At 38.7% G+C, this 57,671-nt stretch carries 54 protein-coding genes and 1 tRNA gene (1 of these 55 running past the window's edge); 32 read left to right on the top strand and 23 right to left on the bottom strand.

From position 1 onward, the window contains the following. The 4 genes in view from leuC to leuB are tightly spaced (at most 51 nt apart) and all read left to right on the top strand, a layout consistent with a single transcriptional unit that may run on beyond the window. On the top strand, positions 1-465 hold the final stretch of the coding sequence (leuC, locus tag ACE01N_RS09525) for a 3-isopropylmalate dehydratase large subunit (RefSeq protein ID WP_380587664.1). It extends 936 nt beyond the left edge of the window; only the last 465 of its 1,401 coding nucleotides appear in the window; the start codon falls outside the window, past its left edge; its stop codon occupies positions 463-465. Between the two features lie 51 nt (positions 466-516). Continuing rightward, the gene (leuD, locus tag ACE01N_RS09520) at positions 517-1,113 is read left to right on the top strand and encodes a 3-isopropylmalate dehydratase small subunit (protein WP_380587661.1); all 597 of its coding nucleotides are present in this window, start codon (positions 517-519) and stop codon (positions 1,111-1,113) included. 31 nt (positions 1,114-1,144) lie between these two features. Beyond that, positions 1,145-2,665, top strand: a complete 1,521-nt coding sequence (locus tag ACE01N_RS09515; RefSeq protein WP_380587658.1) for an alpha-isopropylmalate synthase regulatory domain-containing protein — start codon at positions 1,145-1,147, stop codon at positions 2,663-2,665. Between the two features lie 28 nt (positions 2,666-2,693). Beyond that, positions 2,694-3,764, top strand: a complete 1,071-nt coding sequence (gene leuB / locus ACE01N_RS09510; protein ID WP_380587655.1) for a 3-isopropylmalate dehydrogenase — start codon at positions 2,694-2,696, stop codon at positions 3,762-3,764. A 104-nt stretch (positions 3,765-3,868) separates the two neighbouring features. Here leuB and ACE01N_RS09505 read toward each other — a convergent pair whose 3' ends face one another. From ACE01N_RS09505 to ACE01N_RS09495, 3 genes are all read right to left on the bottom strand, one after another. After that, on the bottom strand, positions 3,869-4,306 hold the full coding sequence (locus ACE01N_RS09505; protein WP_380587652.1) for a hypothetical protein: 438 nt from the start codon (positions 4,304-4,306) through the stop codon (positions 3,869-3,871). A gap of 262 nt (positions 4,307-4,568) precedes the next feature. Further along, the gene (locus ACE01N_RS09500; RefSeq protein ID WP_380587649.1) at positions 4,569-5,513 is read right to left on the bottom strand and encodes a mechanosensitive ion channel family protein; all 945 of its coding nucleotides are present in this window, start codon (positions 5,511-5,513) and stop codon (positions 4,569-4,571) included. Positions 5,514-5,735: 222 nt separating this feature from the next. After that, a complete protein-coding gene (locus ACE01N_RS09495) occupies positions 5,736-6,872 on the bottom strand; it encodes an aldose epimerase family protein (protein ID WP_380587646.1) in 1,137 nt (378 codons plus the stop codon). Between the two features lie 226 nt (positions 6,873-7,098). Here ACE01N_RS09495 and purU point away from each other — a divergent pair, with 226 nt between their 5' ends. Genes purU through hisIE form a run of 6 tightly spaced genes read left to right on the top strand, consistent with a single transcriptional unit; the run spans position 7,099 to position 11,226 of the window. Beyond that, positions 7,099-7,977, top strand: coding sequence for a formyltetrahydrofolate deformylase (purU, locus tag ACE01N_RS09490; protein WP_375729567.1), 879 nt, complete (start codon positions 7,099-7,101; stop codon positions 7,975-7,977). Between the two features lies 1 nt (position 7,978). Beyond that, positions 7,979-8,524: a TlpA family protein disulfide reductase gene (locus tag ACE01N_RS09485; protein ID WP_380587642.1), complete on the top strand. Its 546-nt coding sequence runs from the start codon at positions 7,979-7,981 to the stop codon at positions 8,522-8,524. 2 nt (positions 8,525-8,526) lie between these two features. Next, positions 8,527-9,126 (top strand): imidazole glycerol phosphate synthase subunit HisH, encoded by a 600-nt coding sequence (hisH, locus tag ACE01N_RS09480; RefSeq protein ID WP_380587639.1) that lies wholly within the window; start codon positions 8,527-8,529, stop codon positions 9,124-9,126. Between the two features lies 1 nt (position 9,127). After that, the gene (hisA, locus tag ACE01N_RS09475; RefSeq protein WP_380587636.1) at positions 9,128-9,856 is read left to right on the top strand and encodes a 1-(5-phosphoribosyl)-5-[(5-phosphoribosylamino)methylideneamino]imidazole-4-carboxamide isomerase; all 729 of its coding nucleotides are present in this window, start codon (positions 9,128-9,130) and stop codon (positions 9,854-9,856) included. A gap of 2 nt (positions 9,857-9,858) precedes the next feature. Continuing rightward, positions 9,859-10,614 (top strand): imidazole glycerol phosphate synthase subunit HisF, encoded by a 756-nt coding sequence (gene hisF, locus ACE01N_RS09470; protein WP_375729563.1) that lies wholly within the window; start codon positions 9,859-9,861, stop codon positions 10,612-10,614. Between the two features lie 15 nt (positions 10,615-10,629). Beyond that, positions 10,630-11,226 (top strand): bifunctional phosphoribosyl-AMP cyclohydrolase/phosphoribosyl-ATP diphosphatase HisIE, encoded by a 597-nt coding sequence (gene hisIE, locus ACE01N_RS09465; RefSeq protein WP_375729562.1) that lies wholly within the window; start codon positions 10,630-10,632, stop codon positions 11,224-11,226. Positions 11,227-11,279: 53 nt separating this feature from the next. Here the strand turns inward: hisIE and trxA (ACE01N_RS09460) are convergent, their stop codons facing one another. Continuing rightward, the gene (gene trxA / locus ACE01N_RS09460; protein ID WP_375729561.1) at positions 11,280-11,792 is read right to left on the bottom strand and encodes a thioredoxin; all 513 of its coding nucleotides are present in this window, start codon (positions 11,790-11,792) and stop codon (positions 11,280-11,282) included. A gap of 26 nt (positions 11,793-11,818) precedes the next feature. Next, positions 11,819-12,175, bottom strand: a complete 357-nt coding sequence (gene trxA / locus ACE01N_RS09455; protein WP_375729560.1) for a thioredoxin — start codon at positions 12,173-12,175, stop codon at positions 11,819-11,821. 153 nt (positions 12,176-12,328) lie between these two features. On the opposite strand from trxA (ACE01N_RS09455), the gene ACE01N_RS09450 reads away from it, so the two are divergent. Next, entirely contained in the window at positions 12,329-13,738 is a 1,410-nt protein-coding gene (locus tag ACE01N_RS09450; protein WP_380587629.1) for a CCA tRNA nucleotidyltransferase, read from the top strand. Between the two features lie 6 nt (positions 13,739-13,744). Here the strand turns inward: ACE01N_RS09450 and ACE01N_RS09445 are convergent, their stop codons facing one another. From ACE01N_RS09445 to sppA, 3 genes are read right to left on the bottom strand one after another with little or no spacing between them, the layout of a single operon-like run. Further along, positions 13,745-14,554: a purine-nucleoside phosphorylase gene (locus tag ACE01N_RS09445; protein ID WP_380587626.1), complete on the bottom strand. Its 810-nt coding sequence runs from the start codon at positions 14,552-14,554 to the stop codon at positions 13,745-13,747. Further along, positions 14,526-15,617, bottom strand: a complete 1,092-nt coding sequence (gene lpxK / locus ACE01N_RS09440; RefSeq protein WP_380587623.1) for a tetraacyldisaccharide 4'-kinase — start codon at positions 15,615-15,617, stop codon at positions 14,526-14,528. The genes ACE01N_RS09445 and lpxK overlap by 29 nt, the downstream gene beginning before the upstream one ends. Before the next feature lie 12 nt (positions 15,618-15,629). Further along, positions 15,630-17,390, bottom strand: a complete 1,761-nt coding sequence (sppA, locus tag ACE01N_RS09435) for a signal peptide peptidase SppA (protein WP_380587620.1) — start codon at positions 17,388-17,390, stop codon at positions 15,630-15,632. Positions 17,391-17,591: 201 nt separating this feature from the next. Here sppA and ACE01N_RS09430 point away from each other — a divergent pair, with 201 nt between their 5' ends. Then, on the top strand, positions 17,592-18,611 hold the full coding sequence (locus ACE01N_RS09430; RefSeq protein WP_375729555.1) for a branched-chain amino acid aminotransferase: 1,020 nt from the start codon (positions 17,592-17,594) through the stop codon (positions 18,609-18,611). A 69-nt stretch (positions 18,612-18,680) separates the two neighbouring features. On the opposite strand, the gene ACE01N_RS09425 is transcribed toward ACE01N_RS09430, so the two are convergent. Both ACE01N_RS09425 and gap read right to left on the bottom strand, forming a co-directional pair. After that, positions 18,681-20,945, bottom strand: a complete 2,265-nt coding sequence (locus ACE01N_RS09425; RefSeq protein ID WP_380587616.1) for an aconitate hydratase — start codon at positions 20,943-20,945, stop codon at positions 18,681-18,683. A 189-nt stretch (positions 20,946-21,134) separates the two neighbouring features. Continuing rightward, the gene (gene gap / locus ACE01N_RS09420) at positions 21,135-22,133 is read right to left on the bottom strand and encodes a type I glyceraldehyde-3-phosphate dehydrogenase (RefSeq protein WP_375729553.1); all 999 of its coding nucleotides are present in this window, start codon (positions 22,131-22,133) and stop codon (positions 21,135-21,137) included. Positions 22,134-22,240: 107 nt separating this feature from the next. On the opposite strand from gap, the gene ACE01N_RS09415 reads away from it, so the two are divergent. The 9 genes from ACE01N_RS09415 to ACE01N_RS09375 all read left to right on the top strand — a co-directional run bounded on the left by ACE01N_RS09415 (position 22,241) and on the right by ACE01N_RS09375 (position 31,646). Continuing rightward, on the top strand, positions 22,241-22,426 hold the full coding sequence (locus ACE01N_RS09415; RefSeq protein ID WP_380587611.1) for a hypothetical protein: 186 nt from the start codon (positions 22,241-22,243) through the stop codon (positions 22,424-22,426). A 131-nt stretch (positions 22,427-22,557) separates the two neighbouring features. Next, positions 22,558-25,266 carry a hypothetical protein gene (locus ACE01N_RS09410; RefSeq protein ID WP_380587608.1) on the top strand — a complete coding sequence of 903 codons (2,709 nt, stop codon included), beginning with the start codon at positions 22,558-22,560 and terminating at the stop codon, positions 25,264-25,266. A 115-nt stretch (positions 25,267-25,381) separates the two neighbouring features. Then, positions 25,382-25,603, top strand: a complete 222-nt coding sequence (locus tag ACE01N_RS09405) for a hypothetical protein (protein ID WP_380587606.1) — start codon at positions 25,382-25,384, stop codon at positions 25,601-25,603. Positions 25,604-25,903: 300 nt separating this feature from the next. Continuing rightward, complete coding sequence (locus ACE01N_RS09400) at positions 25,904-27,199, top strand: O-acetylhomoserine aminocarboxypropyltransferase/cysteine synthase family protein (protein ID WP_380587604.1); 1,296 nt, start codon at positions 25,904-25,906, stop codon at positions 27,197-27,199. A 150-nt stretch (positions 27,200-27,349) separates the two neighbouring features. Further along, a complete protein-coding gene (gene metA, locus ACE01N_RS09395; RefSeq protein WP_380587601.1) occupies positions 27,350-28,264 on the top strand; it encodes a homoserine O-acetyltransferase MetA in 915 nt (304 codons plus the stop codon). Positions 28,265-28,418: 154 nt separating this feature from the next. Then, a complete protein-coding gene (locus ACE01N_RS09390; protein WP_380587597.1) occupies positions 28,419-28,994 on the top strand; it encodes a thioredoxin family protein in 576 nt (191 codons plus the stop codon). A 117-nt stretch (positions 28,995-29,111) separates the two neighbouring features. Next, positions 29,112-29,846 carry a LiaF transmembrane domain-containing protein gene (locus ACE01N_RS09385; protein ID WP_380587594.1) on the top strand — a complete coding sequence of 245 codons (735 nt, stop codon included), beginning with the start codon at positions 29,112-29,114 and terminating at the stop codon, positions 29,844-29,846. Positions 29,847-29,849: 3 nt separating this feature from the next. Then, positions 29,850-30,893, top strand: coding sequence for a sensor histidine kinase (locus tag ACE01N_RS09380; RefSeq protein WP_380587591.1), 1,044 nt, complete (start codon positions 29,850-29,852; stop codon positions 30,891-30,893). A gap of 6 nt (positions 30,894-30,899) precedes the next feature. Next, positions 30,900-31,646, top strand: a complete 747-nt coding sequence (locus ACE01N_RS09375; protein ID WP_380587588.1) for a LytR/AlgR family response regulator transcription factor — start codon at positions 30,900-30,902, stop codon at positions 31,644-31,646. Here the strand turns inward: ACE01N_RS09375 and ACE01N_RS09370 are convergent. Together ACE01N_RS09370 and ACE01N_RS09365 are read right to left on the bottom strand one after the other, a co-directional pair. Continuing rightward, positions 31,636-32,454, bottom strand: a complete 819-nt coding sequence (locus tag ACE01N_RS09370; protein ID WP_380587585.1) for an N-acetylmuramic acid 6-phosphate etherase — start codon at positions 32,452-32,454, stop codon at positions 31,636-31,638. The genes ACE01N_RS09375 and ACE01N_RS09370 overlap by 11 nt on opposite strands. Beyond that, positions 32,451-33,293, bottom strand: coding sequence for a BadF/BadG/BcrA/BcrD ATPase family protein (locus ACE01N_RS09365; RefSeq protein WP_380587582.1), 843 nt, complete (start codon positions 33,291-33,293; stop codon positions 32,451-32,453). The genes ACE01N_RS09370 and ACE01N_RS09365 overlap by 4 nt, the downstream gene beginning before the upstream one ends. A 196-nt stretch (positions 33,294-33,489) precedes the next feature. On the opposite strand from ACE01N_RS09365, the gene ACE01N_RS09360 reads away from it, so the two are divergent. After that, the gene (locus ACE01N_RS09360) at positions 33,490-34,887 is read left to right on the top strand and encodes a DNRLRE domain-containing protein (RefSeq protein ID WP_380587579.1); all 1,398 of its coding nucleotides are present in this window, start codon (positions 33,490-33,492) and stop codon (positions 34,885-34,887) included. 68 nt (positions 34,888-34,955) lie between these two features. On the opposite strand, the gene serS is transcribed toward ACE01N_RS09360, so the two are convergent. From serS to rplU, 3 genes are all read right to left on the bottom strand, one after another. Then, a complete protein-coding gene (gene serS / locus ACE01N_RS09355; protein WP_380587576.1) occupies positions 34,956-36,227 on the bottom strand; it encodes a serine--tRNA ligase in 1,272 nt (423 codons plus the stop codon). Positions 36,228-36,314: 87 nt separating this feature from the next. After that, positions 36,315-36,578 (bottom strand): 50S ribosomal protein L27, encoded by a 264-nt coding sequence (rpmA, locus tag ACE01N_RS09350; RefSeq protein ID WP_375729540.1) that lies wholly within the window; start codon positions 36,576-36,578, stop codon positions 36,315-36,317. Positions 36,579-36,595: 17 nt separating this feature from the next. Then, complete coding sequence (rplU, locus tag ACE01N_RS09345) at positions 36,596-36,907, bottom strand: 50S ribosomal protein L21 (RefSeq protein ID WP_375729539.1); 312 nt, start codon at positions 36,905-36,907, stop codon at positions 36,596-36,598. 301 nt (positions 36,908-37,208) lie between these two features. On the opposite strand from rplU, the gene ACE01N_RS09340 reads away from it, so the two are divergent. Next, complete coding sequence (locus ACE01N_RS09340) at positions 37,209-37,763, top strand: flavin reductase family protein (protein ID WP_375729538.1); 555 nt, start codon at positions 37,209-37,211, stop codon at positions 37,761-37,763. Here the strand turns inward: ACE01N_RS09340 and ACE01N_RS09335 are convergent, their stop codons facing one another. After that, entirely contained in the window at positions 37,764-39,461 is a 1,698-nt protein-coding gene (locus ACE01N_RS09335; RefSeq protein ID WP_380587571.1) for a chloride channel protein, read from the bottom strand. Between the two features lie 300 nt (positions 39,462-39,761). Between ACE01N_RS09335 and ACE01N_RS09330 the strand changes: the two genes are divergently transcribed. The 4 genes from ACE01N_RS09330 to ACE01N_RS09315 all read left to right on the top strand — a co-directional run bounded on the left by ACE01N_RS09330 (position 39,762) and on the right by ACE01N_RS09315 (position 43,386). Beyond that, complete coding sequence (locus ACE01N_RS09330; RefSeq protein WP_380587569.1) at positions 39,762-41,606, top strand: 2-oxoacid:acceptor oxidoreductase subunit alpha; 1,845 nt, start codon at positions 39,762-39,764, stop codon at positions 41,604-41,606. 8 nt (positions 41,607-41,614) lie between these two features. Then, a complete protein-coding gene (locus ACE01N_RS09325) occupies positions 41,615-42,634 on the top strand; it encodes a 2-oxoacid:ferredoxin oxidoreductase subunit beta (RefSeq protein WP_380587567.1) in 1,020 nt (339 codons plus the stop codon). Positions 42,635-42,680: 46 nt separating this feature from the next. Further along, positions 42,681-43,211 (top strand): RNA methyltransferase, encoded by a 531-nt coding sequence (locus tag ACE01N_RS09320; RefSeq protein WP_380587564.1) that lies wholly within the window; start codon positions 42,681-42,683, stop codon positions 43,209-43,211. Between the two features lie 100 nt (positions 43,212-43,311). Next, a tRNA-Pro gene (locus tag ACE01N_RS09315) sits at positions 43,312-43,386 on the top strand. A gap of 730 nt (positions 43,387-44,116) precedes the next feature. Here the strand turns inward: ACE01N_RS09315 and ACE01N_RS09310 are convergent. Then, positions 44,117-45,370, bottom strand: a complete 1,254-nt coding sequence (locus ACE01N_RS09310; protein WP_380587561.1) for a mandelate racemase/muconate lactonizing enzyme family protein — start codon at positions 45,368-45,370, stop codon at positions 44,117-44,119. Between the two features lie 24 nt (positions 45,371-45,394). After that, positions 45,395-46,840, bottom strand: coding sequence for a Gfo/Idh/MocA family oxidoreductase (locus ACE01N_RS09305; RefSeq protein ID WP_380587558.1), 1,446 nt, complete (start codon positions 46,838-46,840; stop codon positions 45,395-45,397). Between the two features lie 400 nt (positions 46,841-47,240). On the opposite strand from ACE01N_RS09305, the gene ACE01N_RS09300 reads away from it, so the two are divergent. The 3 genes from ACE01N_RS09300 to ACE01N_RS09290 are packed head-to-tail and all read left to right on the top strand — an operon-like array spanning position 47,241 to position 51,035. After that, the gene (locus ACE01N_RS09300) at positions 47,241-49,523 is read left to right on the top strand and encodes a TlpA family protein disulfide reductase (RefSeq protein WP_380587555.1); all 2,283 of its coding nucleotides are present in this window, start codon (positions 47,241-47,243) and stop codon (positions 49,521-49,523) included. Between the two features lie 42 nt (positions 49,524-49,565). Continuing rightward, the gene (locus tag ACE01N_RS09295) at positions 49,566-50,291 is read left to right on the top strand and encodes a sensor histidine kinase (protein ID WP_380587552.1); all 726 of its coding nucleotides are present in this window, start codon (positions 49,566-49,568) and stop codon (positions 50,289-50,291) included. Between the two features lie 3 nt (positions 50,292-50,294). Then, the gene (locus ACE01N_RS09290) at positions 50,295-51,035 is read left to right on the top strand and encodes a LytR/AlgR family response regulator transcription factor (protein ID WP_380587549.1); all 741 of its coding nucleotides are present in this window, start codon (positions 50,295-50,297) and stop codon (positions 51,033-51,035) included. Between the two features lie 57 nt (positions 51,036-51,092). On the opposite strand, the gene ACE01N_RS09285 is transcribed toward ACE01N_RS09290, so the two are convergent. Beyond that, positions 51,093-51,884, bottom strand: coding sequence for a helix-turn-helix domain-containing protein (locus tag ACE01N_RS09285; RefSeq protein WP_380587547.1), 792 nt, complete (start codon positions 51,882-51,884; stop codon positions 51,093-51,095). Between the two features lie 47 nt (positions 51,885-51,931). On the opposite strand from ACE01N_RS09285, the gene ACE01N_RS09280 reads away from it, so the two are divergent. Both ACE01N_RS09280 and ACE01N_RS09275 read left to right on the top strand, forming a co-directional pair. Continuing rightward, positions 51,932-53,278 (top strand): putative DNA modification/repair radical SAM protein, encoded by a 1,347-nt coding sequence (locus ACE01N_RS09280; RefSeq protein ID WP_380587544.1) that lies wholly within the window; start codon positions 51,932-51,934, stop codon positions 53,276-53,278. Positions 53,279-53,291: 13 nt separating this feature from the next. After that, on the top strand, positions 53,292-54,062 hold the full coding sequence (locus ACE01N_RS09275) for a TIGR03915 family putative DNA repair protein (RefSeq protein WP_380587541.1): 771 nt from the start codon (positions 53,292-53,294) through the stop codon (positions 54,060-54,062). Between the two features lie 34 nt (positions 54,063-54,096). Here the strand turns inward: ACE01N_RS09275 and ACE01N_RS09270 are convergent, their stop codons facing one another. The 4 genes from ACE01N_RS09270 to ACE01N_RS09255 all read right to left on the bottom strand — a co-directional run bounded on the left by ACE01N_RS09270 (position 54,097) and on the right by ACE01N_RS09255 (position 57,293). Further along, entirely contained in the window at positions 54,097-54,540 is a 444-nt protein-coding gene (locus ACE01N_RS09270; protein WP_380587538.1) for a hypothetical protein, read from the bottom strand. A gap of 90 nt (positions 54,541-54,630) precedes the next feature. Continuing rightward, the gene (locus tag ACE01N_RS09265) at positions 54,631-55,227 is read right to left on the bottom strand and encodes a DJ-1/PfpI family protein (protein ID WP_380587535.1); all 597 of its coding nucleotides are present in this window, start codon (positions 55,225-55,227) and stop codon (positions 54,631-54,633) included. A gap of 107 nt (positions 55,228-55,334) precedes the next feature. Next, entirely contained in the window at positions 55,335-55,790 is a 456-nt protein-coding gene (locus ACE01N_RS09260) for a hypothetical protein (RefSeq protein WP_380587532.1), read from the bottom strand. 204 nt (positions 55,791-55,994) lie between these two features. Then, positions 55,995-57,293 (bottom strand): DUF6198 family protein, encoded by a 1,299-nt coding sequence (locus ACE01N_RS09255; protein WP_380587529.1) that lies wholly within the window; start codon positions 57,291-57,293, stop codon positions 55,995-55,997. Between the last annotated feature and the right edge of the window lie 378 nt (positions 57,294-57,671).

The following is a 57,671-nucleotide window of genomic DNA, read 5'->3' as shown; positions in this document are numbered from 1 at the left end:
TCAGGACAGAAAACTTATCTGAAATCTTTGGATTATATGGGATACAAGCCCGGCGAAAACATGAAAGGTAAGAAAGTTGATTATGTCTTTGTGGGATCATGTACAAATGGTCGTATTGAAGACCTTCGTGCATTTGCTGCCTTTGTTGACGGTAAGAAAAAAGCACCGGGTGTAGTTGCATGGATTGTGCCTGGTAGTCGTCAGGTAGAAAAGCAGGCTCAGGAAGAAGGTTTAATCGAAATCATTGAAAAAGCAGGATTCTTAATGAGACAACCAGGTTGTTCGGCTTGTCTTGCCATGAACGATGACAAGATCCCTGCCGGAAAATATTCTGTATCTACATCAAACAGAAACTTTGAGGGACGTCAGGGACCAGGTGCCCGCACAATGCTTGCAAGTGTTCTTACAGCAGCAGCAGCAGCGGTTACAGGTGTAATAACTGATCCGAGAGAATTAATGGATTAATGAAACAAGCATTCATTATCTCTGATTATTTCACAAGAAAAAATTATTAAAATGGCTATAGAAAAAATAAATGTTGTAAAATCATCGTGTGTGCCTTTGCCAATTGAAAACGTGGACACCGATCAGATTATACCGGCCCGCTTTCTGAAAGCTACAACCCGCGACGGATTTGGTGACAATCTTTTCAGGGACTGGCGTTATGACAGCAATGATCAACCAAAACCGGATTTTGTATTGAATGATCCTACTTATTCAGGGCAGATTCTTGTTGGTGGAAAAAACTTTGGTAGTGGTTCCAGTCGTGAACATGCTGCCTGGGCAATTGCCGGATACGGATTTAAAGTTGTGGTTTCAAGTTTCTTTGCAGATATCTTTAAAAATAATGCATTAAATAACGGAGTTCTTCCGGTTCAGGTAAGTGAAGGGTTTTTAAGTAAAATTTTTGAAGCTGTAGATAAGGATCCCAAGGCTTCTCTTACTGTTAACCTTCCGGATCAGACTATTACCATTGATGCAACCGGGGAAAGCGAAGCCTTTGAAATAAACGGATATAAAAAGAACTGTTTGCTGAACGGTTATGATGACATTGACTATCTGCTCAGCAATATGGATAAAATAAAGACCTGGGAAGTATCAAGTTTTTATTGATCTTCATATTAATCGGGCAAACAAATAAAACATGAAACAGCAGGTTGAAATTATGGATACTACCCTTAGGGATGGAGAACAGACCTCAGGCGTATCGTTTTCACAAAATGAAAAAATAACCATTGCAAGAATACTGCTCGAGGAGGTCAGGGTAGATCGTCTGGAGGTAGCTTCGGCAAAGGTTTCAGAAGGGGAATTTAACGCTGTTAAACGAATTACCGGCTGGGCCTCAGAGCATGGGTTTTTAAATTCAATAGAGGTTTTGGGGTTTATTGATGGTAAAATTTCGGTGGACTGGATTCGTGATGCCGGTGGTAAGGTGCTGAATTTGCTTGCCAAGGGGTCATTACGGCACGTAACCCAGCAATTGCGAAAAACACCTGAACAGCATATTGCCGATATTAAGGATACAATTGCTTATGCCGTATCTCAGGGAATACAGGTTAACCTTTATCTGGAAGACTGGTCAAACGGTATGGTAAATTCACCGGAGTACGTTTTTCAGCTAGTGGCTGGATTAAAAGATGAACCCATTGAAAGGTTCATGTTGCCGGATACTTTGGGAATTCTGAATCCGGATCAGACCTACGGGTATTGCAGCAACATGATTGAGCGTTATCCTGATTTACATTTCGATTTTCATGGGCATAACGATTACGATCTGGCAGCAGCCAATGCTTTTAGTGCTGTAAAAGCCGGGGTGAGTGGTTTGCATGGAACCGTCAACGGAATGGGAGAACGGGCAGGTAATGTTTCGTTATCGAGTTTAATTGGTGTGTTACATGATCAGTTAAAAGTAGAGACCAAACTGGACGAGTCCAGAATCACCAAGGTGAGTAAAATGGTTGAGACATTCTCCGGGATTCGGATACCTGCCAATAAGCCGCTTATTGGTGAATTTGTGTTCACCCAATGCGCTGGAATTCATGCAGATGGTGATAATAAGGATAATCTTTATTATAACGATCTGTTACCTGAACGGTTTGGCAGAACACGTTCGTACGCGCTCGGAAAGACATCGGGTAAGGCAAGCATTCAGAAAAATCTTCAGGAGTTGGGGATTGATCTGGATCTGGATTCGCAGAAGAGGGTGACTCAGAGGATAATTGAACTGGGAGACAAAAAGGAACGGGTAACAAAAGAGGATCTGCCTTATATTATTGCTGACGTTCTGGAAAGTGGTGAACATGAAAGTAATATTGAGGTGCTGAATTATTCGCTGTCTCTGACATATGGTTTGAAGCCAATCGCCAATGTAAAAATCAGGATCTACGATAAAACTTACGAAGATAACAGTGCCGGAGATGGTCAGTATGATGCTTTTATGAAAACAGTGTGGAAAATTTATAAAAGGCTTAAAAAGGAACATCCCGTATTAATGGATTACTCGGTTTCTATTCCTCCCGGAGGTAGAACTGATGCACTTGTTGAAACCACTATTCTATGGTCATATAACAACAGGGAGTTTAAAACCCGTGGGTTGGATGTTGACCAGTCAGAGGCAGCTATTAAAGCAACCATGAAAATGCTGAACCTCATAGAAACATTTTAAGAGATTAAATCAGAAAGGAATATTAAAAATGAAATTAAACATTGCAGTTCTTCCCGGTGACGGGATAGGTCCTGAGATTGTTGATCAGGCATTGAAAGTGACAAAAGCCGTTTGTGCAAAATTTGGTCATGAATTAACGTATGAATTTGGTATTACAGGTGCTTCGGCAATTGATAAAGTTGGGGAGCCATATCCTGATACCACACATGAGTTATGTATGAACTCAGATGCCGTATTGTTTGGCGCTATTGGTGATCCGAAATTTGATAATAATCCAAAGGCAACTGTACGTCCGGAGCAGGGACTGCTGTTAATGCGTAAAAAGCTGGGTTTGTATGCGAACCTTCGTCCGGTAGTAACTTTTCCGTCATTAATTCATAAGTCTCCATTGCGTAAAGATCTGGTTGAAAATGCGGATTTTATGTGTATCAGGGAACTGACTGGCGGAATTTATTTTGGGGAGAAGGGGCGTTCAGAAGATCGGAATACGGCATATGATACGAATACCTACACGCGTGAAGAAATAGAACGCATTATTCATCTTGGGTATGAATATGCGATGAAACGCAATAAGAAACTGACAATTGTCGATAAGGCAAATGTACTGGAGACCTCTCGTTTGTGGAGGGAAGTCGGACAGGAGATTGCACCACAATATCCTGATGTCAAAACCGAATTTATGTTTGTGGATAATGCTGCCATGCAGATTATTCAGTGGCCGAAAAACTTTGATGTCATGGTGACTGAAAATATGTTTGGTGATATCCTGACTGATGAGGCATCTGTAATTACGGGATCGCTTGGCATGTTGCCATCTGCTTCTATTGGTATTCATACCAGTGTGTTTGAACCAATTCACGGATCTTATCCACAGGCTGCAGGTAAAGACATTGCAAACCCTCTTGCCACTGTTCTGTCGGTAGCAATGATGTTTGAATATGCATTTAATCTTATGGATGAAGGTGCTCTGATCAGGCAGGCTGTTAATGCATCGATGGATGCCGAAGTTGTAACTGAGGATATCGCCAATGATAAATCGAAAGCCGCTAAGACATCCGAAGTAGGTGACTGGCTTGTTGATTTTATCGAAAAAGCTTAAGCTAAGAAAGAATATGAAAAAAAAGCTGCCCGGGAAGGCAGCTTTTTTAATGTAACTGTAATCACCCAAAACCTGTTGAATCCAATCGTTCAACAAGGTATATTTTAATGTTTTATAATCTTGTATTTTTTGATTTGCTCGTTTGATTTATAGACTGAAAGATAGCATGTTTCACATTCGTAATCTTTTATTTCTATACTTTCTTTTGGGTTTTTAATCTGTTTCTCAAGCAATGTCTTATCCTGTCCTTTAAGGAGGAATCTGAGATCTTCACTATTTTTCCCAAATGTAAGTAAGGTAATATTCTGTTTGATGGGATTCGGAAAGGCGGAAACACGAACAGAATGCGTCTCAACACTTTCCATTGTAATCACCTCAAGCTCTCCCTGAATATATGTCGCCTTTGGCGTTAATGCATTTGCTTTCAGTTCTTCGAACGGAGCAGTTTCATTAGCTTCTGCTTTATTTCTGTTGCTTCCCAGACTGCTTAGAGAGAACAGAAGTGTGATCAGAACAAACGTAAATAGGATATTGGATTTCATGGTAAAAGTTTTTTCGATAATAATTTGTTTTAATTTTATTGTAAATATAAGAAAAAATAAATTAAAATTAACAAAAAATAAACAATAATATTAATTAATATTAAAATTAAGGTGTGAAAAGTATTAAGATTGTGTAATTTAGATTAACCTCTCGTTTGTATTTAAGTGCTATAAATAAATGTTAAGCCTGGTTGTGAATTAATAATCAGAGTAAAAAAGGAGCTCTGTGGCTCCTTTTCAAAATAATATAAGTATTCGTGTATCAGTTTCTGGCTGATTTTGCCTGTTCCTCTGCTTTCTCCATTGTTAATCTTAGCGGGTCAATTTCTTCACCCCAGTAAATAGTCTGGTGAGGGAATGGGATTTCTATATTATGTGTATCGAACGCTTCTTTCAGACGTTTACGATATTCACGTCCAACTGTCCATTGTTGGATCGGTTTGGTTTTAATTCTCCCTTTCACAACAAGCGCACTGTCTCCAAAACTGTCGAGTCCGAATATTTCCATCGGTTCAAGTATTTTATCTTCAAATTCCTTATCATTTTTCAGGTCCTCAGCAACTTCCTTCATGATTTTCATAACCTGATTCAAATCTTCCTTATAAGCAACGCCAATATCAAAAACCATAGCCGACCATTCTTTTGTCATGTTTGATAAGGAGTTAATTTTACCGTTTTGAAATACATGAACTACACCGGACATATCACGTAAAGTTATAGTTCTGAGCTCAATCTTTTCAACCAGGCCACCCGTGCCGTTTAGGATGGCTACATCTCCGGTTCTGATCTGATTTTCAAGCAAGATAAAAAATCCGGACAGGAAATCCCGTACCAATTCCTGAGCTCCGAAGCCTACCGCGAGACCAAGGATACCTGCACCGGCTAAAATAGGACCTATGTCTATATTTATTTTTTTCAGAAATATCATTATAAAAACAGCCCAGATAATCACGGAAGCACCTTTTCTAAGAATTCCCATTAATGTATTCAAACGTTTTTCTGCTTCTGTATTGGGTTCATCAGGTGTTTGGTTTAGCGCACGTTTTGCCAGAATATCTCTCAGTTTTGTTATGAAAAATGCCATTACTTTGAGTGAAATGATAAGCAAGACAATCAAAATTACAATGGAAGGGAGTTCTGTTATGACCCAGTTTGATAATGTACTTATTACTTTTTCCCAGAAATCAGATGTGAATAATTTATCCATGCTATTCAGTTTTAGTTTGTATATGGTATGGATATGTTTAAATACTATGCCAATTAATTGTATTGTGGCTTAATAGGCATAAATACAGCGTGCCAGCATTGGACGTTATGAGAAATTATGATGTGATTGTGGAAATAATATGAATTTTGTAGAAGCTTTACGCAGTTTTAAGCATAAAAAAAGCCCTCAGTTGAGGGCTCTTTTTATATGTTAATGTGAGATTTATTTTACATCGAATTTATAAATACAGGTATGTGTATAGGTTTCACCCGGGTTTAATACAGTTGTCGGGAAGTTTGGTTTGTTTGGTGAGTCTGGAAAATGCTGTGTTTCCAGACACAATGCGGTTCTGTGGTTATAGGCATTTCCACTTTTGCCAATTACAGTTCCATCCAGGAAATTACCACCATAGAACTGAATTCCCGGTTCGTCTGTGTGTACTTCCATGTAACGGCCACTGACCGGATCATAAACACTGGCGGCTAATACCATTGCTTTGGGTTCGGGCTGATTCAGAACAAAGTTGTGATCATATCCGTGCCCTAGTATCAATGGAGTATAGTCATCTTCTATGCGTTTACCAATTTCCGTTGGTGTAGTAAAGTCCATTGGAGTTCCGGCGACCGGAATAATTTCGCCTGTTGGTATCAAAACTGAATCAGTCGGAGTGAAATTATCCGCATTAATGTATAAAACCAGGTCATTAATTGTTCCATCACCTTCGCCATGCAAATTAAAGAAACTGTGATGTGTCAGGTTTAAAACTGTTGGTTTGTCTGTTGTTGCTTCGTAGTTGATTTTAAATTCGTTATTGTCAGTCAGCTGGTAAGTCATATGAACGGTTAAATCGCCGGGGTATCCTTCTTCACCATCTTTTGAGACATAGGTGAATTTAACGCTATGGTCATCAACTTTTTCCATGTCCCACACAACAGCATTGAATCCTTTTTTACCTCCATGAAGGCTATTGTTGCCATCATTTTTTGACAGGTGATATACCTCTCCGTTCAAGGTGAACTCAGCATTAGCAATCCTGTTTCCGTAACGGCCTATGGCTGCGCCGAAATAAGGTTCGTAAGTCATATAGTCATCAATATTATTGAATCCTAAAACGATATCTGTAAATTCACCGTTTTTATCAGGAACCATAAGGCTTACTACCTTAGCACCGAAGTTGGTAACTGTCATTTCCAGGCCGTTTTTATTGGTCAGTGTTACAAGGGAAACCTGTTTCCCATCCACCACTTTATTGAAAGCCTGAGGATCAATTCCTGCTTTGTTAGCCGGGGCTTTGGGCGCGCAGGAATGTATTAATGCTATAGCTGTTAAAATGAATACTGTTTTAAAAAGTGTTTTCATAATACTGGAATTTGTTGTATTTAATTTGAGTAGCTAAGATACTATGTTTTTTAATGTAATCAAACATTAAATTTATGGTAAAATAAGGGTGAATATATCTTTATTTACGGTGTGAAAAATAATTGATAAGTGATTAATATGTTTGTTTCACAACTGTTAGCGTAATTATTACTACTTATTAAATGCTTTTGGTTATTTTTGCAAACCAATAATAAAGTTAAAGAAGATGGTTGGTGATAAAAACGGACGGGAGACAGCTGTATTGTTGATGCATTGTCCGGATAAGCAGGGAATTCTGGCTGCTATTACTGAATTTATCAACGAAAATAATGGAAACATTCTTTACCTTGATCAGCATGTTGACAGGGAGGAGGGTATATTTTATACACGTATCGAGTGGGATTTAAAAGGTTTTGTGATCCCAAAGGAAAAGGTGAAGGATTATTTTGAAACATTGTTTGGAATCAAATACAATCTTACCTGGTGGCGGATATATTTTTCCGACAGAAAACCACGAATGGCAATTATGGTGTCTAAAATGCCGCATTGCCTTTACGATTTACTGGCGCGTCATGCTGCCGGCGAATGGGATGTGGAGATTCCGTTGATTATAAGCAATCATGATGATCTTGCACATGTGGCAGAACAGTTTAAACTACCCTACCACCATTTCCCTGTGACAAAAGAAACCAAGGATGAAGTGGAGGCAGCTGAACTGGCTTTACTGAAGAAAAATGAGATCGACTTTATTGTTCTTGCCAGGTATATGCAGATTCTTTCGGCAGATTTTATCGGGAATTATCCTGAGCGGGTTATAAATATTCACCATTCATTTTTGCCGGCTTTTATGGGAGCCAAGCCATATCATGCGGCACACCAGCGGGGGGTGAAAATTATTGGTGCCACCAGCCATTATGTTACTTCGGATTTGGATGCCGGTCCGATCATTGAACAGGATGTGGTTAGGATTACGCATAAAGATTCAGTTTTAAGTCTGGTGCGTAAGGGCAGAGACCTTGAAAAAATTGTGTTGTCAAGGGCCGTACAAAAGCATCTGGAACGGAAAGTGCTGGTGTATAAAAACAGAACAGTAGTATTTAGTTAGAATGAGAACATTTTTATCATACGCGTTTTTAATTGTATTATTCGTTGGACTAGGCATAAAAGTTTCAAACGGAGAAGTAGTGTCGAAGGATGACAGAGGCTATATTGTGGAAGTTGGACAGAAGGCCCCTGATTTAGTACTTCATTTAGTAAGTGGTGATACCGTTTCTCTTGCATCACTTCGGGGAAAGGTCGTGATGCTCCAGTTTACAGCGAGTTGGTGCAGTGTATGCCGAAAAGAAATGCCTTTTATCGAAAGTGAAATTTGGCAAAAATATAAATCCAGGGACGATTTTTTCCTTGCCGGCGTGGATCGGGATGAGCCTATTGAAAAGGTTCAGGAGTTTGCGAAAACAGTTGGTATTACATATCCGTTGGCATTGGATCCGGGAGCAGGTATTTTTGCCAGGTTCGCGTTGAAAGAAGCCGGAGTAACACGAAATGTGATTATCGATAAAACCGGCAAAATTGTTTACCTGACCAGGCTCTTCAACAGGGAAGAGTTTGATGCCATGAAAGAAAAAATTGCAGAAATCCTTGAGCAGTGAAAATGAATGTTGTCATTATTAAATATAATGCAGGGAATATACGATCGGTGTATCATGCACTTAGCCGCTTGGGTGTTGAGGCTGAAATTACTGCCGATCCTGACAAAATAAAAGCTGCAGATAAGGTTATCTTCCCCGGAGTTGGTGAGGCCAGTACAACCATGGCTTACCTGAAAAAAGACGGATTGGATCAGCTTATAAAGGAACTGAAACAACCTGTTTTAGGGATTTGCCTTGGTATGCAACTTATGTGCAGCCATTCTGAGGAGAATGATGTAGACTGCCTCGGAATCTTTGAAAATAAAGTAAAATTGTTTCGGCCTGAATCGGGAATGGAGAATATGACAAAGGTTCCTCATATGGGTTGGAACAGCCTTTCGGTTCCTGAAAATAGTTTTATACCGAAAGAAATTAACGGAGAGTACGTGTATTTTGTACATTCCTTTTATGCTGAGTTGTCAAACGAAACGGCTGCATCTACAGACTATATTGTTTCGTTCAGTTCTGCCTTACAGAAAGATAATTTTTACGCTACACAGTTTCATCCTGAGAAAAGCGGATCGGTAGGTGAAAAGATTTTAAAAGCATTTTTAGCGTTGTAAAATGATTGAAATAATCCCGGCAATAGATATTATTGATGGCAAATGTGTGAGGTTGAGCCAGGGAGATTATTCCCAAATGACCACCTACAGGGAAGATCCCCTGGAGGTTGCACTGGAGTTTGAGGCGAACGGAATAAGTCGTTTGCATCTGGTTGATCTGGACGGCGCCAAAGCAAAACATATTGTAAACTGGAAAGTACTGGAGCGGATTGCTTCAAAAACTAATCTGGTCATTGATTTTGGAGGCGGACTGAAAACAAACGACGATTTGAAAATTGCATTTAATTCAGGCGCGGCAATGATAACCGGTGGGAGCATTGCTGTTAAAGATCCTGAAACTTTTCAGAAATGGATTGATGCATATGGCGGTGAAAAAATTATTTTGGGGGCTGATGCCAAAGACAACAAAATAGCTGTAACCGGCTGGACAGAAGATACCGATATGGAAATCGGATCGTTTATTAAGCGATATGTTGAAAAGGGAATCAGTAAGGTTATATCAACTGATATTAGCAGGGATGGTATGCTAACAGGGCCTTCAACCGGGTTGTATAAATCGTTACTTCATGAAATTCCCGGATTGTATTTGATTGCAAGCGGTGGCGTAAGTTCGTTTAAAGATATAACTGAACTTGAAGAAAATAATGTGCCGGCTGTAATAACCGGAAAAGCGATTTACGAAGGTAAAATTTCTCTTGCGGAAATTAGTCGCTATATATTAAATGCATAAATATGTTAGCAAAACGCATTATACCATGCCTGGATATTAAAGATGGTCAGACTGTAAAGGGAATAAACTTTGTGGGTATAAAGGCCGTGGGTGATCCTGTGGAGCTTGGCGCTTTGTATGCGCAACAAGGTGCTGATGAATTGGTTTTTTTGGATATTACGGCAACGCACGAAGGGCGGAAAACCTTTGTGGATCTGGTTGGAAGAATTGCACATCATATTAATATTCCGTTTACCGTTGGTGGTGGAATCAGCGAATTGAAAGATGCTGAAGCATTACTTAATGCGGGTGCTGATAAAATTTCTGTAAATTCATCTGCTGTGCGAAATCCTCAGTTGATTAGTGATCTGGCAAAAAACTTTGGGAATCAGTTTGTGGTGTGTGCTATCGATGCAAGGGAAGCAAACAATCACTGGACTGTAACTGTTAATGGAGGTAGAATTCCAACCGATAAGGAGTTGTTTTCCTGGGCAAAGGAAGCAGAATCGCGCGGAGCAGGTGAAATATTATTTACCAGTATGAACCATGACGGGACGAAAAATGGTTTTGCAAACGATGCGCTCAGAACTCTTTCAGAGAATTTATCAATTCCGGTTATCGCATCCGGAGGTGCAGGTACAATGGACCATTTTGTTGATACTTTTACAAAGGGAAAAGCTGATGCCGGACTGGCAGCCAGTATTTTTCACTATAAAGAGATTGCAATTAAAGATTTAAAACAATATTTGCATAATAAAGGAATACCAGTAAGATTATAATTTAATAACAATAACATGAAACTTGATTTTGCAAAAGGTGACGGCCTCATTCCTGCGGTCATTCAGGACTCAAAAACCAACAAGGTGTTAATGCTTGGTTATATGAATGAAGAGGCGTATAATAAAACAGTTGATGAAAAACTGGTTACTTTTTACAGCCGTTCAAAGCAAAGATTATGGACAAAAGGTGAGGAAAGCGGTAATTTTCTTAAAGTTGTCAGTATTTTATCCGATTGTGATGATGATACTTTACTGATCAAGGTAAAACCAAAAGGTCCTGTGTGCCATACAGGTGCTGATACCTGCTGGAATGAAAAGAACAGTGAGGACATTATGTTTATCAAGCAGCTTCAGGATTTTATTGAGAAGCGCAAAGAAAAGATGCCGGAGGGATCTTATACAACTAAACTTTTCAATCGTGGGATTAATAAAATAACCCAGAAAATTGGAGAGGAAGCGGCTGAGGTAATTATTGATGCCGTTAACGGTACCGATGAAGGAATGATAATGGAGGCAGCAGATTTAATGTACCACCTGATTGTCATGCTGACATATAAGGGTTACAGGATTGAAGACGTTGCTAAAGAACTCAGAAAACGCCATAAAAAATAACGCATAAAAAAATCCGGTTGTTTAAACCGGATTTTTAATTTTTTACTTTATTCTTATTCTGGTTTTTCAACTTTAAGTACTTCTGTAATAATTGATTCCAGATCTGACTGTGGTCTATAACCCATAACAGCCTGTGGTTGTCCTTCTTTGGGAACAAAAACAATGGTAGGCAGACTCTGAATTCCAAAAGCACCGGCTACTTCCCGGTTTTCATCTGTATTGATCTTATAAATCTGAACCTCGCCTTTATATTCTTTCTGAATAGCTTCCAGGTGCGGTGCTAACATTTTACATGGCTGACACCAGTCCGCGTAAAAGTCAAGTATAGCAGGCTTGTCACCCTTATAGTTCCATTCTTTACTATTAACGTAATCAAAAACCTGATCCCTGAATGTTTCAGATGTTAAATGGATTACACCTGCATTTGCCTCTTCGTTAGGCAGTGCATCTATCACCTCACTCTTCTCCTTGGTTTCACCTTTTGCTTTGTTCGAGCAATAAGAGAAGTTTATCAAAACGAAACCTGAAACTAATGCTATTGCCAGGCTTTTAATACTCTTTTTCATATTTGTTGTTTTGTTCCTTTAAAGGATTATTTTACATTGAATACGTCTTCAAAAGCTCTTTTGAAAGTATCTTTTGGCAGTGCGCCCATAGCCATCTGTGGTTGTCCGTCTACCGGTACAAACAAAATTGAAGGAATACTCTGAATACCAAATATAGAAGAAACTTCCCTTTGAGCTTCAGTGTCAACTTTATAGATATCAATTTTGCCTGCATATTCATCGGCCAGTTCTTCCAGAATAGGAGCTACCATCTTACATGGCCCACACCAATCTGCATAAAAGTCAATTACTGCAGGTTTTTCTCCTTCAAATTTCCAATCTTTATTTTCTACCCAGTTGAAAACCTTTGATTTAAATGTCTCGTCTGTTAAATGCTCAATCATCGTAAATTTTTTTTAAATTAATATATAAAAATCTATATATCAAAATATGTGCCAGAAAAAATTTGCTGACATCTATATTAAAAAATATCTTTTAATTTTGTCACCTTTTAAGCTGAAACAATATCATCTGTTTCGTTGTTCATGGATTAACAAATGATAAGATATCTCAAACATAGGGTTTTTAAAGTAATTTCGGACATTTCGGAAGAGGAAAATGTGAGATGCTTTGTGATAGGTGGTTATGTGCGTGACATAATCCTTGAAAGGCCTTCGAAGGACATTGATGTTGTTGTACTGGGGGACGGGATCAGGATTGCAGAGCAATGTGCAAAAAGATTAGGACAAAATGTCAGTGTGCATGTATTTAAGAATTTCGGGACTGCACAAATAAAACTTAATAATCTGGAGATTGAGTTTGTTGGAGCCAGAAAAGAGTCGTACAGCAGGAATAGCCGGAAGCCTGTTGTAGAAAGTGGAACTCTGGAAGATGACCAGAACAGGCGTGATTTTACTATCAATGCACTGGCACTTTCACTGAACAAGCAAAATTTTGGGGAGCTGATCGATCCGTTTAACGGTCTGACAGACATCAAAAATAAACGAATTGTCACCCCGTTGGATCCGGATATCACATTTTCTGATGATCCGTTACGCATGATGCGGGCTGTAAGGTTTGCAAGCCAGCTGGATTTTTCAATAGATCCGGAAACTTTTGACGCTATTCAAAAGAATAAAGAACGGATTGGTATTGTCTCCAAAGAAAGGATCGTAGATGAGTTAAATAAGATCGTGCTTTCATCAAAACCATCTGTAGGATTTGTATTGTTGGAAAGAACGGGACTTTTGCAGCTTATTTTTCCGGAACTGGCAGCTATGAAAGGTGTGGATGCAAAATCAGGCGTGGCTCACAAAGATAATTTTTATCATACCTTACAGGTTCTGGATAACTTGTCTAAGGTTACCGACGATCTGTGGCTAAGATGGTCTGCAATTTTACACGATATAGGAAAACCCAGAACCAAACGTTTCGATGATAATCTTGGCTGGACTTTTCACAACCATAATTTTGTGGGGTCAAAAATGATCCCGAATATTTTCCGGCGCATGAAACTGCCCTTGAACGAAAAAATGAAGTTCGTGCAAAAGATGGTTAACCTGCACATGAGGCCAATTGTGTTGGCAGAGGATACTGTATCGGATTCGGCTGTAAGACGCTTGTTGTTCGAGGCGGGTGATGATATCGATCATTTAATGAATCTGTGTGAAGCTGATATTACTTCAAAGAATGAGGCTAAAGTGAAGCAGTACCTGAATAATTTTAAACTGGTACGCGAAAAATTGATAGAAATTGAATCAAAGGATAAAATTCGAAACTTTCAACCTCCTGTTACCGGCGAGGAGATAATGGATACGTTTGATCTGAAACCATGTAAGGAAGTTGGCGATATAAAATCAGCCATAAAGGACGCCATCCTGGACGGCATTATCCCTAACGAACACGATGAAGCCAGAAAATATATGCTGAAGATCGCCGAGGGGATGGGCCTGGAACCCATCCGCTAAGGATTGTTAAAGTGAATCTACCAAACCTTTAATTATCTGAGTCATTTTTGGTTCTGCCGATGCGGCAACCTGTTGTACCTCTTCGTGCGAAACCTCTACAATTTCTCCTGGAACACCACTGTCTGTTATGATAGAAATGGCGAAACAGCGCAGGCTCATATGGTGCGCTACTATAATTTCCGGAACAGTTGACATGCCCACAGCATCAGCTCCCATTTTTCTGAAATACATATATTCCGATGGTGTCTCAAAAGTTGGACCGGAGGTTCCCACATATACACCCTTTTTTAATTGGATATTATTTTTACTCGCAATATCAAAAGCTGTATTAATGAGTTCAGGATCATATACCTGGCTCATATCCGGGAATCTGGGTCCGAGTTCATTATAGTTTCTTCCTCTCAGCGGATGTTCGGGGAAATGGTTGATATGATCGTTTAAAACCATAATATCACCGACTTTGAAATCGGGATTTAAACCACCGGATGCATTGGAAACCATCAGGGTTTTTACTCCGATAAATTTAAAAACACGCACCGGGAAAGTCACTTCTTTCATGTCATATCCTTCATAATAATGAAAGCGGCCCTGCATGGCCAACACGGTTTTATCATTGATTTTCCCTTTAATAAGTCTTCCCTCATGTCCCTCAACTGTTGATACCGGAAAATTCGGAATTTTATCGTAAGGAATGGTTTTTTCAATTTTAATTTCATTCACGAGACCACCCAATCCTGTTCCCAGAATGATGGCAACGTCAGATACAAACGCTTCTTTTTTCAGGAAATCAGCGGTTTCTTTTATTTTGGCTAACATAATCTAAAATAGTTTTATCAAATTCCTTTTTCCCGTTATAAAGTAACTCAACTCTGACGGGAATATAATATAATATTGATTTAATTTCTTTCGGTATAATTTGTTCAATTTCAATCAGTCTTATGGCATCTTTTTCAGTTGTTACGATAACCTTGTCAGAATTTTCAATTTCTCTGAAACGTTTTAAAATAGTGTCAAAGTCCTTTTGGGTAAACTGGTGATGATCCGGAAACTCAAGTAGCTCCGACTCTTTGACAACGCCGTCAATATGTTTTTTAAAAATAGCAGGATTTGCAATTCCCGTAACTATTAATGCCGTAGAATTTTCATTTATACTTTCAAATAACCTGGTATGATTAAAAACGGATTGTGGCTCACTGTATCTTAGGCCTGTAAAATACAGGCTCTGATGGGAAGATGTTTTAAAACGTTTTTTAAGAATCCTGAGATCAATTGGTTTTAAATTTTCAGGACATTTTGAAACGACGATAATGTTCGCTCTGTGTTTCTCTTTTTCCGGTTCGCGTAGATTTCCCGCAGGTAAAATTCTGTCTTCGTCAATCGGGTTGTTATAGTCAATAATTAATATAGAGAGACCCGGAACAACATATCTGTGCTGATAGGCATCGTCCAGTAAAATAACATCGTACGGTTTTTTTGTTTCTTCTCCCAGGTTTAAAAGAGTCTGAATCCCTTCTTTGCGTTTGGCATCTACCGCCACAGTTATTTTTGGGAATTTACGTTTTATTTGTAGGGGTTCATCACCAATATCCTTTACAGTGGATTTGCGTGATCCCAATACAAAACCCTTGCTTTGACGCTTATATCCCCGGCTTATAACAGCCAGGCAGAATCTATTTTGTAATAGCTGGATAAGGTATTCGGTATGTGGTGTTTTTCCGGTTCCTCCAACTGTAATATTTCCAATGGATATGACAGGAATATCAAATTTCTCTGATTTTATAATTCCCCAATCAAATAACAGGTTACGTGATGTAACAATTATTTGGTACAAAAGAGAAAACGGCCAGAGAAATATAGCAAGTTTCTTCCTGTCGGGCATAAATCCGATTGCTTATTGAATGTTCAGTTCGTATGGCATTCTGGCCTGTAAACCTGAAAGCCCTTTGTAATGAATTAATGTTTTATAAATCTCATAATTTTCACCCATCCGCATTTCAAGCATACTGGTCTTGACTTGTGTTGAGAGGTCCTCTATCAACTGCTGGAAAAAATCTTTTTGTTCAGGAAGTTCGACCAAACGATAACTTTCCAGACCGGCCATCTCGGCTGCCAGGTTAATCGCATCATTCACTCCGCCAAACTTGTCTATAAGGTCAATATTTTTTGCATCTTCTCCACTCCAGACACGTCCCTGCCCAATTTCGTTTATTTCTTCTATCGTTTTGTTCCTGCCATTTGCACAACGGGTAAGAAAAGTATTATAGCCTCTTTCTACCCAGGCCTGAAGCATGTTTTTTTCGCTTTGGGTCATGGGCCTTACAACACTCATCAGGTCGGCATATTCATTGGTCTTAACCCCATCGAATGTTACCCCGATTTTGTCAGTCAGCCCCTTGAAATTCGGGATCATGCCAAAAATACCGATTGATCCGGTAATGGTTGAAGGACGTGCCAATATTGTATGGGCATTGCATGAAATGTAATAGCCACCTGATGCAGCCACATCTCCCATGCTAACTATAAGCGGTTTTCCTTCCTTTGCTAACTCAAGTTCACGCCAGATTTGTTCCGAACCATATGCGGAGCCACCGGGAGAATTAACCCTGAGAACAATGGCTTTAACGGTTGAATCTGTTCTGGCTTTTCTGATGGATGCGGCAAGTTCGCCGGATTTTATACCATCGTTTGAACCATCATCAATACCTCCGGCAGCATAAATAAATGCGATCTTATTTCTTGAATATTCTTTGTCCGTTTTAACATTTGCTTTTGTGTATTTCTGTAACGAAATGAAATTGGGCTCAGCCGTTTCCTTTCTACCACAGGAGTCATTTAATTCAGCAATGATCTGGTCGGTGTACTTTAAATCATCTATCAAACCTGATGAAACAGTCATTTCCTGATTGGATAGCATCATTCCCTCCTGAGCAAAATCATCCAGTACCTTATCAGTTATATTTCTGTCTTTAGCCAGTCTGTCTTTCAGTGTTCCCCAAAGCGAATTCACCAGCACTTCGCTTTGTTCTTTACTGTATTGGCTCATCTGGTCATTTATAAACGGTTCAATAGCAGATTTGTATTTCCCTACCTTGAAAATATTAGCCTCAATTCCCAGTTTATCCATTGCCTTCTTAAAAAAGGTGTAATTGGCAGATAACCCTCTTAATTCAAGCATGCCCTGAGGATTCATATAAACCTTATCTGCTGAAGCGGCCAGGTAGTATCCCAACTGAGAATAATTACCTGAATAGGCGATGACAAACTTGCCGGTTGTTTTAAAATCCTCGATATAATCCTTGATTTCATCTACTGTTGAGATTCCACAGGAGAATAAACCGGGATTCAGATATATACCCTTGATATTCGGATCAAATTTGGCTTTATAAATGGAAGAACGAATTTCATTAAGTCCCATCATCCTTATTTGATCCTGTTCGGAATAAATAAGATCTTCGATTGGGTTGTCAATCTTTCGCTCTACTATCTGGCCCTGAATCTTCAGGTTAAGCACACTGTTTGGCTTCACCTGTACCTCTTTTTCACCCATGGCTGCAATGCCACCAATTACCATTAATGTAAGCAAGAAACCAATGATTGAGAACACGAAAAGTGCCGTAAAAGATGCTAACACGTATTTAAAAAAGTCTTTCATAACTTCATATTTTGGTTATAAATCGGGGTTGATTAGTTGTTGAGAACAAAAATATACTTTTTAAGTTTATTTACACGGATTTAGACTTAAAACTATTGCAATTGCACATTTTAGTGTCGTTTGTGCAATTTATGATAAATTTCATTAAAGTTATCACTTAAAATTAGTACATTCGCTTTCTCAAATTATTTTTCCAAAAGTATGGCAAAATTAGATTGGTCGAATTTAAATTTCGGTTATATTAAAACCGATTATAACGTACGCTGCTATTATCGTGACGGAGCCTGGGGAGAGCTGGAGGTGCACGATTCAGATAAAATAGAATTACATATGGCGGCCACCTGTCTGCACTATGGGCAGGAGGCATTTGAAGGGTTGAAGGCCTTCAAGGGAGAGGATGGGAAAATTCGTATTTTCCGGATGGATGAAAATGCAAAAAGGATGCAAAGCTCCGCCGATGGAATTCTGATGGAAAAAGTTCCTTCAGAATTGTTTCAGGAAGCTGTGGTTAAGGCTGTCGAATTGAACAGAGATTATGTTCCTCCTTATGGTTCGGGAGCAGCATTATATATACGCCCGTTATTGATTGGCACGGGTTCTCAGGTTGGTGTAAAACCGGCCAATGAATATCTATTCATGGTTTTTGTAACGCCGGTAGGGCCATATTTTAAGGAGGGCTTCAAGCCTACGCCTGTGGTTATTATGCGGGAATTTGACCGTGCAGCTCCTCAGGGTACTGGGAATCTTAAGGTTGGCGGGAATTATGCTGCAGGCATGCGATCTGGCGTGAAGGCGCATAGCGAAGGTTATAGCGCGGTATTGTATCTGGATTCAAAAGAAAAGAAATACATTGATGAATGCGGACCGGCTAATTTCTTTGGAATAAAAAGCAACCAGTATATTACCCCGGAATCGAAGTCCATTTTACCATCAATAACCAATAAAAGTCTGATGGTGATTGCTGAAGATATGGGACTTGAAGTTGTTAGAAGAAGAGTGCCGTATGAAGAGCTGGAATCATTTAGTGAAGTTGGTATGTGTGGTACGGCCGCAGTAATCAGTCCTATCGCAAGAATAGACGATGCAGATTTAAATAAGTCTTTTGTGTATTCAAAGGATGGCAAGCCAGGTCCGGTTTCAGAGAAACTGTATAAAAAACTCAGAGATATTCAGAATGGTCTGGAACCTGATAATTACGGTTGGGTGACTGTGATAGATTAAAGTATGTTTAGAAGATAAAGAAAAAGGGTTTCGTATATACGAAACCCTTTTTTATGCATTGCGCAATGATTATTTCGATTGTTGTTTAATCAGGTTTAATGCAGATCCTGCCTTGAACCATGAAATCTGTTGTGCGTTGTAAGTGTGATTTGTTTTGATCACATCTATTGAACCATCATCGTGTACTACCTCAACTGTTAATGGTTTGTCCGGAGCAAAATCCTTTAAATCAATAAAGTTGAACACATCATTTTCCTGTATCTTGTCATAGTCCGCTTCATCTGCAAATGTTATTCCAAGCATACCCTGTTTTTTCAGGTTTGTTTCGTGAATACGCGCAAATGACTTTACCAATACAACCTTTACGCCAAGATGACGCGGCTCCATTGCAGCATGTTCGCGGGACGAACCTTCACCGTAGTTATGATCACCAACGACTACAGTAGGAATGCCCTTTTCTTTGTATTGTCTTTGTACTGCGGGCACTTCACTATAATCACCGGTAAGCTGACTTTTTACTTTATTGGTTTCACCGTTAAATGCATTTACTGCACCAATAAGCATATTATTCGAAATATTATCAAGGTGACCACGATAACGCAACCAAGGTCCTGCCATTGAAATATGATCTGTAGTACACTTTCCCTGAGCCTTGATTAACAGTTTGGCTCCCAAAAGGTTTTCACCGTCCCATGGCGCAAAAGGTGTAAGGAGTTGAAGCCTTTCCGAATCCGGTTTTACAACCACCTCTATATCGCCACCATCTTTAGCCGGAGCTTGATAACCGGCATCTTCCACGTCGAATCCCTTTGGAGGAAGCTCCCATCCGTGTGGTGGATCAAATTTTACCTTTTCACCTTTGTCATTTATCAGATAATCCGTAATAGGATTAAATGTTAGATCTCCTGCAATGGCAACAGCAGCTACAATTTCAGGCGACGAAACGAATGCATGTGTATTCGGGTTTCCGTCGGCTCTTTTGGAAAAATTCCTGTTGAAAGAATGTATTATAGAATTTTTCTTTCCTTCTTCGGCACCTGTTCTTGCCCATTGTCCTATACATGGTCCACAGGCGTTTGTAAATATTTTTGTGCCCAGCTTTTTAAAGATATCAATATAGCCATCACGTTCAACAGTATATCTCACTTGTTCAGATCCCGGATTGATTCCAAATTCTGCTTTTGGAGCCAGTCCTTTATCTACTGCCTGTTGTGCTATGGATGCAGCACGCGAAATATCTTCGTAAGATGAGTTGGTACACGATCCAATCAAACCCCATTCAATTTTTTGTGGCCAGTCGTTCTCTTTTACAACCTCTTTCATTTTTGAAACCGGAGTTGCGCGATCCGGCGTGAATGGTCCATTGAGGTGAGGCTCAAGTTCTGAAAGATTGATCTCTATAAGTTCATCGAAGTATTTGTCCGGATTAGCATAAACCTCAGGATCACCGGTTAAATGTTCAGCTACCTCATCTGCCATTTCAACCACTTCTTCCCGTCCGGTAGCTGTCAGGTATCTTCTCATGGAATCATCATATCCGAAAGTTGATGTGGTTGCACCAATTTCAGCACCCATGTTACAAATGGTTCCTTTACCTGTACATGATAAGGATTGAGCACCTTCACCGAAGTATTCAACAATACATCCGGTTCCACCTTTAACAGTTAAAATTCCGGCAACTTTTAAGATTATATCTTTTGGTGCAGTCCATCCGTTGAGTTTACCTGTCAGCTTTACGCCGATCAGTTTTGGAAATTTCAGTTCCCATGCCATTCCTGCCATTACATCAACGGCATCGGCTCCTCCAACTCCTATGGCAACCATTCCCAAGCCACCTGCATTTACAGTGTGTGAATCAGTTCCAATCATCATGCCACCGGGGAAAGCATAATTTTCCAATACAACCTGATGGATGATTCCGGCTCCGGGTTTCCAGAAGCCTATTCCATATTTATTTGATACTGATGAGAGAAAATTGAATACTTCGTTGTTTTTGTTTAATGCTTCCTGAAGATCCTTGTCAGCTCCCAATCTTGCCTGGATCAGGTGGTCGGCATGAACGGTTGAAGGAACTGCTGCTTTCTTTTTTCCAGCCTGCATAAACTGAAGTAAGGCCATCTGTGCTGTAGCATCCTGCATTGCGACTCTGTCCGGCGCAAAATCAACATAAGACTTTCCACGTACAAAAGCTGTATCTGTTTTGCCATCCCACAGGTGTGCATAAAGTATTTTTTCAGCAAGTGTCAGAGGTTTCCCAACAACTTTTCTTGCAGCTTCAATTTTTTCAGGAAAACCAGCATAAACTTTCCTGATCATATCAATATCAAAAACCATAATTTAAAATTTTGTTTTAAAGTAAGTAATGCAAAGGTAAAATTAAAAACTTTAGTTAAAAGACCTCCTTTTATCAGGTCTAACTGATATAACAAATCAAATTTAAAAGCGTTTAATGCCGGAACAAATAGATACAAAAAAACCTGATCAAATGTTGATCAGGTTTTTAATTAATATTGTAATCTGGAATTATTTTACTGTTGCCATGTGCTGAATCAGCTCAACAACTTTTGTAGAATATCCCATTTCATTGTCATACCATGATACAACTTTAACGAAGTTGTCGTTCAGGCTGATGCCTGCACCTGCATCGAATACAGAAGTACAGGATTCACCTACGAAGTCGTTAGATACAACTGCATCTTCAGTATAACCAAGGATGCCTTTCATTGCACCTTCAGAATATTCTTTCATTGCAGCACAAATTTCTTCGTAAGTAGCACCTTTTTCTAAACGGCAGGTTAAGTCAACAACTGATACGTCCGGAGTTGGAACGCGGAAGGCCATACCTGTAAGTTTGCCGTTTAACTGAGGAATTACTTTGCCTACAGCTTTAGCAGCACCTGTAGAAGAAGGGATAATGTTCTGGCCAGCACCACGTCCACCTCTCCAGTCTTTCATAGAAGGACCGTCAACAGTTTTCTGAGTTGCAGTAGTAGCGTGAACCGTAGTCATAAGACCTTCAACGATACCGAATTTGTCATTCAGAACTTTAGCGATAGGAGCTAAACAGTTAGTAGTACATGAAGCGTTCGAAACGATATCCTGACCTGCATAAGTGTCATTGTTAACACCCATAACAAACATCGGAGTAGCATCTTTTGAAGGCGCAGACATTACAACTCTTTTAGCACCGGCAGTGATGTGTGCGCGAGCTTTTTCATCAGTAAGGAAAAGACCGGTTGATTCAACCACGTATTCTGCACCTACTGCATCCCATTTTAAATCTGCAGGATTACGTTCAGCAGTTACGCGAATTGTTTTTCCGTTAACTACGAGATTGCCATCTACAACTTCAACAGTGCCTTTAAACCGGCCATGAGTTGAATCGTACTTCAACATGTAAGCCATGTAGTCAACATCAATTAAGTCGTTGATACCTACAACCTCAACACCTTCTGTAGCAACAGCTACACGGAAAACGAATCGACCGATACGTCCGAATCCATTAATACCAATTTTAATCATTGCTTAAAAATTTATATAGTTCGTATTTTTTTCCGGCGCAAAATTATAATTTACAGTCCATAATATCAAATATTTGTTAGACTGTAATATGAAAAAAGAGTTAAAATATGAAAGGAACTTATTCGGCTAACTCTGACGGTAAGATTTCGCTATATGCTTTTGGACAAGTTTCGGAAGTTTTACAGGAAGAAAGTACAATTACCAAAACAACCGCAGCAAAAACCAATATTTTTTTCATAATCGCTTATTTACACTTTTACATTCAAAATATACAAGTGCCACAAATATATTAAAAATTAACTGTTTTCATAATTTTTAAGAACATATATAGAATTTTGAATGTTATTATGAAAATATTTTGTATTTGTTATGGTTATTGTTAATATTTTGTTAATTTTGTGAGATTGACAAAAAGTATCATCATATGAAACGTTTTGGGATTATTTTGGGATTAATTGCGGGGTTTCTTCTTGGAAATGCTGTTTATGCTACTGTGATAAATGTGCCGTTGGGAGGAAATATACAGACTGCGATGGATGGGGCAGGGTACCAGGATACAATACAATTAGCATCAGGAACTTATAATATTACATCTGCTCTTTATCCGTTTGGCGGAATGGAGCTTACAATTATGGGGAACGGGCCTGGAGTAACAATCTTAGACGGGGGAGGGACAAATCAGGTTTTTTATGTTGATGTATTTGAAGCTTTAATCATTGAATCTTTATCCGTTGCAAATGGTTCGGGTACAGATGGTGGAGGTGTATATGCATATGTACCGTATTATTTAACGCTTAGGGATGTAGAGATTTCTAATTGTACTGCAACTACAGATGGCGGTGGATTATATATAACTTCCGGAACTGTAACTTTACAGCGCGTGTATTTTGATTCCAACAGTGCTGGAAGCAATGGTGGGGGTATGTACCATAGAAATGATTGGGGAGGAACAGGAATACTTTGTACGATAAGTAAAACAAGCTTTAATTCTAATTCCTGCAGTGGTAATGGAGCTGCTTTGTACTACGATATAGAAGATGGCAGCGGAAACTTAGACATAACTAACAGTACGTTTGGAAATCATGCAACAGGAACTGGTTCCCTATATCTTACATGCGGTTCTGGTGGAACATCTGTTTTGATGAAGAATAATACTATTGCTCATAATAGCACAGGAGGTCTGTATGTTAATAGCTTTGGTATAAGTTTGACACAATATAATAATCTTATTGTTGATAATTCCTCTTATGATGTAAACGGATCTGTTGCGATAACAATAGGTGGTGACAGAAACTTACTTGAGGTCATCTCAGGCGGAATTACATATAATGGAGATAACTATTATGAGTCATATCCTTATGATATTGTAGCATCTACATTCGGTTATAATAATGGAGGTACTGTGCCGACTATGGATCTTACAGATTATGGAATACGTGTTGCCGCCGGACGTGCACGAAACAATTTCCCTGTTGATGATCAGAATGGTATTACAAGAAGAAGCCGAACGGAATTAGGTGCCATTGAAACAGCTTCTTCGGTTAATGTATGGACCGGTGCAACAAGCACCAGTTGGCAGACTGCTTCAAACTGGACATCAGGTTCGATCCCTTCTTTATCAAATTCGTATATTATCGTGGATAACTGTTCTAACAGCAACTATCCGGTTAGTACAGCCCTGACAAATTTATCTACAGTAGATATTGTTGTTGGTAATTTTGGTGCATTTAAAAATGCAAGTTTGTTTCGGGCAAAAAAACTCTATTTAATGAGTAATTCTACAGGTACAGGGCAGTTCCTGAATGCCGGTACTTTTTTTGGGACCATTGAAACGGAACAGTATCTTTTTGGTGGGCAATGGAATTTCCTTGGGGTGCCGGTTCAGTCAATTGATGTTGCAACTATAATTCCGGGGGCTACATTGGGAACCTCCAACTGGACAGGTTCAGCATACAGCTACAGCGCTGGCGATTATTGGGTGTTTTACCATGATGAAGTTGAAAGGGCCACTAACGGACATAGTGATTATGTTTGGAAATCCGTAAATTCAGGGAATTTGGCAGGTGGTCCAGGATATATTGTTTGGTGTGATGTACCTCAAAAAGCAGTATTTGTTGGTACCGTGGTTCCTACAAATAAAAACTTTACATTATCTTATACAACTACAGGAGCTGATGCTGATAAAGGATGGAATTTAATATCAAATCCATATCTGGCACCATTTTCATGGGTTGGAGCTGATATATCATATGTGGATCAGGCTTCTTATTATTACAACAATGCGTTTCAGAATTATTTTGTAATTCCAGGTGATCCTATTGATGGAACAACCGAAAAGATCCCTCAGGTGCAGGCTTTCTTTGCAAAAGCAAATAATTCAGGTGCCACATTGCTCATGTCAAGCACTTTGCTTTCCATTGATCTGGATGTAAAGTTTAAAAGTGCAACACTTGAGGATAAACACTATCTGAAAACAACTATTTTCAGAGACAGTGAAAAATATTATGATGAGACATATATCCGTCATAAGGAAGATGCAGGCTTATTGTTTGAAGGTAAGTATGACGCGTATAAGTTAAAGAATTTTTCAAATGTTTCACCGCAGATTTATACAGTTGAGGGAAATACCGATATGTCAATTAACAGCTTCTCTTATTACGATTATCCAACCCAGGAGGTGCCATTAATGGTTTCTGTGCCTGAAATTGATACCTATAAACTGGCATTTAAAATTGATGATTCAATGGGAGATTTTGAATATGTTCTGGAGGATAAGCAGGATGGAACATTTTACAATTTGAATGATGGTGATACAATAAATATTTACATGGATCAGTTAGTAGAGAAAAGCAGACTGATTGTGCATGTGGTAGGTAGTTCAACCGCAATTGGAGAAGAGCAGGCGGATGAAGTCCTGATGTATGCCAATACTGGTAATCTTTATATTAATACTTCGGAAAAGTATACAATTGGTAATGTGAGAATTTATGATGTGGCTGGGAAAGTATTGATTGAAAAGCCAATTAATGGTATTAACAATGTTATTGGAGTAAGTGATATTCCGTCTCAGTTTGTCATTGTTAATTATGAGAGTAATAATAAGCGCTTTACAAAACGATTGTTTTTAAGATAAATCTAATATGAAGCTAATAGTAAATTATTTTTTTGTTAAATTAAATTATTCTACTTTTGGCGAGGATTTAGAAGGGTCCAATCAAGGTTATTGCTTTGTGTGAATGAAAGTTTGGATGAAAAAAATACTAACGCTGCTAATACTCATCTCTTTATTTGGGATAGTTAAGGCAGCTGATCTGCCTGATAAAGGTAAAAAGCCACCTACTACAATATATGGGGCTCCGGGACCTTTGCCTCCCGGACCAGGTGCGCCAGTGGGAGGTGGAGTACTTTTGCTTTTAGGTTTGGCAACGGCATATGGTATAAAAAAATACAGAGATACAAAACAGGACTAGTTCCTGTTTTTTTTATGTGTAGCAATGCTATATTTATTTGGTCTAAATTGTTAAAATTCTAAATTTTTAAAACTTTTGTTTGGCAAACTAACAAATCTTCATTTATTTTGCCCATATGAAAACACATGCAGAATATATATTTTCAGCTTTCAACTGTATCAGTACAGATGACTGTATGTGTATGCGAATGCGCATGCTCATGCGCTAATTTAATTCAGTGAAGGAGGGTCCCTCTTTCAATATCCATAGTATTTATTTTCTTACATTTTTGTATATCTAACTTCAAATTATATTATAATCATGGCTAATTATCACTTTGAAACATTACAGCTACATGCTGGGCATGAACCGGATGAAACGACTAATTCCAGGGCCGTTCCTATTTATCAGACAAGTTCTTATGTATTCAATAGTTCAGAACATGGTGCAAATTTATTTGCGCTTAAGGAATTCGGGAATATATATACCCGTATAATGAATCCAACAACGGATGTGTTCGAAAAGCGCATAGCGGCACTGGAAGGTGGAGTGGCAGCTGTTGCAACATCATCAGGACATGCTGCTCAATTTCTTGCCCTCAACAATATTCTGCAGGCAGGAGATAATTTTGTTACTTCTCCGTTTTTATATGGCGGAACGCATAACCAGTTTAAAGTGTCTTTTAAACGTTTGGGCGTTGAGGCAAGATTTGCAAAGGACGATACATCTGAATCTTTGGAGAAGCTTATTGATGATGGAACGAAAGCAATTTATGTAGAGAACCTGGGAAATCCGAACTTTAATGTACCGGATTGGGAGAAAGTTGGTGCTCTTGCGAAAAAGTATGATATTCCGCTGGTAGTAGATAATACGTTTGGTGCTGGAGGTTATCTTCTTAGGCCAATTGAATATGGTGCTAACATTGTGGTGGAATCAGCCACAAAATGGATTGGCGGTCATGGGACATCAATAGGTGGTGTTGTTGTTGATGCCGGTAACTACAATTGGGGGAATGGAAAATTTCCACAATTTTCTGAGCCATCCGAAGGATACCATGGCTTGGTATTCAATGATGTGTTTGGCGCAGACGGTCCGTTCGGGAACATTGCATATGCTATACGTTTACGCGTGGAAGGGCTGCGTGATTTTGGTACAGCTATCAGCCCTTTTAATTCCTTCCTTTTGATCCAGGGGTTGGAAACACTTTCATTGCGTTTGGAAAGAACAGTTCAGAATGCATTTGAGATTGCTAAATGGCTGGAGAATCATCATGCCGTAGAAGCCGTAAATTATCCGGGATTGGAAAGTAGTAAGTATCATGAGCTGGCCAAAAAATATCTGAAAAATGGTTTCGGCGGTGTATTAACATTCCGATTGAAAGCTGGCAAGGAAGCAGCATCGAAGTTTGTTGATAGTCTTGAACTTATCAGTCATCTTGCCAATGTTGGTGATGCCAAAACATTAATTATTCATCCGGCTTCGACCACACATCAGCAACTTAGTGATGAGGAACAATTAAGCGCAGGAATTTTGCCGGACCAGCTAAGGTTATCAGTTGGTATCGAGCATATTGATGATATCAAAGCAGATATTGAACAGGCACTTCAAAAAATCTGAAACCATTCACCGGGTGACTAAATTTTATGGAAAATGCAGTGTCACCCGCTGAATATACATCTTGAAAAATGTGATTATTTTTAATCTAATCGGTTTAAGTTCACTATTTTTGCAGTCCGCAATATTGCGGACTGCAAAATATTTTTAATTATGCCATTAAATCTGCCAGATAAACTGCCGGCTATTGAGGCTTTAAAAAAAGAAAACATTTTTGTAATGGATGAGTCCAGGGCAAGTCAGCAGGATATCCGTCCGTTACGTATTGTTATTCTGAATCTTATGCCTTTAAAGGTTACTACAGAAACTGACCTGATAAGATTGCTGAGTAATACGCCTTTGCAGATTGTGGTGGATTTTCTTCGGATCAAGGGGCATAAACCCAAGAATACCCCGGTGGAGCATATGAAAGCCTTTTATCATGATTTTGATACCATTAAGCATAAAAAATATGATGGTATGATTATTACGGGTGCTCCGGTGGAGCATTTGCCTTTTGAAGAAGTAAAATACTGGGATGAGCTTAAAACAATTTTTGACTGGTCTGTTAATAATGTAACATCTTCCCTGTTTATTTGCTGGGGTGCACAGGCCGGTTTATATCATTTTTATGGAATCCCGAAATACATGTTGAATGAAAAAAGATCGGGTGTGTTCAGACATACATATTCGGATTCAAAACTTCCAATATTCAGGGGGTTTGATGATTTCTTTTTTGCACCTCATTCACGATATACTGAGGTAAGAGAAGAGGACATTAAAAAAGTTTCCGAACTGGAGATTATTTCTACTTCTGAAGAAGCCGGAGTACACCTTGTTATGGGGAAAAACGGGCGTCAGTTTTTTATAACCGGTCATACAGAATATTCTCCCAATACCCTGGATCAGGAATATAAAAGGGATATATTGAAAGGCCTCGATATTAAAATGCCAAAGAATTATTATCCGAATGATGATCCGTCTCAACCACCGGTTGTGCGATGGAAAAGTCATGCCAATTTATTGTTTAGCAACTGGCTAAATTACTATGTTTATCAGGAAACGCCTTACGATCTTGATTCAGAATAGTAAATTATCTCATTTAAGTGTTAATTAGTCTGTTATATTAAACCGCTTCACGGTTTGATATGTTATTCCATTTAAATAAGCGTATTTGGTTAAGTTTTTGTGATTTTATTTTACAGAAACTGGAATATACAGAAGGACGATAAAAACACATATTATGAGTTTTACATTTTCGCAGGAATTTCCATTGGGAGAGAAAGCTCCTGAATTCAAATTAAAGGAAGTAACATCGGGTAAATTTTATTCTTATTCCGATCTTGGTTCAGGAATGATAACGGTAGTGATGTTTATTTGCAATCATTGTCCATACGTTAAGCATATTCGTGAAGAAATTGTCCGTTTTGCAAACAAATATATTTCTGAGGGTGTAAGTTTTGTTGCAATCAGTTCTAACGACGTGGAGAACTTTCCGGATGATTCTCCTGAAAATATGAAAGCTGTAGCAGAGGAATTTGATTTCCCTTTTCCGTATCTGTACGATGAAACCCAGCAGGTTGCAAAAGAATATAAAGCAGCCTGTACGCCAGACTTTTACATTTTTAATGAGGAGGCCCGGTGTGTCTATCATGGCAGGTTTGATGAATCGAACCATAAAAACGGGTTGCAACCAACAGGAACAGATTTAGCCGATGCTTTGGATCAGGTGCTCGATGGGAAGGTTATTCCGAAGGAAGATCAGAATCCAAGTTCAGGATGTAATATAAAATGGAAATCAGGTATCTCTCCTTTCTAAATTTCATGTGTGCTTCATTTACCATCTAAAAAATCCCCGTTTACCGATTAATTATTGGAACCATGCCTTATATGGTTTTATATTTGATCTGTAATTAATTGTATAAGAAGTCGAGTTATGGAAACACATGAAACAATAAAGCATCTAAAAGCAGCAAACAGACGAAAAGTAGCTTTCGGGTTAGTTGCCATTCTTTTTGGAGTATTATGGCTCCTTAGTAATGTCAATGTTATTGATAGGGAATTTATTCATGAATATTTATTCTCTTGGGGATCCTTACTAATCATAATTGGCTTAATTGGTTTGTTAGGGAACAGGGGGCAAGGTGTTGGTTGGTCTATTTTGGTGATTGTCGGAACCTATCTATTGTTAGATAAAAGGTTTGATTTTTCTTTTAGATTTGACCAGATATTCTGGCCGGTACTTGTTATTTTTATTGGATTGACTATGGTACTGAACCGAACAGTCCGCCGTCCGGGTTTCAGAAATTATAAAGATATTTCTTCTACCGATATACTTGATAATGTGGCAATATTTGGCGGGAGCGATGTGAAGATTGACAGTCAGTCGTTTAAAGGTGGCGAGGCAACAGCTATTTTCGGTGGATCCAAAATTGATCTGACCGGTGCCAGGTTGGCTCCTGGGATTCAGGTGATTGAACTGACCAACATATTTGGAGGTAATACACTCATTATTCCTGCTAACTGGAATGTAAAATTAGAAGTGACCGGTATACTGGGCGGATTTAAGGATATGAGGCCAAAACGGTTTGACGGGATCAGGGATACTGAAAGTACGCTGATTATAAAGGGAGTGGCAATATTCGGAGGAGGAGAAATTAAATCGATCTAAATCATGGGCCATCCCTTCCTAAATAGCCGGATCAATACAATAATCTATTTTGGAGTCTGGATTATAGTAGGGTTTATACATCTGCTCTGGCTCTATTTTGAAACACACTATCCAATTCAACATGCAACTGTAGATGCCGTGGCGTCTACAGTTATTTTTTCGTTTCTGGGTCTGCTGGTATGGCCTCTTACAGTTTATAACCGTCCTGGAAAGGCAGATTCCTGGAGTGTCGCTTCAAGTCAGATTCTCGGTGCAACAATTGTTGTCGGGATCTGGATCTTTTCAACAACGTATATTATAAACCTGTTTGCCACAATATATCCGGCCAAAGTCTTTAAAACCTATATAACTACAGAACAGGTCGCCATTGGCTTATCCTATTATCTTGTTTTATTTGGCACGTGCTACCTCATATTAATTTACCGTGAAAACAGGGAGAAAAAGCTGAACGAGGAAAAAATGCAGCGGCTTGTTCGTGAAAGTGAGCTAAATGCTTTAAAGGCGCAGATTAATCCTCATTTTTTATTTAACAGCCTTAACTCTGTTAATTATCTCATTGGGTACGATCCTGAAAGGGCAAGTAATATGCTTGCGAAACTGTCAGATTATTTAAGATATTCGCTAAGAAGGGGAGATGAAGGACTTGTGACCTTTTGTGATGAGCTGGAAAATTGCCGTAAATTCCTGGATATGGAGCATTTGAGATTTGGGGATAAGATGATCATGGAAGAGGAGATTGATGAGGCAGTTTGTGATGTTAAAGTGCCTTTGATGATCCTTCAGCCTATTTATGAAAATGCTATTAAACATGGCGTTTATGAAAGCCTGGATCCGGTGGTTATCAAAACAGTCGCACAGTTTAAAAATAATATGCTTTATATTGAAATTTGTAATACCTTTGATCCTGAAGCTGTTCCGAGAAAAGGAGAAGGTGTTGGTTTGCAAAATGTTTCAGACCGGTTAGAACTTGTATTTAATGAAAAAGGTTTGCTGAAAACCATTAAAGAAAAAAATACATTTAAAGCTGTAATTACAATTCCAATTTAAGAAAATATGATACGTTGTGTAATAATTGATGATGAACAACCCGCCAGGGAATTAGTTAAAAAACTCTTGTCACAAAAGGAAGAATATGAGATTGTTGATGAGTGTAATAACGGTTTCGACGGATTCAAAGCCATTAAGGACCACTCACCGGATCTTGTTTTTTTGGATATTCAAATGCCTAAACTTACTGGTTTTGAAATGCTGGAACTGTTGGAGGATCAGGAAAAACCACATGTTATTTTTATTACTGCCTACGATCAGTATGCATTAAAGGCTTTTGAGCAGAACGCCATCGATTATTTGTTGAAACCCTATACTCCTGCACGTTTTAATCAGGCTCTTGAAAAGGCAAATGAAAGATTACAGCAGAAAGAGCCCCAGAAAGTAGAAAAACTTCTGGAGGATATCAGGGATAACAGTGAAACCTTAAATCGTGTTGTGGTTAAAGATCGTTCAAAGATTGAAATTATTCCGGTTGAGGATATTCATTACATCAAGGCAGAGGACGATTATGTGATGTTTTATACCGTACGGGGTCGTTTTCTGAAAAAAGCTACCATGAATTATTTTGAAAACAACCTGCCCGAAAATGATTTTATCCGGGTACACCGGTCGTATATCATAAATACACAGCAAATTAAGCGAATGGAACGTTACGAAAAGGAAACGTTTATTCTGCAATTAAAATGTGGTGAAAATATTAAAACCAGTAAGAGCGGTGCCAAAAGATTGAAAGAAGTGCTTAACTTTTAGTTTTTTTGTACGAATCGATTGCTTCCCTAACTGAGCCGTGAAGCAACAAAAGGCTTTTTGCCTGTTCTGAATTTATCTGTAGCTCATTTAGAATCATACGCGTACCACGTTCAATCAGTTTCTGATTGGTCAGTTGCATATCTACCATTTTGTTGCCCCGAACGCGTCCCAGTTGAATCATCGTTGTAGTGGTTATCATGTTTAGAACGAGTTTTTGAGCCGTTCCGCTTTTCATACGGGTTGATCCGGTAACGAATTCCGGCCCCACAATCGGTTCAATAGGATATTCTGCAGCTTCGGCAAGTTTTGTGTTAATATTGCTGGTTATACAGCCTGTTAGCAGTCCGTTTTCCCGGGCTTTTTTTACGCCCCCGATTACATAGGGAGTTCTACCGGATGCTGCTATCCCAACAACGGTATCAAGGTTATTGGGATTGTAATTTAAAATGTCTTTCCATCCCTGATCTTCATCATCTTCGGCATGTTCTACGGCTTTTCTTATGGCGCCATCGCCACCGGCAATAAGGCCGATTACAACACCATGGCCAACGCCAAAAGTCGGAGGAATCTCTGATGCATCTACTACGCCAAGCCTTCCACTGGTTCCTGCACCAATATAAAACAGTCGTCCGCCTTGTTTCATGCGCATTACCAGTTCTTTCACAAATTCTTTGATTTTGGGGATCTCCTTTTCGATGGCAGGCAATACCTTCTTGTCTTCTTCGTGAATAAGCTGAAGTAATTCGCTTACACTTTTGGTTTCAAGATTATTATGAAAAGAATCGGATTCTGTGATGCTGTTTGTCATAGTTGTTGTTTGTAATATTGTATCATGCCTTCAATTGGATTTTGCAGGATATGAATGATTTTCATCCCAAATTCTTCTGCTGTGTCATGGAGGATGCTGCTGAACCCAAACGCAACAGATCCTGTGAATGATAACGGATAGTTTTGATAATCTGTATAGGAACAAATATTGCGTTCAAAAAAATGGTTGAAGGAGCTTTTTACCAGCTTGTGACAGTATTCCGTAGATATCTTAGAGACAATAAACGGAACAAAAGATGCCAGGTACTTATTGGGTTTTGTATTGCGATAAACAGCATTGATAACTTCTGATTCAACGGGATCATAGAAGTCCTTAAAGTCAACCGCTAAGTTATGTGGCATCTGTCTTTTAAAAAAGTCAGACAAAAGCTGTTTGCCTAAATATGATCCGCTTCCCTCGTCTCCCAAAATGTATCCGAGGGATGGTACGTGTTCTTTCAAATTTCCGTTGATAAATAATCCTGAATTTGAACCTGTGCCTAATATGGATACAATGCCTTCGTCTTTTCCAATAGTAGCAATGGCGCTTCCTGTCAAATCTGAATTACAGCCTATTTCACAGTTAAAAACTGATTGTAAAATGTCTGATAATATTTTGCAGCCGTACGTATTGCAGCCGGCTCCGTAAAACGCTACCAGATCTATTTTGTTTTTATAAGTTCCCAAAGCCGGGAGTAGCTCAGATTGAATAACGCTTTCAATAACATGGGAATGATGTACCGCCGGATTAATTCCCGGGGTGGTGATCAATTTAACATCGTTGGGGGCTATAACCGCCCAGGATGTTTTTGTGGAGCCGCTGTCTGCAATCAGGATCATGCCTCAAAAATAAGCAATCCTGTGTTAATCTTATCCAGAATAAATTGTAAAAATTTTTTATTCCGCGCGCAAAAGTCATCAATGCAAAAGAAAGTTGAGTTTAATGCAACCATTTGATTTTCATTTTCGTCTGTACATATAGAATAATTAGTTTCGTAAATTTGATAAAGCAAAAGTTAACCTAAAATTCGTCGTTATGAAGTCATATTTATGCTCCGGAGGAAAATCTGCGTTATTGCTGATGTTGGTCGTTATGCTTTTTGCAGGATGTGAAAGGCAACCATCTCAGGATTTTAAGACTGGAAAAGTTGGTTTTTCAGTTCTTGGGGAGGAGCTTAATATTGTGCTGAAATCTGCAACGCTTGATGATTCAACTTCTGTTACGCGTTTAAATCTTTTAATTTCTATTGCCGATGGCGACAGTAATGTTATAATTGACAAAAAGATTTTGCCTTTATATGTTTTTGGTAATCAATATATAAGTGAGAAGATTGAACTAAACGAAGGTCATTATTTTCTGACAGAGTTCATGGTGGTAAATTCCAGTGGAGAAGTGGTTTATGCTTCACCCAGATATGGTGCTGAACTGGCTTACCTGGTGAATCATCCGTTGCCCATTGATTTTAAGATTGTTCCGGGAGCAGAATCCAATTTAGAAGTGGAAGTAATACCTGTAAACGGCCAGACACCGGATCAGTTTGGGTATATCAGTTTTGGGATCCAAATTATAAATCCGTTGGTATTTTATGCCTTGGTTTATGAAGATAATCCATTGTTAGAAAGGCCACTCAATCTGGTACCTGCAAGAGTTATTATTACGGATCCTGATGGCTATGTCTACAGGTTTGACTTTACCGCAGGTAAAAATAAAATCGTACTTAGAGATAAGTCAGGGACATATATTTTTAGGGTGAAAACCGAAATGTATAGTGCAACACTGGAGTTTACATATGAACAACTGTTAAGAGCTACGGAAGGTAGTCCGTTAATGATAACGGTTGGTAATTCAAATAAGTATCATGAGATAATTATCAGGACCTCTCCTGACTCAACGGAAGATGCATTGATTACGGATTTGAATTCTGCAGAGAATTTCGGAGACTCGAAAGAACTGGCAGCATCGTTTTTAAGCGAACCGGTTCTTGCCGTCATGCGGACCAAACGCAGTTTAATGCGGTTTGATTTTGATAATGCTCTACCTAAATCTGCCACTATTCAAAAAATAGAATTATCACTGCATTTACTGAGCGTAGTTGAGGTTCCGTTTGATGAAAACATGGATACCATGAATATTGGGGTACTGAAAGCTGTGGTGGAACCATGGGATGAGCACGAGGTTACCTGGCAGAATCAACCCAAAACAATTGATGATGTTATGATGTACCTGGATTACAGACCCTGGATGAGTTCATCGCTCAGGGTGTATGATATTACAGAATTAATTAGGAAATCCTGGCAGATAAATACACCGGTTTACGGATTTATGCTGCAACATTATCCTGAAAATGTACCCGGTGGCATAACTTTTGCTTCAAGTGATTATGATTATGAGCAGATGAGACCAAGTATTAAAATATACTATACCTTACCGTAGAAGTAGTGAAGTAGAAAGGAATGGGACGACCGACCGGCCGTCCCATTTTTGTATCTTATAATATTTGGTTAGTCTATTACAGCAAATCCGGTGTACGGAATCAAAACTTCCGGAATTTTAATGCCTTCTTTAGTCTGATTATTTTCAAGCAAGGCTGCTACGATACGTGGCAAAGCCAGAGCGCTACCATTCAGAGTGTGTGCCAGTTCCGGCTTTTTCATATCTTTCCCTTTATAGCGGCATTTCAATCGGTTGGCCTGGTAGTTTTCAAAGTTCGAAACTGAACTTACTTCCAGCCATCTTTCCTGTGCTGCCGAATAAACTTCAAAATCGAATGTAAGGGCAGAGGTGAAACTGATATCTCCACCACAAAGTTTTACAATACGGTAAGGCAGTCCCAGCTTTGTAATGATTCCTTCCACATGGGCTACCATTTCGTTCAGCGTATCATAACTTTTGTCGGGATGCTGGATTTGAACTATTTCAACCTTGTCGAACTGATGTAAACGATTGAGACCTCTAACGTGTGCACCCCATGATCCGGCTTCTCTGCGGAAGCATGGCGTGTATGCCATATTTTTAACAGGCAGTTGTTCTTCAGGAATTATTACATCTCTGTAAATATTGGTGACAGGAACTTCTGCAGTTGGGATCAGATAAAAATTATCGACAGTAACATGGTACATCTGGCCTTCTTTATCAGGAAGCTGACCCGTTCCGAATCCGGAATCTTCATTTACAACAATAGGAGGTAGAACTTCCCTGTAGCCCGCTTTTTCTCCTTCGTCGAGAAAGAAGTTGATTAACGCACGTTGCAGCCTGGCTCCTTTGCCTTTATAGACAGGAAAACCTGCTCCGGTAAGTTTGGTTCCAAGTTCAAAATCAATAATATCATATTGCTTGATAAGATCCCAGTGCGGTTGTTTGGCTTCAAGTTCCGGAACCGTACCACCCTGACGAATGATTTCATTATCTTCTTCATTCCTTCCTTTTGGAACAGAGTTGTGCGGTAGGTTGGGGAGAAGAACCAGTTTGTTTTGAATTTGGTCCTCGATTTCTCCAAGTTCTGTAGTTAACGACTTAATATTTTCTTTTAGTTCGGCAGTTCTTGATTTTGCATTCTCCGCTTCCTCTTTTTTCCCTTCTTTAAAGAGTAGTCCGATCTGTTTCGACAGGTTGTTCATTTCAGCCTGAGCATCATCGGAAGCGCTTTTTAGTTCGCGACGTTTTTTATCTGCAGCAATGATTTCGTCTACCAATTCCTGAGCATCAAAGTTTTTTACCCGCAAACGGGCTATAACTTCATCTCTGTTTTCGGAAATATATTTAAGTGTCAACATGTAAAATGTGTTTAATAAAAAAATCTCCTGATTTTTACGCAAAGGTAAAAATTTCAGGAGATCTGATATCATTAAAATTTTTTTCTGTTACTCAGTTACTGTAGGTTCTACAGAAACATAAGATTTGTCGTTTTGCTTCTTTTTGAATACAACAATACCGCTTTCCAATGCAAAAAGTGTATCGTCTTTACCAATTCCAACATTTTTACCAGGATGATGAACTGTACCTCTCTGGCGAACAATAATGTTACCTGCTTTGGCAAACTGACCACCAAAGATTTTAACGCCTAATCGTTTACTTTCCGATTCGCGTCCATTTCTTGAGCTACCTGCTCCCTTCTTATGAGCCATAATTTATAATTTTGGAGTTAAGCTTCGATTTCTGTGATTTCAATCTGTGAAAAATACTGACGGTGTCCGTTTCTCACTTTATAACCTTTTCTTCTCTTTTTCTTAAAAACGATAACTTTATCGCCTTTTACGTGATCGAGTACCTTAGCTTTAACTTTTGCATCTTTAACAACCGGAGTTCCTACTTTTACTTTTCCGTCGTTGTCAACTAATAATACTCTGTCGAATTCAAGATCAGCTCCTTGTTCCTGTTCAAGTCTGTGAACGTAGATTTTTTTTCCTTTCTCTACATTGAACTGCTGACCTGCTATCTCAACAATTGCGTACATAATTTAATTACATTTTTATTGTTAAATCCAGGAGGCGGATCATGCGTTTCGATCTCTTTTTAAGAGCCCCGTTGGAAGATTCGTTGTTCCAGATCAAAAAGATTTGGGCTGCAAAAGTAATAAACTATTTTATTTTTGGAAGCACAATGTAGTTAAAATTTTAATTTGGTTGAATTTCTTTTAAGATAAATTAATCATTCCTTTTGCTTCCTGGCAGAACATGGGAAAAACTTTCTATATTTAAAGGATTTATTTTAAATCTGTCACTACGTTATATTTTACTTGCAAAATTATCATTATTATGGGTTTAAAGAAGAATATTGATTTAAATGTGTACCTGCCAATGCCTATTGCCATTGTTGGGACCATGTTTCAGGGGAAGCCCAATTTTTCCACAATTGCCTGGATGTCACGTGTAAATGCTGATCCTCCAATGATTGGATTTGCAATAAGTAAACACAGGCTGACGGGTGATGCAGTACTTTTAAATAAGGAATTCAGTGTAAATATCCCTGGAAAGAACCTGACAAGAGAAACGGATTATGTGGGTATGGTGTCTGCCAAAAGAACGGATAAATCCGATGTATTTAACTATACTTTCGGAAACCAGAAAAAATCACCACTTATAGAAAACGCACCGTTGAATCTGGAGTGTAAACTGGTCGAAAAAATCATTCTGCCTTCAAATTTATGGATTGTTGGTGAAATAACTTCTGTATGGTGTGATCCGGAAATGCTGACCAACGGAAATCCTGATTATAATAAAATGAAAAGCATCATTCTGACGATGCCTGACAATAAATACCGGACAATTGGCAAAGAATATGCTGATGCCTGGAAAATAAACAGTTTGTAATTACTCCTGTGAATGCCGTTTCATCTGATAACGGTAGGCGGTAAATGCTTTGGCTCTTGAAATGAATCCAAGGTATTTGCCGTTGTCAATAACGCAAATGTTATACCTGGCTGACGAGCTGAACTTATCCACCAAATCTTCCATTCTGTCATCGGGGCTTATGAAGTGTTCCGGCATATACATTAATTCGCTGACTTTCACTTTATCGTACAATTCTGGTTTGAAGATGATTTTTCTGACATCATCCATTTTTACCATGCCATGTAATTTGCCTTCATCATCCACAACCGGGAATAAATTCCGGTGCGCATTTTCAATCACATGAACCAAATCTCCCAGCGTGGCATCAGGCGAAATTGTTGCAAAGTCCGTTTCAATGAGTTTGTGAACTTCCATCATCGATAATATTGCCTGATCCTTGTGGTGAGTGATCAGTTCCTTTCTGCTGGCAAGCTGGTAGGTATAAACAGAATGTTTTTCGAATAGCCGTACAATAAAGAACGAAAGTGTCGAAGTAATCATAAGGGGGACAAAGAGCTGGTAACCTCCTGAAAGTTCAGCAATTAGAAAGATGCTTGTTAAAGGGGCATGTAAAACCGCCGATATCATTCCGGCCATACCCATCAGAGCAAAATTATTGATGTTAATGGTATGAGGTCCCAGTTGGTTCGCCAGTAGTGCAAAAGCCAGTCCGATATGCACACCGACAAAAAGTGTTGGTGCAAATATGCCACCTACACCACCAGCCCCGAATGATATTGTTGTAGCAACCACTTTGGTAAGTCCTACCGCAACTAAAACTGCAACGGTGAGATAAAGGTTCCCTCTGAATGAACTATAAATTGTATCGGTAAACAGGTATTCAAGGTTCCCTTTCAGACAGGAGTTGATAACTTCGTAACCTTCACCGTAGAGTGATGGGAAAATAACCAGAATCCCGCCAAGAACAAGCCCTCCAACAATCAGTCGCTTGATTTTTGTTTTCATGTTTTCGAAGATGCTGGTAATAAACACGTAAATGCGTTTAAAATACACAGAAACAAAACCGGTTACAACACCAAGTAGAATATAGTAGGAAATATCTTTCAATACAAAACCATCTTCTACAGTAAACGGATACAATACATCCTGTCCAGTCAGGGAATAAGAAACCAGAACAGCGGATACTGACGCCAGAAGCAGTGGAATAATGGATGCCATGGTGAGGTCAAGCATGATGACTTCAAGAGCGAAAACAATGGCTGTAATCGGTGCTTTGAAAATTGCTGCCATGGCACCGGCTGAAGCACATCCCAGCAGGAGTATCACTTCACGTAATCTGAGATGAAGGAAACGACCAACATTTGAACCTATCGCAGCACCCGTTGAAACCGTTGGACCTTCAAGACCTACCGATCCACCAAATCCTACAGTAAGTGCACTGGTTACAATGGAAGAATACATGTTGTGAGCGCGCATGAAACCTTTGGCTTTACCCTTGGCGTAAAGCACGTTTGGAACCCCGTGTCGAACCGGTCGTTTAATAATATATTTCATGAATAACAGTGCGATCCCTATCCCAATTAATGGCATAAATATATACCACCAGTTTCCGGCTTCAAACCGATGAATATTCGAGTGAATAAAATGCACGGATTTTTTAATGACTACAGCGCCAACACCGGTAAGTATTCCGACAAATACACTTAGGAAAGCCATAAATTGCCGGTCACTAATATGCTTCAGCCGCCAAATAAAAAATTTTTTCCATAGTCTGCGGCTGAAGCTATGATGTGTTTTTTCTACAGTCATTGGTAATATAAAAATACTATTTCAAAAGATATTTGCAAACGTTGGATGTTGTTAATATTCGTAACTTCCTAATTAAGAATATATATAAAAAACAAAATATGTTGTAAAGTATTCCTTAATTAATATTTTAAATGCAGAATTTTCATTTAATTGCATCGTTTTTTTGAGAAAAGTAACATGTTATAATCTGTAAAATTATATTGAGTAATGCCTAAAAGCGTAAAACCAATTGAGTTAGAGGACGTTGTTGTTCGGTTTTCGGGTGATTCCGGTGATGGAATGCAATTGACCGGAACGCTGTTTTCCGAATCATCAGCAGAATTGGGAAATGATATATCAACTTTCCCTGATTATCCGGCTGACATACGTGCACCAAGGGGAACGATTGGTGGTGTGAGTGGATTTCAGGTACATCTTGGAAAAAAAATTGTTCATACACCGGGTGATGTTGCTAATGTACTGATTGCAATGAATCCGGCTGCTCTTAAAGCCAATAAAGCATATTTAAAACCGGGAGGAACCATTATTCTCGATGTGGATGCATTCACGGAGAAGAATCTGGAGAAAGCCGGTTACAAAACCATGGATCCCATTGTGGAGGATCATCTGGGCGACTTTAATATTGTAAAAGCCCCGATTACCACAATGACTGCTAACTCCTTAAAAGAGTTTGGTTTTGATAACAAGACCGTTCTTCGCAGTAAGAACATGTATGCCCTTGGTTTGGTATCCTGGCTATTTAATCAGCCGTTAAAATATATAGAGAAAAAGCTTAACCGTAAGTTTAAGAAAAAACCTGAGATTGCTGAGGCTAATATCAAGGTACTGCAGGATGGATTTAACTACGGAGAGAATATCCAGGCAATGACACCATCCTACATGGTTGGAACCGGGAAAAAGGAAAAAGGAACATATCGTAATATTAACGGAAATCAGGCCGTGGCCTGGGGATTTCTGGCTGCATCAGAAAAGAGTGGTAAAGAACTCTTTTTGGGAAGTTATCCGATCACGCCTGCAACGGAAATTCTGCAGGAACTTTCGGGTAGAAAAGATCTTGGCGTTAAAGTATTCCAGGCCGAAGATGAGATTGCAGGGATATCGACTTCTATCGGTGCAAGTTTTGCAGGTGACCTGGCCGTCACAACAACTTCGGGTCCTGGGTTGGCATTGAAAGGCGAAGCAATAGGTCTGGCAGTAATGGCTGAGTTACCTCTTGTGGTTGTCGATGTTCAGCGTGGAGGTCCATCAACCGGTTTGCCTACCAAGACAGAGCAGTCCGATCTTCGTCAGGCATTGTATGGCAGAAACGGTGAAAGTCCTGCCATTGTAATTGCGGCCAGTACCCCATCAGATTGTTTTCATTATGCCTTTATGGCTGCAAAACTGTCTCTGGAGCATATGACACCGGTTATTTTAATGACAGACGGATTTCTTGCTAATGGATCACAGCCATGGCGTATTCCTTCAATGGAAGAACTTCCAGATATTAAAGTTCCGGTTGTTACACCCGAAATGCGTGATTCATGGAAGGTGATGCAGCGTGATCCGGAAAGGCTGAACCGTTACTGGGCAGCACCGGGAACACCTGGATTCAGTCATCGTGTCGGCGGACTGGAAAAAGATTTTATAACAGGTGCTATTTCGCATAATCCTGCTAATCACCAGAAAATGGTTGACATCAGGGAGGAAAAGGTACAAAAAGTTGCCGAATTCATTCCGGAACAGAACGTTCTTGGTGATGTGGAATCTGATATTCTGATGGTAGGATGGGGTGGAACCTATGGTCACCTGACCACCGCTTTTGAAGAATTACATGAGGAAGGTATAAAAGTGGCATATACGCACTTTAATTACATTATGCCTTTGCCGAAGAACACGGTGGACATCATGAAGAAATACAAGAAAATTGTGGTTTGCGAAATTAACAAGGGACAATTTGCGGATTATTTGCGCATGACTATACCGGGGCCGGTTTATCATCAGTTCAACAGAATTGAAGGTTTGCCATTAGCCGTTGAGGATATAAAAAATGAAATTAAAAAATATTTATAATAGCTATTATGGAGATTAAAGAAACATTCGCCCCTAAGGATTATAAAAGTGATCAGAATGTAAGATGGTGTCCGGGATGTGGTGACCATGCAATCCTTAATACGCTACATAAGGCAATGGCTACCATCGGTATTGATCCGGACAATGTCGCTGTTATCTCTGGTATTGGTTGTTCAAGTCGTTTGCCATATTATATGAATACCTACGGTTTTCATACCATTCACGGACGTGCTGCAGCAATTGCATCCGGTGTTAAAATTGCAAATCCTGATTTAACAGTATGGCAGATTTCCGGGGACGGTGATGCCTTGGCTATCGGGGGAAATCACTTTATACACGCAGTACGGAGAAATGTCGATATTAATATTATTCTTTTCAATAATCAGATTTATGGGTTAACTAAAGGACAGTATTCGCCGACTTCCAAAAAAGGTTTTATCTCAAAAACTTCTCCGTTCGGAACCATCGAATATCCATTCCGTCCGGGAGAACTGGCATTGGGAGCACGCGGCAGATTCTTTGCCCGTTCAATTGATACTGACCTGAAATTGTCTCATGATGTGTTGGTTGCAGCGCAAGAACATAAAGGGACATCGGTTGTGGAAGTGCTTCAGAATTGTGTGATATTTAATGACGATACGCATGCCGCTATAACCGATAAAGCACACAGGGCGGACCGTACAATATTGCTGGAGCATGGAAAGCCCATGTTGTTTGGTCAAAACAACGAAAAGGGGCTTATGCTTGACTGTAGCATGAAGTTGAAAGTGGTTGAGATTGGTAAAGACGGGGTGACCCTGGATGATATTCTGGTACATGATGCCTATGAGCGTGATTCAATATTGCATGGCGTACTGGCTAATATGGAATATCCTGAATATCCTGTTGCTCTGGGTGTTATACGTGCAGTTAAAGCATCTACTTACGACGATAATCTTGTGCAGCAGATAAAAGATGTTCAGGCTGTTTCAAAGATCTCAAAATTTGAAGAGCTTGCCCGTGCAGGCAGTGTTTGGGAAGTAGAATAGTTTTTATTTTAGGTTCAAAACGTTCATCTTTGCAAAAACTTAGCATATGCGAAAACTGAAAATTGATGAACTGAACCGCATATCGGTTAAAGAATTTCAGGAAGCCGAAAAAGCAGACCTTATTATTATTTTAGATAATGTACGGAGCCTCAATAATGTAGGCTCCGTATTTCGTACATCTGATGCCTTCAGGATCGCAGAAATTGTGTTATGTGGCATTACAGCAACTCCTCCGCATACAGAGATTCATAAAACGGCTTTGGGTGCAGAAGATGCTGTAGAGTGGTCATACTTTGAAGACACGCTCGATGCAGTGAACTATGTAAAAAAGAAAGCTTATACGGTATTTTCAGTTGAGCAGGCAGAAGGCAGCATAAGCCTTGATGAATTTGAGCCTTCAGGAAGTGAAAAATATGCAGTGATTCTGGGAAATGAAGTAAAAGGAGTGCAGCAGAAAGTTGTGAATGCATCAGATGGTTGTCTTGAGATTCCTCAGTTTGGAACCAAACATTCCTTAAATGTCTCTATTACGGCGGGAATTGTAATCTGGCATTTCTATTTATCTCTTAAACAGTAAGATGTGATTTTATTCATTACTATCGTGTAATTCTGTTTGTAGAAATAAAAAAAAGTTATAGTTTTGCATCCGCTTTTGTAACGATAAAAGCTAAAATTTTCGAGGTGTAGCACAGTCCGGTTAGTGTACCTGCTTTGGGAGCAGGGGGTCGGGGGTTCGAATCCCTCCACCTCGACAAAAAGCCTTTCACAGATGTGAAGGGCTTTTTTGTTATACTGCGAGCGAAACTTGTTTCAGCGAGCAAGTATAACAAAAAAGGCAAAGCACGAAGTGCTTGCGGCTTTTTGAGCATCTTCCCCCCAAACGGGATCACCGAGCGAAGCGAGGTAATTCCTTCAGCTCGAAATTCATTTCAGCGAGCAAGTATAACAAAAAAGGCAAAGCACGAAGTGCTTGCGGCTTTTTGAGCATCTTCCCCCCAAACGGGATCACCGAGCGAAGCGAGGTAATTCCTTCAGCTCGAAATTCATTTCAGCGAGCAAGTATAACAAAAAAGGCAAAGCACGAAGTGCTTGCGGCTTTTTGAGCATCTTCCCCCCAAACGGGATCACCGAGCGAAGCGAGGTAATTCCTTCAGCTCGAAATTCATTTCAGCGAGCAAGTATAACAAAAAAGGCAAAGCACGAAGTGCTTGCGGCTTTTTGAGCATCTTCCCCCCCAAACGGGATCACCGAGCGAAGCGAGGTAATTCCTTCAGCTCGAAATTTGTTTCAGCGAGCAAGTATAACAAAAAAAGGCAAAGCACGAAGTGCTTACGGCTTTTTGATCATCTTCCCCCAAACGGGATCACCGAACGAAGCGAGGTAATTCCTTAGTCCCGACATTGAAAATCAGCGGGTGTAAAATATTGAACGCAGAGGATTTAATTGGGAAATACAAATGTTGTATGCAGCTCGTTCAGGTTATCAGCTTTTAATTGGTATTGCTTTTTTTAATGCATATTCGGCGTGAGCCATTCCCAAACCAGGTGCTGTAGGGACATTTAACAATCCGTTTTTAACCCGAATGGCAGGTTCAAATAAATCTGCCGTAGCTTCCATTCCTGTTTTTAATTCCTGATATCGACCAATATTTGGCGTGAAACTACTAAAATTAACCATTTCGGCGTAACCGGCATTCCGGTTCGAAATATGGACTGTTATGGGCTTGCCTGCCGCTTCTGCCATCCGGGCAACCCGGGTAGTACGAATAAAACCACCGTAATAATGTAAGTCGGGTTGAACAATTTGCAGAACATTATCTGCAATCATTTTGCGAAAGCGGTATTCACTGGATTCCTGTTCACCTCCTGAAATGGGTATTTTTAATGCATCTGCCACTTGTTTTGTTTCATCGGTATTATCAAATCTGCAAGGTTCTTCAAATAAATAGGCATTAATCGCTTCAAGCCTTCTGCCTATTTCAATGGCTTTTTTTACACCATAGGAACCATTTGCGTCGGCTTGAATGGTGATATCATCTCCAAGAATTTTTCTGGATAGTTCGATCAGGTTTTCAGAGCGTCCGGGCATTGAATCTTTGTTTCGACTCATTCTTCCGCCAACTTTGAATTTTACTGCTTTTGCACCGGTTTCTGCGATTTTTTGCTGTAATATATCGATCTCTTCCTCGGGTGTTGTACCTCTGTTGCCACTCGCAACATATATGGGTACGGCTTCCCTTACCCTGTTTCCGAAGAGGTAACTGATATGTTTCCCGGTGGTTTTTCCCAACAGGTCTATAATACTACCTTCTGCCCAGGCAACGCAACACCATAACGCCAGTCCCTGCATTTTGTAATTGCTGTTGGATACGTATAATTCGTCAAGCAGAGTTTCAATTTGGCGGGCATCTTTCCCTATGAAAAATGGGATGATTAATTTAAGAAGAATAGGGTACAACACATCAATTTTTTTATTTGTTACAGAAATCCCTTCTGCGCCATCTTTGGATCTTGTACGCACGAAATACGTATCGTTTAATCTAAGCAACTCCATTGATTCTATAATAACGGGTTGATTCAACGAGGTTACATTCAGCACAGGTTTATTGCATATTTCTGTAAGCTTTTCTTCTTCGAATTTGCCGGTTTTTGTTCCCAAATCAGAGCAGGAGGTAAACGGTAGGATCAAACCAGCAGCTGAAGCTGTTTTTATAAAATTTCTCCTATTAGTTTCCATTGGAATCAATTAGTTAGGGGATGCTTATATCCATTTATTTTGGCGGGGAACCAGACTTGTTAAATCGGCAATTTTAATGGCCCGGCCTTCATCGATACTTTTACGGGCTGCTATTCCAATTAAAACAGCCATTGATCCATCGCGCACATTTGCGGCATGATGAAGGTTGGGATCAATAACCTGGTTCCTGTATATTGCATCAAACATAAGCTTATCGCCTCCCCAGTGCCCACTTCTTATGTATGGGAATTCTATACGCTTATAATCTTCAAAGTTTTTCTGCATGATTATTTCATGGAATTTTAACCCGGCCATTGTATGAGAATTCTGGCTCATTTCTTTTTCGTGCAACTGTGCTTGATCTTCCTGAATACTTTCCATAGATGGAATTCCTTCCCAGGTTTCCAGCCTGCCGTTCAACCCGTTAAAAGCAATTCTGAATCCTTCGTATGGAGAATAGGCTGAAAGAGAATAGCTTACCTGTACATTATTGGCGTATTTAATTTGGACAGCCATTTTATCAAAAATGTCAATTTCATTTCTCCAAAGGCAGTTATCTCTTATATAGTTGTCATATTTTTCATTTTCATAGTAAAGTTTCATTAGATTTTTATCTTCTCTCATATCCCAAAAAAACTGACAGGAATCCTGATGGTCACATGTCATACAACGTTTTCCCCGAAAGGCGTTGTTTTTTCCATATTTCTCCAGACCTCCAAAGGCATGCACTTCAACAGGATCGGAGCCAATCCACCAGTTTAGCAGATCGAAATGATGCGATGATTTATGCAGCAAAAGAGTCCCGCTTTTATCGCGTTCTCCGTGCCAGCGCCTAAAATATGAAGCACCGTGATACGTATTCAGGTACCAGTTAAAATCAACAGAAGTTAATTTCCCTATATGATCTTCCAAGAGCAATTCTTTTAGTTTTGTAAAAAGATGACCATATCGATAGTTAAATCCCATGATCAGTTTTGCACTGCTGTTTTTATCGGCTTCGATTATAGCCTGGCATTTTTTCTCGTCTGTAGTCATCGGTTTTTCGGTGACAACATTTATCCCCTTATTTAATCCTTTAATAATAAATTCATCGTGAGTTGCATCAACTGTGGTCACAATCAGCAGATCAATATTAGCAGAAGAGATCATGTCGTCGAAACTGGTAAAGGTTTTACAGTCTAATCCCAGAAAATTTTTTGCATATTCAACTCTTCCCGGGTTTATATCGCATAATCCGACATATTCTACCACATCGCTGTAATTTTCCGTTAAGAACTTACCCCACGTTTTAATACCTCTGATACCTGTTCCGACAAGGGCAACCTTTTTCTTCGGGTTTTTAACAGCATTTGATGCAAATAAACCGGAGGCAGGATTTGACAGCATTATTCCGGCAGCCAAAGTTCCGGTTGTTGTCACAAAGTTTCTTCTTGAAATGGAATTGGCCTGTTTTGATATATTTTTAGACATGGCAAAAAAGTAATATGTGATGACATGAAATTAGTCAGATAAAATAATACATTTTTTGTTGTAAACAAAACAGTTTTATGAGCTATCTCTCTCAAACGGGATCACGGAGCGAAGCGAGGTAGTTCTGTTCTTTTATTATATCCCTCTGTTAAAATATATTTTTGGAAAGAAGAAAGGTTCTTAATAAATTAGCAGTTAGCTATAGCATAATTGTTAAAAACTGAGAACCTGAAATTTTTGATAAAATTTGATGCAAATGAAACATTACAACAATTTTTCTTTGACATATTACAATCTAACCTAATATACATTTATAACTACCATTAGTACATTTAGAGTAATTTTATTTCATCAATGGTTTTAATTTTACATCTGTACGTTAACATTAAACATTAACATTATGAAAAAATTATTTGTCACTTTATTTTTAAGTTTTTTATTTTTTTGGTTAAAAGCACAGTCAGTAAGTTTAAAACAGGGGGACGAATTTTCGTATCGGACCTCGTCATACTATCACGGACATTTTATAAATGCGGATGAAAAAGTTGATAGATTAGATGAGCATATAAGCTGCCATCAAATTACCTTTAAGGTAATTGAAGTCCTACCACAAAAAAAATATAAATTGAAGGCTCAATACGAGGAGCTTAATAATTATTACAGAAGTAAAAAACAGACAGACGAGCAGTGGCAAACCGGTATAAATTATGATAGAACACTCAGAAACAAATTCTCGAATTTTAATATGCCTGAATACACTATTGAGTTTACGTTATCTGAAAAAGGGGAAATAACAGAACCTGAAGTAATAAACAGATCAACCCCAACATCAAGGGAACACTTTTCTGATTCACTTTTAATACGGATGTTTCAAAGCAGAAGTAAAGAATTCTTTAGTGGATTGCCTAAAAAGCTAAGACAGGGGCAACAAGTAGAAATTAATAATCAAAACTACGTAGTTGCAGAAATAAACAATAATCATGCAATATTAAATTCATTGGACGTAGGGGGAATCCACCATGCGTCAGAAGCTCAGGTCTTATTTAATCTTAACAATGGATTACTTTTGGAAAAGAATGTTTATGAGGACCGGCTTGGCGTAGAACAAAAAATAAAAAATCCGGGGAATGATTTAGTAACAGATACAAAAGGAACAACTGACATAGTCCTTATTTCGAGATGTAGCCTTGTTACAAATAATAAGGAGCCTTATTATACTTATAAGTATCAAAAAAATGACCACATAAAAGATTCGACGTTGTTAGAAACGAATGTAACTATCAGGGGAAAAATTATTAATCCGTCAACAGACCGGAATGTATCTGTTGAATGGGCAGAGTCCGTTCCCAATGCTTATAACCGGTACGGTATTAATACCCGTTTAAATGATGATAATACTTTTGAGATACGTCTACATATTGATAGATTACAAAAAGTAACGTTTCGACAGCATGAAGTTTCTACTTTTTATCTGGCTCCGGGTGACGACTTATTCATAACTGTAGATATGAATGCGTTTGATGAAACCATTACTGCAACGGGGCCAGGGAGCAACGACTTAAATTTCAGTTTTAAAAGGTTCTTGTTTGACGAAACGGAGCAACTGGATATTCGTAAGATATATAATGTAGTTCGTGAAAAATACGCCGAATTAAATCCTTCGGAGTTAAAAAAATACGTTATTAATACTTTAGATAAGAAACAGAATTTTCTGAATAATAACAGAAGATGGTTGTCCCCTGAACAATATCTGGCTGAATTTTGGGAAAATCAGATAACCATGGTGGATATTTTAAAGAATTATCCGCGCTCGCAAAGCTATTATAGAAAGCAGGCGGGTAAAGAACCATATCATATTGATAAAAAGGAATTTTATAATTCTGAGTTTTACTCCCTGATTCATCCCGATAACGATATGATGGCTTACTATGAAGGATATGACCATTTTATCAGGGAATATGTGTTTTTCTTTTTAAATGAGAAAATGGATGAAATTACAGGGAAAGGAAATGTTGTTACCGTAAATAATTTCTTCGATGATATTTATAGCTCCCGTTATGGTTTTAGCAATTCTTTCTTTACAGGAGTAAGTCAATATACGCTCAAGTACCAGGCAGTATCCGATGCTTTGCGAAGAGCCAGTTGGGATACTTTTGTTGATTTGTTCAATCAGTTTAAAATAGAATATCCCGATGCGCATAAAACAACGTTGCTTTATGAAGCTTATGAAAAAGCCAAAAAGGTAGCTCCGGGGCAGCCGGCATTTAATTTCAAATTATCTGGTTTTGATGGTAATAAAGTAAGCTTGTCTGATTTCAGAGGGAAGGTTGTATATATTGATTTTTGGTCAACATCGTGTGGCCCTTGTAGGGGAAGTATTGAACGCTATGGGAAGGAAATGGAAGGAGCTTTTAAAGATAAGGATATTGTACTGCTTTATATTGCTCTTGAAGGAGATGTTAAACGTCCCAAAGAATTCATGGAAGAACAAGGCATTGAAGGTGTGCAGCTTATTGCAAAAGGTGATGAAGAAGCTCAAATCAGGGAGAAATATTATTTTGATGCTATTCCTCATTATTATATCATTGACAAGGAAGGCCGAATTGTAAAAAGGGAAGCACCAGCACCTTATGAAATAGTAAAGGATCATTCGATATTATTGGATGTACTGGAACCGAAATGAAGGACACAGGACAATGAAAGGACCATTTATCTGTTAAAGGTAGTGGTTGGTTCATTGGGAGTAGTTTTATTAATCGTTTTATCTATACTGTTTGTTAATAAACGGATCAATCGTCGAAGGATTAAACTGTCCGGTTTAAATACAAAAGTTCGGGAATTAGAGCTGGCCGCGATAAGGGCACAGATGAACCCGCATTTTATGTATAATTGTTTAAACTCAATACAAAATCTGGTTCAGAAGGAAAGGTCAGATGAGGCCCACGCATATATTTCAAAATTTGCGACTTTAATAAGGGACGTATTGAAATACAGCGATAAGGACGAAATATCTCTGGCCGAAGAACTTCAGGTAATTGAAAATTATGTTAATCTTGAGAGGCTTAGGTTCGACATTATTTTTAGTGTCAAAGTTGATGAACAACTGGATCTTTATTCTGTCTTTATCCCACCGTTATTGTTCCAGCCACTAATAGAAAATGCAATTATACATGGATTGACACCAAAGATAGATGATAAAAAATTGACTTTAGAAGTAAGAGCTATTCCTGATTACATTTGTATTATTATAGCGGATAACGGGATCGGTAGAAATGCAGCTATGCAAAACATGGGGGGCAACACGGGTAAAGGATTAGGATTTACAAGGGAACGGTTGGAGTTGATGAAAGAAAAATATAACATTGATTATAAAATGAAAATTGTAGATTTGAAAGATTCAGAAGGTTATCCTACAGGAACAAAAATTGAAATTTGTATTTCGGAAGATTAAGATATGACAAAAATAAAGGCTGTTATTGTTGATGATGAAAAGAATGGACGAGAGAATCTTCGTGGTGCGCTTTGTCAATACTGTCCTGAGGTTGAGGTGGTTGGCGAGGCTAAAGATGCCCTTCAGGCTATTGGGCTTATCAATAAAACCAATCCCAATGTGGTTTTTTTGGACATTGAAATGCCTATGGGGAATGGTTTTAAAGTGCTTGAATTTTTCAGTGAACCAACCTTTAGTGTCATTTTTGTAACAGCTTACGACCATTATGCTATCCAGGCTATCCGGTTTTCGGCACTGGATTATATTTTAAAGCCAATTGATGTATTGCAATTGAAGGCTGCAGTAAACAGATATGTTCAACAGCAGTCATTTGTTGATTTGCGATTAAAGCAATTTTTGAAGAACGAAGTGCGATCAAAGGAAGACAAAAGAATTGCACTTCCAATGGCTGATAAAATCAATTATATAAAGATTAATCAAATTATTAGATGTCAGGGAGAAGCTAACTATACACGGTTTTGTTTGTTAGATGGCACAGAACATCTGGTGTCTAAATCGTTGGTGGAATATGAAGAAATATTATCTGGTTTTGGTTTTATTCGAACGCATAAATCATATGTTGTTAATATATCTCACATTCAATCATTCGTTAAAACAGATGGCGGATATTTAATTATGAGCGATCGCTCAAATGTTCCTGTTTCAAGACGTAAAAAGGAAGCCGTGTTAAAAGTTTTAAAATAGAATCGTATCTTCCATAATCATATGTTTTCTGATCACGGAGCGAAGCGAGGTAGTTCATTACTCTTTCTTTTTTAGTTTTTCCAGTTCATCCTGCATTTTATACACCATTGAGGTGAGTTTCCTCAGGCTCGTATCATCTGGTTCCGGCAGGGAAAAACAGATATAGCCGAGCGCTTTCCAAACCTCCATAACCGTGTTCAGTGGCATGGTGTAGGGATCGTATTCCGGATTGTCGGACTTTAGGAGCAGTGTTGAGTTATCCTGCATATATACCCTTTTATAAACGATGCCGTCGTCGTATGTGAGCAGTATATACGTACGTCCATCCTTTATTTCTTTCCAGTTCTGCAAATATTCGCAAATAATGTACGCACCGGATGGAATGGGTTCCATGCTGTCGCCTTTTATCTGAAAAGCCCTGTAAGTTCTTTCGTTTTGGAGCTCGGGTAACGGAAGGTTAAATTTTGGCAGGGTTTCAATGAAATCCGGGTCTGTGTAACCTCTTGTATATCCTGCAGATGCTTTGACCGGTACAAGTGTGATTTGTTCCTTGTTGTCGCGGTCAACAATAGTGCTCAGAACCCGCAAGCCTTTTCCTCCAATATCAGGAGTATGAGCAACGTTATCTGTATTTTCTTCCAGACTTAAATCCCTGTTTACCAAGCTATCTATACTTACATCGAAATATAACGCTATTGCCCTTAAAACAGCCAGTTTTGGCACAGCTCTGCCTTCTTCGTAAGATCCTATGAGGGAACGTTTAACACCCATTTTATCTGCAAACTGATCCTGTGTCAGATTTCTGATTTTGCGTAAGTGTTTAATGTTTGATCCTAAAAAATGATCCATAAATTATTGCTAATATTATTGGTATACTAAAATTATTAGTAAATTTGATGACAAAATTAGGTAAAATCCGGCTAGGATTCAAGCAGTCTGATCCGAAAGATCCCAAAATAAGTTCAATAATGAAGGATGATGTATTAAAAAAGCTGGAAATTCTTTCCGGTGCTGCCAAATACGATGTGTCCTGTGCGTCAAGCGGAAGCAACAGGAGTAATACAGCCAACGGTATTGGGAACGCTTCTCCATGGGGAATTTGTCACAGTTTTGCAGAGGACGGACGCTGTATCTCGTTGCTTAAAATAATGATGACAAATTACTGTATGTACGATTGTGCTTACTGTATTAACCGTAGAAGCAATGATGTGGAGAGGACATCTCTTTCTGTAGAGGAACTTACAGAACTTACCATTTCATTTTACCGGAGAAATTATATTGAAGGTCTGTTTTTAAGTTCCGGAGTTATAAAGAGTCCCGATCATACCATGTCGTTAATGGTTCGGGTGGCTAAGGAGTTACGTAACATACACCGCTTTAACGGGTATATACATCTGAAAAGTATTCCGGGAGCAAGCCCTGAGCTTATTCGGATAGCAGGCCTTTATGCGGATCGGCTCAGCGTAAACATTGAAATTCCTACAGAAACAAATCTGAAGTTACTCGCGCCGGAAAAGGATTATTCCAGCATTTTTACGCCGATGAAATCCATTCATCAGGGCATTCTTGCGAATAAGGATGAAATACGAAAATTCCGTTCTACCCCAAAATTTGTTCCGGCCGGTCAAAGTACGCAAATGATTGTTGGTGCCACGCCCGATAACGATAAACAGATTCTTAACCTCGCTTCGGTACTTTACACAGAACAAAAATTAAAGCGTGTATATTATTCGGGTTATGTTCCGGTGAACACAAATGACAGTAGGTTACCGGCAGCAGGTAAATCGTATATGGTGCGGGAAAATCGTTTGTATCAGTCCGATTGGCTGATCCGGTTTTATGCATTTCAGGTGGATGAGATTGTAAATGACAATCATCCCGATCTGGATCTGGATATTGATCCAAAACTGAGTTATGCTATCAGGCATCCTGAAATATATCCGATAGACATCAACAGGGCGCCTTATGAAATGATTCTGAGAGTGCCGGGAATTGGCGTAAAATCTGCTAAACTTATTATTGCTTCAAGAAGGTATGGCAGAATTCATTCGGGTCAGCTTAAAAAAATGGGTGTGGTAATGAAGCGGGCACAGTATTTTATAAGCTGTAATGAGCTTGGTTCACCTACTATTAACGAGATTAAGCCAGAAAATATGAAGCAGTTGTTTCTTAAAAATGAACCGAAAAAGAAGAAGGACAAATTTGCAGGACAGCTGAAGCTGTTTACCGATAATCTGACTTGATGAGGATGAACTTATGAATATATGGACTTACGACGGTACTTTTGAAGGTTTTCTTACCCTTGTGTTCGACTGTTACGATCTGAAAATATTTCCTGAAGTAATAATTGGGAAAAACCCGGAGCAGATGCAGATTTTTAATTCGGATTACGAAGTTGTCAGCGACAGGGCAAAAGCCAAAAGAGTTTGGAAAGGCTTGCATAAAAAAATATCCGGCGTAAGTTGTGAGATGTTATTCAGGGTTTTTCTATCAGAGCAAACCGATATTGAGCAGGTACTTTTAAATTACATAAAAAGGGCATTTGCATCGCCCTCAAATACTGAATCTGATTTCAGGGATGAGTTTGTGCTGAAGATTTACAAGGTAAATAAAATGGTGGGTCGTGAAGCAGAGCGGATACTGATGTTTGTCCGGTTTCAGAAGACAGTTGACGATATATATTATGCTTCTTTTGATCCGAAGTACAATGTATTACCGTTAACTATCAGCCATTTTGAGAACCGGTTTACCGATCAGAAATGGGTAATTTACGATACAAGACGTAATTACGGATTTTACTATGATATGAAAGAAACGCAGGAAATTACGTTTAGTGAAAGTGCAGTGAATCCTGTTTCCGGAAAGATTGATGAACACATTATGGCTGAAGACGAGAAACTGTTTCAGACGCTCTGGAAAACCTATTTCGATGCTACATGCATCAGGGAAAGGCTTAATCCCAGGCTCCATATGCAGTTTTTGCCTAAAAGGTTCTGGAAATATCTTCCTGAAAAGCAAACTGGATAATCTTTAAAAGATAAATGTATTCACTAGTGTCCCGTTAAAACCTAAATGCCAGACCAATCCCGTTTTCATCGCTTTTTATACGTAAGCCACTGCCGGCTTTTGTACTTATCCCATTTAAAATTCTTCCGGCATTACCAACGTGGTATACATATTCAAGAGAAAATAGCGCCCCAAATGCACCAAGACCTATCCCCAGTACATTCATTTTTTTATCTCCTTGTCCTATTCGGTAAATTACTCCTCCCAATGCCATAAATGATACGCCCAGGTATAACTTTCTTTCTGCTTTGATCAGCTCAAGACCTGCATTCCGAAGCAATAATTCATTATCGGTATTTATAACGGAATCCTGCATCAGGGAATAGTTTGTGCTGTAATATAGTAAAACATCCTTTTGAACCAATGAAGTAGGTTCCGTTCCGAAACAATGCAGCGAAAAAAATAAGGTGAGGAGTAATAAAAAAGTTTTTGTTTTCATAGTATATGATTTGATTTCAAGGAATTTATAAGCTAATAATTTAACTGTTTGTCGGTATGCACTATGCCCCATGTTTGAGTCTGTCCATTGTCATTTATTCGTAAATCTCATATATTTTTTTACTTCATCTACATTTTTGGTTGATGTCAACATTTCCAACAATTTAAACGAAACATCTAAACCTGTTGCGGGGCCGGTCGATGTTATAATATTTTTATCAATCACGATATGTTTGTCTTGCACATTTACGCCTAAATCAGCAAGGTATTCTCGTCCATATATGTCCGATAAGTCGTATGTGGTAGCGTTTCTATTCTTTAAAACACCTGATTTTGCCACTGGTACTGCTGCGGCACAAACCGCAGCAATTATTTTTTTGTCATTATCAAACTCCCGTATCATATGCTGAAACCGCTCATCGAAGACATCTTCATAATACCCGGAATTTTTAAAACCTCCGGGAATTGCCAGTGCATCATAATCTTCGATATTTATTTTGTCAAATTCTATCTCAGGGCGGACTATTAAGTTCCATTTGCATTTAATCTCTGGTCTAAGTCCTGTTGTTATCATATCAACGGGTTCAATACCTAACTCCCTGCTCCAACCAATAACGTCGGTGAATACTCCGGCTTCATATTCTTCAAATCCTTGTGAAAGAAATAGTAATACTTTTTTATTTTTCATTGGTGATAATAGTTTGCTATTGTTTTCTCATCTTGGCAAGGTACTTCTGTATGCTGTCGTCCTGATGTACGTCGGCATGCATTATGACAGGGTGTTGTTGGTTGGCCTTACTTAATTTTTATTATCAAATTTTTCTCTATCATCTCAGATGCAGATTCGATTCGTATTAGGTATATAATCTCGTCTTCAGGATTGAATATGCTTTCATTCAGTCTTATCTGAATAGTATTAATCTTTCGTCGAATTCCGTTTTCTTCATAGTAACCAGTCAGTGTAGCTTCTCCAGGAAGATCCGTAATTTCAATGAATTCACTGTTATTAATATTTTTTAAAATACATAATTCAAATCGTGGTTGAATTTGAGTATATATACTAAGTAAGAATTCATCATTTACAGATGCAATTAGTGTATCGGCTTCTAATGTTTTTCCTTCACTAGCCAGGTTATTCGTGAAATATTTTAGTTGGATCCAATTATCTTTTAACTCTGGTTTATTTGATTCACAAGAACTAAATATACCTATAAAGATTATTGAAATAATTAAGGCAAATTTGTCTTTCATGGGTTTTAATATTTAAGGTGCAAATAGGCTTTATTTTTAAACTCGATTAAGAGCTCTATATAAGCTAGTTCACAACGTTTCCACTGTTTTTTGTCGTGGTAAAAGCAGCTGCCTGCGAACGTTGAAATATTTTATTTAAAAGTTCTGCCATGAACTATGACCATGTATTGTACGCCATTTTTTTATGTAAGTTAACTTAATTAATTATTTAACACCCTCTTTATTTTTAATTGCATTAATAATTAATTCAACAACTTTAACGGAATCATACATCGAGCTATCTATCGTTAAATGATAATTTGTTGCATTATTCCAATTTTCACCGGTATAGTGCAAACAATAGTTTGCTCGTTCCTTATCTATTTTGTTCAATACGCTATTCGTAATCCCGGATTCAATCTTATACTCGTTAGAGATGTTTGCTTTGCGATAGTCTTTGTTTGCATGAATAAATATATTAAAGCAATTAGGATAATCTTTTATTATAAAATTGGCACATCGTCCTACAATAACACATGATTCCTTTGAACATATATCTCTTATAATTTTGCTTTGAACTAAAAACAGTACATCAAGGGGTGGTTTTTTATCAAATACATACGCATAGTTTTGTTCGTATAGTTCAGATATGAGTGAATTAGCCAGTTTTTGTTCATTTTGTTGAATGTAATCTGATGTAAAACCGCTTTGTTCAGTGGTGAGTTCTATGAGTTCTTTATCATAAAACGAAAACCCTAATTTTTCAGCCAGGAGTTTTCCAATTTCATGACCTCCACTACCATATTCCCTGGAAATAGTGATGACCAGGTTGTTCTTCAACTTACTTTTTGCAATAGTCATACTCTGGCTTTTACCGGGTTCTGATACAAACCATGAATCGGGAATATGTATTGTTTTACTATAGAATTTAGCAATAAAACCGACTAATATAGCTGCTGCTACAGTTCCTTCCCTTATGCCCTGAAGTTGATGCAGAAGAATAAAAGAAATTATTAATCCGCCAATAACCATTGAGCTATCCACTCCAATTTTTGTTTTTCCAAACTCCTTTTTAAAGCTATCTGTAATTGCTATAACTAAACCTTCTCCTGGTAAATAGGTTAATCTTGCTTTTACTTCAAGAAAAACACCAAATGCTAATACAGCACAACTAATCAGACACCACAGTACCTGCCAAAAGTAATTTGATACATTTAATCCGGAGACTAAGCGGAGCGCTACATCAATAAAAACTCCAAAAGCAAATACAACCGGAAGTTGTATTAATTGTATGATTCGATAGTTTCGACGAAGTATTCCTATTTGAATTATTATAAGTAATACATTAAAGACTATTGTTAAAGTACCTAACGTTAGGGGTAATTTGAAACTAAATACATAAGGGATGCAGGATATGGGTGATACGCCCAAATCTGCTTTGACAGATAATGCAACCCCTAAAGCCATAAAAAAAAGACCACTACCAAAGGTGATAATCTTTAACAGAATACTTTTCTTTTTCATAAAATCTATAATCGTAAATTTTGAGATAAAAATCAGACATCAAAGGTAGAGAACCTTTAAAATATACATTCATAATTATAGTATTTTATGTGATTGTGCCTGAGGTCAAATTTTATATATTGCACTCCTCTTAAAAACTGATCCTTAGCTCAAGAAGTTAAATTTGTTTTTTGCGGTATATGGGAAAGGGTGACGATGTTCCCTTGGTATGGCGTCGTGCGGTTGACTGTCCCACGCAGTGGAGACTGTCAAGCCGAAAACGACGGCAGGATGCATACGGATTTGCAAATTAAAAGAACCGCATGCACTATGACCGCGTGTTGTACCCAGTTTTTTATTTTTTTTCAATCGTATCCAAAATCAAAAGTTCGGATAATT

It is taken from the genome of Quyinboa ferrireducens, from assembly GCF_042436675.1.
GTDB lineage: Bacteria > Bacteroidota > Bacteroidia > Bacteroidales > UBA5342 > JBHJHP01.
This window is presented reverse-complemented; position numbering and strand designations above follow the sequence as displayed.

Coding starts and splice junctions, on each gene's coding strand:
- leuD (WP_380587661.1), top strand. CDS start 517: ATGGCTATAGAAAAAATAAATGTTGTAAAATCATCGTGTGTGCCTTTG.
- ACE01N_RS09515 (WP_380587658.1), top strand. CDS start 1,145: ATGAAACAGCAGGTTGAAATTATGGATACTACCCTTAGGGATGGAGAA.
- leuB (WP_380587655.1), top strand. CDS start 2,694: ATGAAATTAAACATTGCAGTTCTTCCCGGTGACGGGATAGGTCCTGAG.
- ACE01N_RS09505 (WP_380587652.1), bottom strand. CDS start 4,306: ATGAAATCCAATATCCTATTTACGTTTGTTCTGATCACACTTCTGTTC.
- ACE01N_RS09500 (WP_380587649.1), bottom strand. CDS start 5,513: ATGGATAAATTATTCACATCTGATTTCTGGGAAAAAGTAATAAGTACA.
- ACE01N_RS09495 (WP_380587646.1), bottom strand. CDS start 6,872: ATGAAAACACTTTTTAAAACAGTATTCATTTTAACAGCTATAGCATTA.
- purU (WP_375729567.1), top strand. CDS start 7,099: ATGGTTGGTGATAAAAACGGACGGGAGACAGCTGTATTGTTGATGCAT.
- ACE01N_RS09485 (WP_380587642.1), top strand. CDS start 7,979: ATGAGAACATTTTTATCATACGCGTTTTTAATTGTATTATTCGTTGGA.
- hisH (WP_380587639.1), top strand. CDS start 8,527: ATGAATGTTGTCATTATTAAATATAATGCAGGGAATATACGATCGGTG.
- hisA (WP_380587636.1), top strand. CDS start 9,128: ATGATTGAAATAATCCCGGCAATAGATATTATTGATGGCAAATGTGTG.
- hisF (WP_375729563.1), top strand. CDS start 9,859: ATGTTAGCAAAACGCATTATACCATGCCTGGATATTAAAGATGGTCAG.
- hisIE (WP_375729562.1), top strand. CDS start 10,630: ATGAAACTTGATTTTGCAAAAGGTGACGGCCTCATTCCTGCGGTCATT.
- trxA (WP_375729561.1), bottom strand. CDS start 11,792: ATGAAAAAGAGTATTAAAAGCCTGGCAATAGCATTAGTTTCAGGTTTC.
- trxA (WP_375729560.1), bottom strand. CDS start 12,175: ATGATTGAGCATTTAACAGACGAGACATTTAAATCAAAGGTTTTCAAC.
- ACE01N_RS09450 (WP_380587629.1), top strand. CDS start 12,329: ATGATAAGATATCTCAAACATAGGGTTTTTAAAGTAATTTCGGACATT.
- ACE01N_RS09445 (WP_380587626.1), bottom strand. CDS start 14,554: ATGTTAGCCAAAATAAAAGAAACCGCTGATTTCCTGAAAAAAGAAGCG.
- lpxK (WP_380587623.1), bottom strand. CDS start 15,617: ATGCCCGACAGGAAGAAACTTGCTATATTTCTCTGGCCGTTTTCTCTT.
- sppA (WP_380587620.1), bottom strand. CDS start 17,390: ATGAAAGACTTTTTTAAATACGTGTTAGCATCTTTTACGGCACTTTTC.
- ACE01N_RS09430 (WP_375729555.1), top strand. CDS start 17,592: ATGGCAAAATTAGATTGGTCGAATTTAAATTTCGGTTATATTAAAACC.
- ACE01N_RS09425 (WP_380587616.1), bottom strand. CDS start 20,945: ATGGTTTTTGATATTGATATGATCAGGAAAGTTTATGCTGGTTTTCCT.
- gap (WP_375729553.1), bottom strand. CDS start 22,133: ATGATTAAAATTGGTATTAATGGATTCGGACGTATCGGTCGATTCGTT.
- ACE01N_RS09415 (WP_380587611.1), top strand. CDS start 22,241: ATGAAAGGAACTTATTCGGCTAACTCTGACGGTAAGATTTCGCTATAT.
- ACE01N_RS09410 (WP_380587608.1), top strand. CDS start 22,558: ATGAAACGTTTTGGGATTATTTTGGGATTAATTGCGGGGTTTCTTCTT.
- ACE01N_RS09405 (WP_380587606.1), top strand. CDS start 25,382: ATGAAAAAAATACTAACGCTGCTAATACTCATCTCTTTATTTGGGATA.
- ACE01N_RS09400 (WP_380587604.1), top strand. CDS start 25,904: ATGGCTAATTATCACTTTGAAACATTACAGCTACATGCTGGGCATGAA.
- metA (WP_380587601.1), top strand. CDS start 27,350: ATGCCATTAAATCTGCCAGATAAACTGCCGGCTATTGAGGCTTTAAAA.
- ACE01N_RS09390 (WP_380587597.1), top strand. CDS start 28,419: ATGAGTTTTACATTTTCGCAGGAATTTCCATTGGGAGAGAAAGCTCCT.
- ACE01N_RS09385 (WP_380587594.1), top strand. CDS start 29,112: ATGGAAACACATGAAACAATAAAGCATCTAAAAGCAGCAAACAGACGA.
- ACE01N_RS09380 (WP_380587591.1), top strand. CDS start 29,850: ATGGGCCATCCCTTCCTAAATAGCCGGATCAATACAATAATCTATTTT.
- ACE01N_RS09375 (WP_380587588.1), top strand. CDS start 30,900: ATGATACGTTGTGTAATAATTGATGATGAACAACCCGCCAGGGAATTA.
- ACE01N_RS09370 (WP_380587585.1), bottom strand. CDS start 32,454: ATGACAAACAGCATCACAGAATCCGATTCTTTTCATAATAATCTTGAA.
- ACE01N_RS09365 (WP_380587582.1), bottom strand. CDS start 33,293: ATGATCCTGATTGCAGACAGCGGCTCCACAAAAACATCCTGGGCGGTT.
- ACE01N_RS09360 (WP_380587579.1), top strand. CDS start 33,490: ATGAAGTCATATTTATGCTCCGGAGGAAAATCTGCGTTATTGCTGATG.
- serS (WP_380587576.1), bottom strand. CDS start 36,227: ATGTTGACACTTAAATATATTTCCGAAAACAGAGATGAAGTTATAGCC.
- rpmA (WP_375729540.1), bottom strand. CDS start 36,578: ATGGCTCATAAGAAGGGAGCAGGTAGCTCAAGAAATGGACGCGAATCG.
- rplU (WP_375729539.1), bottom strand. CDS start 36,907: ATGTACGCAATTGTTGAGATAGCAGGTCAGCAGTTCAATGTAGAGAAA.
- ACE01N_RS09340 (WP_375729538.1), top strand. CDS start 37,209: ATGGGTTTAAAGAAGAATATTGATTTAAATGTGTACCTGCCAATGCCT.
- ACE01N_RS09335 (WP_380587571.1), bottom strand. CDS start 39,461: ATGGCTTTCCTAAGTGTATTTGTCGGAATACTTACCGGTGTTGGCGCT.
- ACE01N_RS09330 (WP_380587569.1), top strand. CDS start 39,762: ATGCCTAAAAGCGTAAAACCAATTGAGTTAGAGGACGTTGTTGTTCGG.
- ACE01N_RS09325 (WP_380587567.1), top strand. CDS start 41,615: ATGGAGATTAAAGAAACATTCGCCCCTAAGGATTATAAAAGTGATCAG.
- ACE01N_RS09320 (WP_380587564.1), top strand. CDS start 42,681: ATGCGAAAACTGAAAATTGATGAACTGAACCGCATATCGGTTAAAGAA.
- ACE01N_RS09310 (WP_380587561.1), bottom strand. CDS start 45,370: ATGGAAACTAATAGGAGAAATTTTATAAAAACAGCTTCAGCTGCTGGT.
- ACE01N_RS09305 (WP_380587558.1), bottom strand. CDS start 46,840: ATGTCTAAAAATATATCAAAACAGGCCAATTCCATTTCAAGAAGAAAC.
- ACE01N_RS09300 (WP_380587555.1), top strand. CDS start 47,241: ATGAAAAAATTATTTGTCACTTTATTTTTAAGTTTTTTATTTTTTTGG.
- ACE01N_RS09290 (WP_380587549.1), top strand. CDS start 50,295: ATGACAAAAATAAAGGCTGTTATTGTTGATGATGAAAAGAATGGACGA.
- ACE01N_RS09285 (WP_380587547.1), bottom strand. CDS start 51,884: ATGGATCATTTTTTAGGATCAAACATTAAACACTTACGCAAAATCAGA.
- ACE01N_RS09280 (WP_380587544.1), top strand. CDS start 51,932: ATGACAAAATTAGGTAAAATCCGGCTAGGATTCAAGCAGTCTGATCCG.
- ACE01N_RS09275 (WP_380587541.1), top strand. CDS start 53,292: ATGAATATATGGACTTACGACGGTACTTTTGAAGGTTTTCTTACCCTT.
- ACE01N_RS09270 (WP_380587538.1), bottom strand. CDS start 54,540: ATGAAAACAAAAACTTTTTTATTACTCCTCACCTTATTTTTTTCGCTG.
- ACE01N_RS09265 (WP_380587535.1), bottom strand. CDS start 55,227: ATGAAAAATAAAAAAGTATTACTATTTCTTTCACAAGGATTTGAAGAA.
- ACE01N_RS09260 (WP_380587532.1), bottom strand. CDS start 55,790: ATGAAAGACAAATTTGCCTTAATTATTTCAATAATCTTTATAGGTATA.
- ACE01N_RS09255 (WP_380587529.1), bottom strand. CDS start 57,293: ATGAAAAAGAAAAGTATTCTGTTAAAGATTATCACCTTTGGTAGTGGT.